General features: G+C 61.4%; 46 protein-coding genes and 2 pseudogenes (1 of these 48 running past the window's edge). 36 read left to right on the top strand and 12 right to left on the bottom strand.

The genetic code is table 11. The features are described 5' to 3' along the window. Nucleotides 1-1,295: the 5' portion of a tetratricopeptide repeat protein gene (locus AC1ECK_RS33840; protein ID WP_480327188.1), read on the bottom strand. It extends 640 nt beyond the left edge of the window; 1,295 of the gene's 1,935 nt are visible here — the first part of the coding sequence; its start codon is at nt 1,293-1,295; its stop codon lies off the left edge, out of view. A 264-nt stretch (nt 1,296-1,559) separates the two neighbouring features. Between AC1ECK_RS33840 and AC1ECK_RS33835 the strand changes: the two genes are divergently transcribed. Next, on the top strand, nt 1,560-4,484 hold the full coding sequence (locus tag AC1ECK_RS33835) for an autotransporter family protein (protein ID WP_480327186.1): 2,925 nt from the start codon (nt 1,560-1,562) through the stop codon (nt 4,482-4,484). 233 nt (nt 4,485-4,717) lie between these two features. Here AC1ECK_RS33835 and AC1ECK_RS33830 read toward each other — a convergent pair. Next, nucleotides 4,718-5,119 (bottom strand): annotated as a pseudogene (locus AC1ECK_RS33830) (nicotinamide phosphoribosyltransferase domain-containing protein); the annotation flags it as partial. A gap of 60 nt (nt 5,120-5,179) precedes the next feature. After that, complete coding sequence (locus AC1ECK_RS33825; RefSeq protein ID WP_480327184.1) at nt 5,180-6,217, bottom strand: bifunctional nicotinamide-nucleotide adenylyltransferase/Nudix hydroxylase; 1,038 nt, start codon at nt 6,215-6,217, stop codon at nt 5,180-5,182. A 685-nt stretch (nt 6,218-6,902) separates the two neighbouring features. Between AC1ECK_RS33825 and AC1ECK_RS33820 the strand changes: the two genes are divergently transcribed. The 14 genes from AC1ECK_RS33820 to AC1ECK_RS33755 all read left to right on the top strand — a co-directional run bounded on the left by AC1ECK_RS33820 (nt 6,903) and on the right by AC1ECK_RS33755 (nt 24,422). Then, nucleotides 6,903-8,186 carry an MFS transporter gene (locus AC1ECK_RS33820; protein WP_480327182.1) on the top strand — a complete coding sequence of 428 codons (1,284 nt, stop codon included), beginning with the start codon at nt 6,903-6,905 and terminating at the stop codon, nt 8,184-8,186. Nucleotides 8,187-8,465: 279 nt separating this feature from the next. Then, nucleotides 8,466-9,458, top strand: a complete 993-nt coding sequence (locus AC1ECK_RS33815; protein ID WP_480327181.1) for a succinylglutamate desuccinylase/aspartoacylase family protein — start codon at nt 8,466-8,468, stop codon at nt 9,456-9,458. A 255-nt stretch (nt 9,459-9,713) separates the two neighbouring features. After that, a complete protein-coding gene (locus tag AC1ECK_RS33810) occupies nt 9,714-10,265 on the top strand; it encodes a GNAT family N-acetyltransferase (RefSeq protein ID WP_480327179.1) in 552 nt (183 codons plus the stop codon). 51 nt (nt 10,266-10,316) lie between these two features. Beyond that, nucleotides 10,317-11,270 carry an ABC transporter substrate-binding protein gene (locus AC1ECK_RS33805; RefSeq protein ID WP_480327177.1) on the top strand — a complete coding sequence of 318 codons (954 nt, stop codon included), beginning with the start codon at nt 10,317-10,319 and terminating at the stop codon, nt 11,268-11,270. Nucleotides 11,271-11,504: 234 nt separating this feature from the next. Beyond that, nucleotides 11,505-13,832 carry a TonB-dependent receptor plug domain-containing protein gene (locus tag AC1ECK_RS33800; RefSeq protein WP_480327175.1) on the top strand — a complete coding sequence of 776 codons (2,328 nt, stop codon included), beginning with the start codon at nt 11,505-11,507 and terminating at the stop codon, nt 13,830-13,832. 139 nt (nt 13,833-13,971) lie between these two features. Further along, entirely contained in the window at nt 13,972-14,973 is a 1,002-nt protein-coding gene (locus tag AC1ECK_RS33795; protein ID WP_480327173.1) for an LLM class flavin-dependent oxidoreductase, read from the top strand. A gap of 47 nt (nt 14,974-15,020) precedes the next feature. After that, nucleotides 15,021-16,343, top strand: coding sequence for an LLM class flavin-dependent oxidoreductase (locus AC1ECK_RS33790; RefSeq protein ID WP_480327171.1), 1,323 nt, complete (start codon nt 15,021-15,023; stop codon nt 16,341-16,343). Between the two features lie 31 nt (nt 16,344-16,374). Further along, nucleotides 16,375-18,219, top strand: a complete 1,845-nt coding sequence (locus AC1ECK_RS33785; protein ID WP_480327169.1) for an amino acid ABC transporter permease/ATP-binding protein — start codon at nt 16,375-16,377, stop codon at nt 18,217-18,219. A 28-nt stretch (nt 18,220-18,247) separates the two neighbouring features. Beyond that, entirely contained in the window at nt 18,248-18,850 is a 603-nt protein-coding gene (locus tag AC1ECK_RS33780) for a GNAT family N-acetyltransferase (RefSeq protein ID WP_480327167.1), read from the top strand. 145 nt (nt 18,851-18,995) lie between these two features. Further along, on the top strand, nt 18,996-20,588 hold the full coding sequence (locus AC1ECK_RS33775) for an ABC transporter substrate-binding protein (RefSeq protein WP_480327165.1): 1,593 nt from the start codon (nt 18,996-18,998) through the stop codon (nt 20,586-20,588). 43 nt (nt 20,589-20,631) lie between these two features. Beyond that, nucleotides 20,632-21,033, top strand: a complete 402-nt coding sequence (locus AC1ECK_RS33770; protein ID WP_480327163.1) for a transposase — start codon at nt 20,632-20,634, stop codon at nt 21,031-21,033. A gap of 223 nt (nt 21,034-21,256) precedes the next feature. Further along, nucleotides 21,257-22,030 carry an SDR family oxidoreductase gene (locus AC1ECK_RS33765; protein WP_480327220.1) on the top strand — a complete coding sequence of 258 codons (774 nt, stop codon included), beginning with the start codon at nt 21,257-21,259 and terminating at the stop codon, nt 22,028-22,030. Nucleotides 22,031-22,093: 63 nt separating this feature from the next. After that, a complete protein-coding gene (locus tag AC1ECK_RS33760) occupies nt 22,094-23,470 on the top strand; it encodes an aldehyde dehydrogenase family protein (protein WP_480327161.1) in 1,377 nt (458 codons plus the stop codon). Between the two features lie 46 nt (nt 23,471-23,516). Further along, complete coding sequence (locus AC1ECK_RS33755; protein WP_480327159.1) at nt 23,517-24,422, top strand: LysR family transcriptional regulator; 906 nt, start codon at nt 23,517-23,519, stop codon at nt 24,420-24,422. A 9-nt stretch (nt 24,423-24,431) separates the two neighbouring features. Here the strand turns inward: AC1ECK_RS33755 and AC1ECK_RS33750 are convergent, their stop codons facing one another. Beyond that, nucleotides 24,432-25,754 carry a helix-turn-helix domain-containing protein gene (locus AC1ECK_RS33750; protein ID WP_480327157.1) on the bottom strand — a complete coding sequence of 441 codons (1,323 nt, stop codon included), beginning with the start codon at nt 25,752-25,754 and terminating at the stop codon, nt 24,432-24,434. A 946-nt stretch (nt 25,755-26,700) separates the two neighbouring features. Here AC1ECK_RS33750 and AC1ECK_RS33745 point away from each other — a divergent pair. After that, entirely contained in the window at nt 26,701-27,027 is a 327-nt protein-coding gene (locus tag AC1ECK_RS33745) for a winged helix-turn-helix domain-containing protein (RefSeq protein ID WP_480327155.1), read from the top strand. 11 nt (nt 27,028-27,038) lie between these two features. Here AC1ECK_RS33745 and AC1ECK_RS33740 read toward each other — a convergent pair whose 3' ends face one another. The 3 genes from AC1ECK_RS33740 to AC1ECK_RS33730 all read right to left on the bottom strand — a co-directional run bounded on the left by AC1ECK_RS33740 (nt 27,039) and on the right by AC1ECK_RS33730 (nt 28,780). Further along, nucleotides 27,039-27,602: a recombinase family protein gene (locus AC1ECK_RS33740; protein WP_480327153.1), complete on the bottom strand. Its 564-nt coding sequence runs from the start codon at nt 27,600-27,602 to the stop codon at nt 27,039-27,041. A gap of 187 nt (nt 27,603-27,789) precedes the next feature. Further along, nucleotides 27,790-28,362: a recombinase family protein gene (locus AC1ECK_RS33735; protein WP_480327151.1), complete on the bottom strand. Its 573-nt coding sequence runs from the start codon at nt 28,360-28,362 to the stop codon at nt 27,790-27,792. 238 nt (nt 28,363-28,600) lie between these two features. After that, complete coding sequence (locus tag AC1ECK_RS33730) at nt 28,601-28,780, bottom strand: hypothetical protein (RefSeq protein WP_480327149.1); 180 nt, start codon at nt 28,778-28,780, stop codon at nt 28,601-28,603. A gap of 94 nt (nt 28,781-28,874) precedes the next feature. Here AC1ECK_RS33730 and AC1ECK_RS33725 point away from each other — a divergent pair, with 94 nt between their 5' ends. The 7 genes and pseudogenes from AC1ECK_RS33725 to AC1ECK_RS33695 all read left to right on the top strand — a co-directional run bounded on the left by AC1ECK_RS33725 (nt 28,875) and on the right by AC1ECK_RS33695 (nt 38,037). Beyond that, nucleotides 28,875-29,315, top strand: coding sequence for a hypothetical protein (locus tag AC1ECK_RS33725; RefSeq protein ID WP_480327147.1), 441 nt, complete (start codon nt 28,875-28,877; stop codon nt 29,313-29,315). 129 nt (nt 29,316-29,444) lie between these two features. After that, nucleotides 29,445-29,753, top strand: a pseudogene (locus tag AC1ECK_RS33720) (ESPR domain-containing protein); the annotation flags it as partial. A 39-nt stretch (nt 29,754-29,792) separates the two neighbouring features. Further along, nucleotides 29,793-34,379 (top strand): beta strand repeat-containing protein, encoded by a 4,587-nt coding sequence (locus AC1ECK_RS33715; RefSeq protein WP_480327218.1) that lies wholly within the window; start codon nt 29,793-29,795, stop codon nt 34,377-34,379. Nucleotides 34,380-34,477: 98 nt separating this feature from the next. Next, complete coding sequence (locus AC1ECK_RS33710) at nt 34,478-35,173, top strand: OmpA family protein (RefSeq protein ID WP_480327145.1); 696 nt, start codon at nt 34,478-34,480, stop codon at nt 35,171-35,173. Beyond that, nucleotides 35,160-35,939: a hypothetical protein gene (locus AC1ECK_RS33705; protein ID WP_480327143.1), complete on the top strand. Its 780-nt coding sequence runs from the start codon at nt 35,160-35,162 to the stop codon at nt 35,937-35,939. The genes AC1ECK_RS33710 and AC1ECK_RS33705 overlap by 14 nt, the downstream gene beginning before the upstream one ends. Before the next feature lie 209 nt (nt 35,940-36,148). Beyond that, nucleotides 36,149-37,288: an EAL domain-containing protein gene (locus AC1ECK_RS33700; RefSeq protein WP_480327141.1), complete on the top strand. Its 1,140-nt coding sequence runs from the start codon at nt 36,149-36,151 to the stop codon at nt 37,286-37,288. Between the two features lie 161 nt (nt 37,289-37,449). After that, nucleotides 37,450-38,037 carry a TMEM175 family protein gene (locus tag AC1ECK_RS33695; protein WP_480327139.1) on the top strand — a complete coding sequence of 196 codons (588 nt, stop codon included), beginning with the start codon at nt 37,450-37,452 and terminating at the stop codon, nt 38,035-38,037. 280 nt (nt 38,038-38,317) lie between these two features. Here AC1ECK_RS33695 and AC1ECK_RS33690 read toward each other — a convergent pair whose 3' ends face one another. Then, nucleotides 38,318-39,010, bottom strand: coding sequence for a GntR family transcriptional regulator (locus AC1ECK_RS33690; RefSeq protein ID WP_480327137.1), 693 nt, complete (start codon nt 39,008-39,010; stop codon nt 38,318-38,320). 211 nt (nt 39,011-39,221) lie between these two features. Between AC1ECK_RS33690 and AC1ECK_RS33685 the strand changes: the two genes are divergently transcribed. From AC1ECK_RS33685 to AC1ECK_RS33665, 5 genes are all read left to right on the top strand, one after another. After that, nucleotides 39,222-40,634, top strand: a complete 1,413-nt coding sequence (locus AC1ECK_RS33685; RefSeq protein ID WP_480327135.1) for an MFS transporter — start codon at nt 39,222-39,224, stop codon at nt 40,632-40,634. Beyond that, nucleotides 40,631-41,986, top strand: a complete 1,356-nt coding sequence (locus AC1ECK_RS33680) for an MmgE/PrpD family protein (RefSeq protein ID WP_480327133.1) — start codon at nt 40,631-40,633, stop codon at nt 41,984-41,986. Before AC1ECK_RS33685 ends, AC1ECK_RS33680 begins: the two co-directional genes overlap by 4 nt. Beyond that, a complete protein-coding gene (locus AC1ECK_RS33675; protein ID WP_480327131.1) occupies nt 41,979-42,719 on the top strand; it encodes an MmgE/PrpD family protein in 741 nt (246 codons plus the stop codon). The genes AC1ECK_RS33680 and AC1ECK_RS33675 overlap by 8 nt, the downstream gene beginning before the upstream one ends. 105 nt (nt 42,720-42,824) lie before the next feature. After that, on the top strand, nt 42,825-44,306 hold the full coding sequence (locus AC1ECK_RS33670; RefSeq protein WP_480327129.1) for an MmgE/PrpD family protein: 1,482 nt from the start codon (nt 42,825-42,827) through the stop codon (nt 44,304-44,306). Between the two features lie 44 nt (nt 44,307-44,350). Further along, complete coding sequence (locus tag AC1ECK_RS33665; RefSeq protein ID WP_480327127.1) at nt 44,351-45,406, top strand: esterase; 1,056 nt, start codon at nt 44,351-44,353, stop codon at nt 45,404-45,406. Nucleotides 45,407-45,500: 94 nt separating this feature from the next. Here the strand turns inward: AC1ECK_RS33665 and AC1ECK_RS33660 are convergent, their stop codons facing one another. Together AC1ECK_RS33660 and AC1ECK_RS33655 are read right to left on the bottom strand one after the other, a co-directional pair. Next, nucleotides 45,501-46,562 carry an isocitrate/isopropylmalate dehydrogenase family protein gene (locus AC1ECK_RS33660; protein WP_480327125.1) on the bottom strand — a complete coding sequence of 354 codons (1,062 nt, stop codon included), beginning with the start codon at nt 46,560-46,562 and terminating at the stop codon, nt 45,501-45,503. A 33-nt stretch (nt 46,563-46,595) separates the two neighbouring features. Next, nucleotides 46,596-47,999 (bottom strand): MFS transporter, encoded by a 1,404-nt coding sequence (locus tag AC1ECK_RS33655; protein WP_480327123.1) that lies wholly within the window; start codon nt 47,997-47,999, stop codon nt 46,596-46,598. Nucleotides 48,000-48,205: 206 nt separating this feature from the next. Between AC1ECK_RS33655 and AC1ECK_RS33650 the strand changes: the two genes are divergently transcribed. After that, nucleotides 48,206-49,126, top strand: a complete 921-nt coding sequence (locus AC1ECK_RS33650; RefSeq protein WP_480327121.1) for a LysR family transcriptional regulator — start codon at nt 48,206-48,208, stop codon at nt 49,124-49,126. Between the two features lie 16 nt (nt 49,127-49,142). On the opposite strand, the gene AC1ECK_RS33645 is transcribed toward AC1ECK_RS33650, so the two are convergent. Continuing rightward, entirely contained in the window at nt 49,143-49,937 is a 795-nt protein-coding gene (locus AC1ECK_RS33645) for a FadR/GntR family transcriptional regulator (RefSeq protein WP_480327119.1), read from the bottom strand. Next, nucleotides 49,934-50,905, bottom strand: coding sequence for a LysR family transcriptional regulator (locus tag AC1ECK_RS33640; protein WP_480327117.1), 972 nt, complete (start codon nt 50,903-50,905; stop codon nt 49,934-49,936). Before AC1ECK_RS33640 ends, AC1ECK_RS33645 begins: the two co-directional genes overlap by 4 nt. 222 nt (nt 50,906-51,127) lie before the next feature. On the opposite strand from AC1ECK_RS33640, the gene AC1ECK_RS33635 reads away from it, so the two are divergent. From AC1ECK_RS33635 to AC1ECK_RS33605, 7 genes are all read left to right on the top strand, one after another. Further along, a complete protein-coding gene (locus AC1ECK_RS33635) occupies nt 51,128-52,492 on the top strand; it encodes an MFS transporter (protein WP_480327115.1) in 1,365 nt (454 codons plus the stop codon). 37 nt (nt 52,493-52,529) lie between these two features. Continuing rightward, on the top strand, nt 52,530-53,435 hold the full coding sequence (locus AC1ECK_RS33630; RefSeq protein ID WP_480327113.1) for a hypothetical protein: 906 nt from the start codon (nt 52,530-52,532) through the stop codon (nt 53,433-53,435). A gap of 61 nt (nt 53,436-53,496) precedes the next feature. Then, nucleotides 53,497-53,928: a GlcG/HbpS family heme-binding protein gene (locus tag AC1ECK_RS33625; RefSeq protein ID WP_480327111.1), complete on the top strand. Its 432-nt coding sequence runs from the start codon at nt 53,497-53,499 to the stop codon at nt 53,926-53,928. A gap of 115 nt (nt 53,929-54,043) precedes the next feature. Next, nucleotides 54,044-55,120: a porin gene (locus AC1ECK_RS33620; RefSeq protein WP_480327109.1), complete on the top strand. Its 1,077-nt coding sequence runs from the start codon at nt 54,044-54,046 to the stop codon at nt 55,118-55,120. Between the two features lie 72 nt (nt 55,121-55,192). After that, on the top strand, nt 55,193-55,597 hold the full coding sequence (locus tag AC1ECK_RS33615) for a nuclear transport factor 2 family protein (protein WP_480327107.1): 405 nt from the start codon (nt 55,193-55,195) through the stop codon (nt 55,595-55,597). Nucleotides 55,598-55,608: 11 nt separating this feature from the next. Beyond that, nucleotides 55,609-56,907, top strand: a complete 1,299-nt coding sequence (locus AC1ECK_RS33610; RefSeq protein WP_480327105.1) for an MFS transporter — start codon at nt 55,609-55,611, stop codon at nt 56,905-56,907. 99 nt (nt 56,908-57,006) lie between these two features. Further along, nucleotides 57,007-57,378, top strand: a complete 372-nt coding sequence (locus tag AC1ECK_RS33605; protein WP_480327103.1) for a BON domain-containing protein — start codon at nt 57,007-57,009, stop codon at nt 57,376-57,378. Nucleotides 57,379-57,671 lie beyond the last annotated feature (293 nt).

Here is a 57,671-nt window from a genome sequence, read left to right as displayed (position 1 = left end):
AACTCCGGCAGCGCTTCGTCCGCTGCAATCACCTGCGACACGCCGCTCATGGTGCGGATCAACGGAACCAGCGGTGCCTGCACCTGGACGATCAGCGTGTCGCCGAGCTTAGCCACCATGGGCAGATAGCGGCAAAACTGCAAGCTGTCGCCAAGCCCCTGTTCCGCGTGCAGCAGAATCCGTCGGCCTTGCAGCGACTCTTTGCCGGTCCACAGCGGCGGGCTGCAATGCAGTTGCGACGACTTGAGCTGCTCGGTCTGCCAGCGCCATTCGTATTCGCGCCATCCGTCGTGGTAGTGGCCGAGCGTGAGATGACACAGCGCATGATTGAAGTGCGCGGCGGCGTGCCGGGGCGAGTGGGTCATGGCTGCCTCGTAGTGACCGAGCGCCTGGGCATGGCGTCCCAGCGCTTCCAGCGCCATGCCGCGGTTGCAGTGGGCGTCGGCGTGGCCGGGGTTCAGTCGTGTTGCGGCTTCGAAGTCTGCAAGGGCGTCGTGATGCTTGCCCCAGACGTGCAGCAGCAACCCGCGATTGTTGTAGATATCGGCCCGGTTTGGTTCAAGCGATAGGGCGGTGTTGTAGGCTGCGAGCGACGCCTCGTAATGTCCGCTCGCTCGCAAGGCGTCGGCGTGCCCCCAGTGGGAGGTTGCATGGCCGGGCATCAACCGGATTGCTTCGGCATGGCGGGCCGCCGCCTCTTCATACCGGCCGAGCGCAAACAGCGACAGCCCAAGGTTGAAATGGGCGAGACCGTAATCGCTCTGGAGGGCGGTGGCTTGCTCGAAGCAGGCGATCGCACGCAGGTCATTGCCTTGTTCCTTTAAGGCGAGTCCCCGGTTGTTGTGAAACGAGGCTTTGGCGGGATTCAGTGCGATTGCCTTGTCGTAGCTTTCCAGCGCGCGCTCGTGCCGGCCAAGCGCATGGTAAGCGTTGCCGCGGTTGTTCCAGGCATCCGCGTGCTCCGGATTGAGCCTGAGCGCTGCCTCGTAACTCTCAGTCGCTGCTTCATACAGTTTCGCCTTTTGCTGCGCTTCGCCGCGCAGGAAATAGGCGTCGGCGAGATTGCCGTTTTCGGCCAGGGCGCGGTTGATCCAGTCGATCGATTCGTGCGGCTGGTTGGCGTGCAAGGCGATAAACGCCAGTAACAGCAGCACCTCGCTAGAGTGCGGTGCAAGGTGGAGCGCCTGCAGGCAGACCTCGCGTGCCTGCGCGGTTTGTCCGGCTTGAAACAGCGTTGCGCCTTGCAGTGCCAGTTGGTGCGCTTGCGCGGCGTTTTCAGGCTGAGAGGGAATCATGCGTGGCTGGTTCGGGAATCACGCCTGCAAGTATACGGCTTTAATAAGGGCGCAGACGTGACTCCCGTGGCTTGCGCCGCAACGCATTGGCGGGTGGTTCGCGCCCAGCTTATTTGCCCTTGCTGCCCACCGGGCCGATTGTGCGGAGAGACGTTGCCTTCCGACATTGATCGCCGACGCCGCTTAATTAAACGAAGAAAGAGGTTGAATGTACGTCTGCCATAGATAAAACTGAAGAATGCAATACGCTCTGGAGGTAACGTCATGGCGTCCTGCAGCGTCCTGGTAGAGAAGTCTTCGCGGCAACGTGCCGTCAACAGGCGGCGTAAAGGGATTTCGCTTGCGCAAGGCGTCCTGGTCGCCTTTGCGACGAGCGCCGGCACGTCGACAGCCTGGGCGGCTGGCTGTCCGTCGAGTGGGGGTGAGTTCACGAACGGAGGCGCCGCATGCTCTATTCTCCCCGGAACCTCCGTCGCCCGCATCACCGCCACCGGCAGTGGCGCGATCCAGGCAAACGGCGTCGCAATCGCTGTTCCGTATGGCGTCGCCGTGACCGCACAGGGTGGCGGATCGGTGCTCTTCGGCGTCGATCCGAACGCTGGTCCGTCAAGGCTTTCGGAGCTGTACATTGGGTCCGGTGGAATTACCGGACTGCTCGCCAATGGCGCGAGTCAGATTGTCGCCAGCGGGCTGGCGATCAGTCTGCCCGCAAGCGGCATCACCGTGGCGCTTGCAACGGCTGGCGGCCAGATCACGCTGAATGACGGCTCGACGATCAATATGAATTCCGGTGGCGGCAGCCAGGGATTGGTGGCGAGCGGCGCAGGCAGCAGGATCACTACGGACGGGATCACGCTGCAGGGCCAGACGGGCGGCGGTGATCTCGGCGTGCACAGTAGTGCGGGCGCGGTAGTTGATATGGCCAACAGCACTATCAGCATCACGTCGCAGGGAGGTGGCGTGACGGGGGTACTTGCCGATGGCGCCAGTTCGTTCAGCGCGGACGATACGGCAATCAGTGTTTCCGGAGGAGGGAACATCGTTGGCGTCAATGCGGCCGGTGCCAGCAACGTGACGCTGAACGGGGGCTCGGTGACGGTGAACGGATCGTCCGGCTCCAGTGCGCTCGTCGCGCAGGGCGCCGGCACGACACTCAGCGCAACCGGCACCGTGATCACCGCGAACGCCGGGCAGTCAGCGGCAACGACGGTGCAGAACGGCGGCACGCTGGTCATCAATGGCGGCTCGGTGCAGGCGAACGGTAACGGAAGCGTCGCGTTTCTGATCAATGGCGCTGCAGGCGTCGCCAATACGCTCGAGTTGAATGGAACGACAGCCAGTTCCACCGCCGGCTCGTTCAGCGTTCAGGGCGCCGTGGCGAATCTCGCGCTTAGCGGCTCAACCGTCACCGACAACGGCGGGTCGCTGCTCGCGACGCAGGGAGCCGCGACGACGACATTCGACGCAGGGGGCTCCCTGCTGAGCGGCGCCATCACGACCGCTACCGGCGGCACGGCCGCTGTCACGCTGCATGACGGCACCGACTGGACGATGACCGGCAATTCCAGCATGACCAGCCTGGTGAACAGTAACAGCACGATCCGCTTCGCCGCGCCAACTGGCGATCCGACACTGCTCGCGAGTTACAGGACGCTGAGCGCCGCCAACTACGCCGGCGCGGCGGGAACGATCGAACTCAACACCTATCTCGGCAGCGATGGCTCGCCATCGGACCGGTTGATCGTCAATGGCGGCACCGCGTCCGGTACAACGAACCTGGTGATCCGTAACACGACCGGAGAAGGTGCGAATACGACGGGCAACGGAATCCAGGTCGTGCAGGTGGTGAACGGCGGCACGACCGCGACGACTGCGTTCGCTCTGGGCGGCGAGGCGCGCGCCGGCGCATTCGACTATGGACTGTTTCGTGGCGCCGTGAGCGGCGGCAGCCCGAACGACTGGTTCCTGCGTTCCGACTTCGTCGTGCCCTTCGTGCCGCCTGCAATACCTTACCAGCCTGCGCCGCCCGGGTTCGACGTAACCGCGCCACCTGGACCGGCTACACCGGCACCCCCACCGGGCGGTTCGGGGATTCCACCCACCGGGCCTTCGATACCGCCCGGTGAGTCCGGCGGCACCGATTTAGCGGAGGTCGATGTGAATCCGCCCCCCGATCCACTGCCGCCCGGCACCTATCCGATCATCGGCCCGGAACTGGCGACCTACGGCGTCGTTCAGCCGATTGCGAGGCAGATGGGCTTGACGATGCTCGGCACGCTGCACGAGCGCATCGGCGACACGTTTGCCAACGTTGGTGTGGGTCCGGACGGCTGGGCGCAGTCCTCGTGGGGCCGCTTCTTCGGCCAGCAGATCGACAACCGTTATCAGGCTTTTGCCGACCCGCGGGCGAGTGGCCAACTGCTTGGCGTGCAGGCGGGCCTCGATATCTGGCGCGGCAGTCTCATTCCCGGCCAACGCGACGCGGCTGGCGCCTACTTCGCATATTCGAACAGCACGCTGAACGTCGACGGCCTCGTAACCGACCTGGCGAGCGACTCGTATGTTTCGATTCAGACGGGCAAGGTCGATCTCGATGCCTATTCAGGTGGTCTCTACTGGACGCACTACGGCCCGAGCGGGTGGTATGTCGATGGGGTCGTGCAAGGCACACACTATGACGGCAATGCGACGACAGAAACCGCGAGGCTGCCGATCAACGGTTTTGGCTTTATTTCCTCACTTGAAGCCGGCTATCCGGTTCCGTTGCCGCTGGGTCCGCGATTCGTGCTCGAACCGCAAATGCAGGTGATCTGGCAGCACGTCAATTTCAGCGAAGCAAACGATGGATTGGGATCAGTAGATCTGGGTTCCACTTCGGGCACGACCGGACGGCTTGGACTGCGCGGACGCTGGTCGATTGACGGCAAGAACGACCAGGTGTGGGAACCATACGGCCGGGTCAACCTCTGGCACGACTGGGGGGGACGCGCTACCACCGTGTTCGGTGCAGATCCGATACCGCTGCTGGAGCAGGCAACCCGGCTCGAGTTCGCCGGCGGTGTGACGACGCGGATCGACAAGCGGTTTAGCGCGTACCTTCAGGCTGGCTATCAATTCGCGGTCGGCGATACCGCCGGCGGGCGACGGCAAGGGGTGCAGGGGGACGTTGGGCTAAGGTACACGTGGTAGCCTGCCATTCAGGGTCGCGCGCGTCGCAGCCATCGAAGCCTCCGGCGACGGATGACCGGCGGCCGGTCAACTTACGATGGTCTGAAAGGCGGATTCCAGGGCGCGGCGGGCGGCGCCCCCGCTGCTTGCCGCCCCCGCTTCCCGTCACTCAAACTTCGTCCGCGTGAGCCCGGATCCGGATCGCCGCGAAGCTATCGTCGACGCGCAGCTTGCCCGCCTCGAACACCGTGGTGCCAGAATACTTCGGGATCCTCACACTCCACCGTGACGAGCACATTGTGCGCCGGCACCACCGAACCCTCGGCCACCGCGCGAATCCGCACTGGCAGATAGCCGTCGTACTGCGCGACGATATAGCGCCAGCCGGCTTCGTTGAACGGCTCGCCGTGCGCGGCAAAGAACGCTTTGGCTTCGTCGATCATCGCGTTGGTGACCGGTCGGCACAGGTATTCCTTGAGCAGCATCTGCAGTCCGAAGAACAGCGTGCGCTCATAGCGGCCGCCGCGCGATTCGATGTACGAGAACATCGCCGAGGCTTGTGGCGGATATTGCAGGTAGTGCGAGGCCTTGTACGAGTCCGTGTTGAGGATCGGGTTGGCAAGGATCGAGGCGAAACTGCGCGGGGTGGTTTGCATGGCTAGAGCTCCTCTATGCCGTTGAGATGCCGCCGGGTCTATCCCGGCGGGTGGAACGAATCAAAGTTTTCCTAGGAAGTGATAAGCGATATCGAAATGGTCTTCGAACATCACGCTGCGCATCTGCGCGAATACGTTCAAGGGCACCCAGCGCGCCTTGTCGGCGTCGTCGCTGCCTTTGACGCGGGGCAGATCGCCTATCGGGAAATGGAACAGAAAGGCATGCGTGATGGTGCGGCCGCGCGCCGAACGTTGCGGGTGATCGAACACCTGGCGGTCTTTCAGCGAACCGCGCATGACAGGCTCCGGCAGCTTGAGGCCGGTTTCTTCGCGCAACTCGCGGACGCAGGCCGCTTCGAGCCGCTCGTCCTGATTGACGAAGCCGCCGGGCAAAGCCCACAGGCCGCGCCCCGGTTCGCTGCGGCGCCGTACCAGCAGGATATGGCCGGAATGCACGACCAGCGCGTCGACCGTGACGAAGGTAACCGGGTAGGGGGCGGCTGCCCACGCTTTCTTGTAGCCCGCGATGAACTCCGCTTCAGATTTCAATTGCAGGAACTCGGGGCGCGTGCGGAACTGCTCGAGCCAATCGAATACCGGCGCAGGGACGGCCCACGAAACGAAGCTGTTGCTGCGCTCGGCAAAGAACTGGTCGCGAATTTCGGTGGCCGAAATGTCTTCGCTTGCGTCCACCTCGACGAGTTCCCATTGCGGGAACATGCGCAGGTAATACGACGAACTGTCTTTCTCGTGGCCGATCAGGCCGATCTTCTTGCCGGCCGTGTCGCCCAGTTCGGCAGCGACTGCGTCCTGGACCCAGCGCACCCAGTCGTTGTCGTTATACGTGGAGTCCTGTACTGCTGCGATGACGACGCGCTCGCGTTCGTCTTCGGCGAGCACCGAGGTAATCATCTGGCGGCGTTCGTCGAACGAGAATGGGTCTTTGACGGTGCGAGGCCGGTCGGTTGAACCGATCAGAACACAGACCTGGCTCGCGAGACTCAATGCGCGCCGCAGAACTTCGACGTGACCGCGATGCAGGGGTTGAAAACGACCAATGAAAATGAGCGCATCGAAGCGCTTGGACAACGTGCTCATGAGAATCCCTCAAGAGATTGGCGGCGCTGGGTCTTTCCCTTAGCCATGGAGAAATGCTACGTCCGAATCTGGGGCCGCGTCAAATTTTTGATGTATTGGCCGATAAAGCGGTGCATTTCATGCGTGATGCATGGCGGCGCTTCAGTCTGTTCGGCCATCGAAATGCTCTTATGAGCCGAAGAACGGCGTACAGAAATCGGGCGGTCCGACGCAGTCGCCGAGGCCGTTGGGGGAGGCGTGCAGCGATACGCATCCGCATAGCGTTGCGCCGGCAGCGACGCACACGGCCAGCCGCACCAATCGCAAGGTGAAAGTCCGCAGTTTCATGATCCCTAGCAGTTCGATAGAGGGGTGATCGAGTGAACGGGTTGTCTGTCGAGAGGCAGGATAAGGCGCGGGCCCTATCGCAACCGGAGCAGGAAAATGAAGAGATTTTTAAAGCGAATTGGTGGATGGTCCGGTGAATGAATGTCACAACAGTTGTCGTATAACATGGATTGGCCTGCCGTGAAAAATCTGATGGCAGGGGTTATGAAAGCCTATTAAAGCGAGGTTATCGGGTAAACACCTGTGATCTATTCCTTGATCCAGACGCGTTGACAGACATACGATGTCTTCGATGCCAGCACCGACGTCGGTGTGCAGAACGCATAAAACAACAGACGGACTGGAGAGAGACAAGATCATGGGAATCAAGGTCAGAGGGCTGCGCTGGTGGATGATCGCGCTGCTGTCGTTAGGCACGGTCATGAACTACCTCGCGCGCAGCTCGTTGAGCGTCGCCGCGCCGACGGTCATGCAGAGCCTGCACATCTCCACCAGTCAGTACGGCTGGATTACCGGAGCCTTCCTCGTCATGTATCCGCTGGGCGGTCCGCTCACCGGTTATCTGATGGACCGTATCGGTTTGCGTTTCGGCTTTCTGTTGTGCGGCATCGCCTGGTCGTGCATCTGCATGGCGCATGGTCTCGCGACCGGCTGGATCGGACTGTTCGTGCTGCGCGGCATGCTCGGCTTGGTCGAGGCCTCGTTCATTCCGGCCGGCATGCGTCTCGCGGCCTTCTGGTTTCCGTTGCGCGAGCGGGGGATTGCCGCGGGCGTTTTCAATATCGGCACCTCGATCGGCGCCATCGCCGCACCGCCGCTGATCGTATGGTCAATTCTTCAGTACAACTGGCAAACTGCCTTTGTGATTACGGGCGGTATCGGCTTCGTGTGGGCGCTTCTGTGGATCGCGTTCTATCGCCATCCGAGCGAGCATCCTGCGTTAAGCGAGAAGGAGGCCGCGCACATCGTCGATGGCAAGCCGCTTGGTCTTGCCGAAGACGGCTCGAAGCCGAATCTGCGCGAGATTTTTGCCAGCCGCAACTTCTGGGGCATTGCGCTGCCACGCTTCTTTGCCGATCCGGTGTGGGGCACGCTGGTGTTCTGGATGCCGCTCTATCTGCATCAGGCGCGCGGCTTCGATCTGAAGGCCATTGCGCTGACCGCATGGCTGCCGTTTGTCGCAGCCGATATCGGCTGCCTGATGGGCGGTTCGATTTCGTTCTTCCTGAACAAACACTTCAATCTGTCGCTCGTGAACGGCAAGCGGGTCGTCTTTACCTTGGGCGCATTGCTGATGACGGCCATGGCCGGGGTTGGCTATGTGAAGGATCCGGACATGGCGATCTTCCTGCTATGCCTCGGCGGTTTTGCACACCAGACGCTGTCGGTCACCGTAATCTCGATGTCGGCCGACCTGTTTCCGCGCCATGAGGTTGCAACCGTGACCGGCTTTGCGGCGCTTACCGCGGGAATCGGCAACCTCGGCTTTACGCTGGTGATGGGAGCGCTGGTCATGACAATCGGCTATACGCCGTTCTTCGTAGCGTTGGGTTTTGGCGATCTGATCGGCGCTGCGCTGATCTGGTCTCTGGTGCGCCCGGCGCTGGTCGAGCGGCGCCGGCTTGCCCCTGCGTGGCGCTAGCAGCTCAGCCGCTCGAAGGTGCTTAACTGTGCCCGCCCGCCCTCATGCCAACGTGACATTGTCTTTTGGGAAGGAACCGCTTGCCTCAAACGCTATAACGACGTTTTAATGAAGACCGCACCGGTCTGGAATAGGGCTGAATATGCAGCCCGCCGATATGAATAGCTGCAATTCTTGGTTTGCCGGCGCCAGCGCAGAGGATAGCTTTTCAGATCGGTTCATCAAGACAGGCGGCGTTTCGTGACTGCGCCACCAGGTCCGGGTCACGAAGGAAACCTGATGCGTTCCATCCACAATGAAATCGACCTCGAGGCCGACGGACGTCACGTCGGCTATCTGCGTTTGCCGTATTCGGTTCATCGTTCCGCGTACGGCTGGATTCCGATTCCGATCGCATCGATCCGCAATGGCGACGGTCCCGTCGTGCTGCTGATGGGCGGCAATCACGGTGACGAATACGAAGGGCAAGTGCTCGTGTCCAGCCTGATCCGCGAGATCGAGCCGCAGTGGGTGCGCGGGCAACTGATCTTCCTGCCGATGGCGAACTTTCCCGCCGCGGCCGCGGGCCTGAGAACTTCGCCGCTCGACGGTGGCAATCTGAACCGTAGTTTCCCCGGCGATTCACAGGGCTCGCCGACGGCCGCGATCGCCGATTACATCGAGCATACGCTGCTCGCCCGCGCGCAATATCTGGTCGATCTGCATTCGGGCGGCAGTTCGCTCCTGTACGACGGCGCCAATATGCTGGCAATCGAGCCGCGCGACGCCGAGGAGCATGAACGGCTCAAGGCGTTGCTCGCCGCCTTCGGGTTGCCGCGAGCGTTTCTGCATCGGCCGAATCCTGTCCATGCAGCGAGCGCCGCGCGTCGGCAGGGCGCCATCTCGATCCTCACGGAACTCGGCGGCGGCGGTACCGTGCAGGCAGGCCTGCTACGCGATGCGCGGCACGGTTTGCTGAACCTGCTGGGTTTCATCGGACTGCTGAGCGGACCGCTCGTACCGGACGGTCCTCCCGCGCAGACGCGCTTCTTCACGGTGTCCGGTTCGCGCCATTATCTGTACGCCTATGATCGCGGCGTGTACGAGCCGCTCGTCGAGCTCGGTGAACAGGTTGTGGCGGGCCAGCCTGCGGCACGCATTCATTTCCCCGACACGCCACTACGTGAACCGGTCACTACGTTTTTCGCGGCAGCGGGGGAGGTTGTCTGCAAGCGCGTGCCGGCCGCGGTGGAGCGTGGCGACTGCCTGTTCCATCTCGCCGAGCCGGTTTGAAAGCAGTACGTAATAAATCGGTTGTTATTCTGGACAATCAGGCGTTTCATTGACTACGAAAATCGTTTGGTCCCCGTGTGAATAACGATGCGAATTATATATACGGATTCCATGGAATAACGATTCGTTAAATGTTTGGTTCATTCCGCATTGGCAGCCTGTTATCTTGTTTTTCAGTTCGACGGGAACCCGGGTCGGACGGAATAAAGATTCGACAACAGGACCAACAGGGCGAGCGCCATCGTCCTATCTGCCATGACTTACGAAATTATCGACACCACACCGTCGGCTCCCATTGCTCGCCCCTTACTGGATGGGCTGCAGTTCGAGTATGCGACACGCTATCGCGAGTTTCGGCCGGACAGTGCGGCATCGGCAAGTGACGAGCTGGCGCGCTATCCGGCCGAACTGTTCGCGCCGCCCGAGGGTGCGTTCATTGTGGTCTTGCGTGACGGGGAGACGGTCGGCGGCGGCGCGTTCAAGCGCTATGACGCAACGACTGCGGAACTCAAGCGCATCTGGACACATGCCAGCCAGCGTCGTCAGGGGCTCGCCCGCCTCGTCGTGCAGGCGCTCGAAGCGCGAGCGCGGCGCCAGGGATATCGCCGCGTCTATCTGACCACGGGTTTCAGGCAGCCGGAAGCGACCAGACTTTATATCAATACGGGCTATGAACCCCTGTTCGATACTTCGATCGCACCGGAGGTCCATTTTCGTCTTCCGTTCGGCAAGGATTTGCTGGAACCGGGCCGCACGGATTCGTTGAGCGATCTGGTCCAGTCCGAGCCGCTCGGTCAACGGCAGTAATGCGTGCAACGCATTGCTCAAATCGTTCATTTCAACGGGACATAATCATTCATGAAACACAGGCGGAATATTCTGGCGGCAGTGGCAGGAACACTTGTCGTAATGGCGATGGGTTTAGCGGGCACAGCGCAGGCGGCAACCACAACCCCGAGCTCGCTCAATCTGAGTCCGGACCAGCACAACCAGATCCGCACGACGCCTGACCCTGCGGCAATCCAGGCTGTCCCTGCGACGTTTCAGTTCGCCGAAAAGGGTGAACTGGTCATCGGCATGGCAGTGGGGTGGCCGCCGCTCGGTACCTACGCGACCGACGAAAAGACCGTTGTCGGTTTCGACCCGGACCTCGCGCAACTGGTCGCCGACAGTCTGGGGCGCAAGCTGAAAATCGTGGTGCTCGCGTGGGAAGACTGGCCGCTCGCTTTGCAATCGGGCAAGGTCGACGCGGTTTTGTCGAACGTGACGGTGACCGAGGAGCGCAAGGAGAAATTCGACTTCTCGACCTATCGACGTGACGTGCTCGGATTCTATGTGGCCGATTCGAGCCCGATCAAGGCGATCCGCGAACCCAGGGACATCGCCGGGTTGCGTGTCATCACAGATTCGGGAACGAACCAGGAAAAGATCCTGCTCGCCTGGGACAAGGAAAATGTCGCTCACGGGCTGAAGCCGGTTCAGATTCAGTATTACGACGATATCGCCGTGAGAGACGTGGCACTTCGCTCGGGGCGCGCCGATGCGATTCTGAGCGTCAACTCGGCACTCGCCTATGCGGCTGCGCAGAAAGGCGGGATACGCTTAGTCGGTACCATCAGCGGGGGCTGGCCCATTCTGGCCGACGTCGCGATCACAACCCGTAAGGGTAGCGGACTCGCTGCACCCCTTACGCTGCTGCTGAACGACCTCATTCATAGCGGTAAATACACTCAGGTACTCGACCGCTGGAGTCTGGGTTCCGAAGCGATCGATAAGGCTAGGACAAATCCGCCGGGGCTGCCGAAAAGTTAAGTCAAATAGTCAGGTCAACCGGGCTGCGGTAGCGGCGCGGGCGACGGTCTGCAGTCCATCATCAGTACTACTGCAAAATTAATCCTCACGTGACTGACGTCAACCGGTGTGCTGGAGGGGTGTGTTCGTCTATAACCAATGGGACAGTCGATGCGCAGGAAAAAGAGAAAAAATCAGGCCCGTCAGGCTACCACCGGAGTTCGCACGAAGTTGCTATCGGCTGCCGTTCTGGCAATGACATGCAACGGCGCGGCATGGGCGCAGGCGAGCGCTACCGCTACAGTGCAGCAGGACGCCGTGGTCGTAACCGGCACGCGCACCAGTACGAAGGCGAGCCAGAGCCTGACCCCGGTCGACGTGATCAGCGGCGCCCAGTTGCAGGCCACCGGGCAGAGCAACCTTCGGGACGCGCTCGTCAAGCTGTCGCCGTCGATCACGCGGGAGACCTATGCCGGCGATACGGCGCAGCTAACCGACGCGCTGTCGCTGCACGGCCTGACGCCGGACCACGTGCTGGTGCTGGTAAACGGCAAGCGCCGCCATACCACCGCGAATATCGCCCTCGACGGTGGCCTGAACCAGGGTTCGACCGGCGTCGATATCGACATGATCCCGGTTGGGCTCATCGATCACATCGAGATCCTGCGCGACGGTGCATCCGCGCAGTACGGATCGGACGCCATTGCCGGTGTGATCAACATCATCCTGAAGACGAACTCGCACGGCGGAACGCTGCAGACGACGAATGGCCAGACCTATGCGGGCGACGGTTTCAGGAACGGCGAGTCCGCCAACATCGGCCTGAATCTTGGTGATCAGGGATATCTCGACCTGGCGGCGGAATACGACCGCCAGAATCACACGGTACGCACCGGCCCCGACGATTATTTCGGCACCTTCCAGCCGGGGCATGGTTATTACAACCCGATCGAGGGCGATCCGGCCAGCACACGCGAGTCGGTCGGCTTCAATGCGGGGTATTACCTCGGCGACGATGTGGATCTGTACGGTTTCGGCACCTATGCGCATCGCGATGCACAGGCCTATCAGAACTACCGGCCGCCTTCAGTCCTTCCCGAGGTGTATCCAAACGGGTTCGTGCCGACGGAGACGGTCAACGAGAACGACTATTCGATCACCTCGGGCATCAAAGGCCAGAACCTGTTCGGCTGGTCATGGGATCTGAGCACGACCTATGGCGGCGACCATGAAGGGATCGGCATGAACGCTTCGGCCAACACCGGACTGTATGCCGCGCAAGGCTATACGCCGACCAGTTTCCATCTGGCGACGGTCAGCGACACGCAACTGACGAATAACCTCGACTCCTCGCGTGCGTTCCATCTGCCGCTGCTGCCGGCTCCGGTGACCGTCTCGGTTGGGGTCGAACAACGGCGTGAGACCTACAGCGTGGGGGCGGGCGACGAGGCGTCGTATCTCGATGGCGGTTCCCAGGCGCTGCCGGGCCTGGCCCCCGTTAGCGCAAGCGACAACTCGCGCAACGTGCTCGGCACGTATATCGACCTCTCGACACACCTCACGCCGAAATGGACGGTCGACCTGGCGGGGCGCTTCGAGCATTACAGCGATGTCGGCGATACGACGAACGGCAAGATCTCGACACGCTACGATTTCACGCCGCAGATCGCCGTGCGTGGCAGCGTCAGTACCGGATTTCGTGCGCCGTCGCTGGCTGAGGAGTACTACAGCAACGTCAACGAATCGCCGGCCTCGGTCAGCGGCCTTCTGGCGGCCAACTCGGCGGCGGCAAGGCTGATCGGCGCCCAGCCGCTGAAACCGGAAGAGTCGACCAACTACAACCTCGGCCTTGTGCTGACGCCGGTAAAGGACCTGCATCTGACGATCGACGCTTACCAGATCGACATCCGCAACCGGATCGTCGAAGGCGGCACGGCGTCCGGCGAGGCTGCGATCGCAGCGATGGAGGCAGCCGGGTTGTCGGTGCCAGGCTCGATCCCGGCCTCGGCGGTGTCCGCGAGTTACTTCACGAACGGCGCCAGCACGCGCACCCGTGGGCTCGACCTGTCCGCGACCTATCACACCGGCTTCGGTGCTTATGGGCAGGTGGACTGGGATCTCGGCGTGAACCTGAACACCACCTCTGTCACGCATGTGGCGACTGGCGCGAACGGTCAGCCTGAACTCAATACGCAGCAGATCGCCTGGCTGAGTACGGCGACACCGAAGAACAAGATCATCATCGGCGGCGCGTGGCATCTCGACAAGTGGGGGGTGAGCCTGCACGAGACGCGCTTTGGTTCGACGTCGAGCGAGGAAACCTACATCGTCGGCCCCAATGCGTTCTCGACCACGCAGTTCATCCATTTCGAGAATGCAGCGAGGTACGTCACCGACCTCGAGGTCCGTTACGACGTGACGAAGCGATTCCAGATAGCGGTAGGAGCGAACAACCTGTTCGACGTCTACCCGACCAGATTGCCTTACCAGGCGCAACTCGAAGGCGCGCAGTACGACGCATTTGCCTCGACGATCGGCGAGGACGGTGGCTTCTACTACCTGCGTGCGCGCTACACGTTCTGAGCTTCTTGTCATATGCATAGCAAAATTTGCTCGAACGATCCCGGTTCCGGATAACGATAATGGAACCAGCGAATGTCGCGCGGCGAATTTCCCGAAACTTCTCTCCACGCACCTGTGCGGTGTGCTGGCAGGTATCGATATGTCCTATTCCCTTTCGATTCTCGACAAAAGTCCGATTGCCGACGGAACGAGTGCCCACGACGCGCTGCGCTTCACGGTCCGGCTCGCACAGCGCGCGGAAGCGTTGGGTTACAGACGGTACTGGATCGCCGAGCATCACGGCGCGCCAGGGCTCGCCAGTTCCGCACCGGAGATCGTCGTGTCCCATCTGCTCGCGCACACGTCGCGCATTCGCGTCGGCTCCGGTGGCGTGATGCTCCAGCACTACAGCCCTTTCAAGGTTGCGGAATCGTTCCGGGTGCTGGCGTCTCTTGCGCCGGGCCGCGTCGACCTTGGCATCGGCAAGGCGCCGGGCGGGTTGCCGCTGACGACGCGCGCGCTGCAGTGGTTTCACGACAAGGCCAGCAAGCCCGATTTCGCCGGCCAGCTTGCCGAGCTCGACGCGTTCCTGAAGACGGGCGTGGCGATTGATCACCCGCTGGCAGGGGCAGTGGCGTTGCCTACGCCGCCCGAGGCGCCGCAAGGCATCCTGCTGGGCGGTAGTCCTGAGAGCGCCGCGCTCGCCGCGCAATACGGCTGGCAGTTCTGCTATGCCGGTCACTTCAACGGCGATAACGACAGCATCGAGCGTTCGATTGACGCGTATCGCAACGCGACAGGACGCACGCCGCTGCTCGCGCTCTACGCGTTTGCAGCGGAATCGAAGGCCGAAGCGCAACGTCATGTCGGACCACTGCGTATTTTCAAGCTGCGGCTCGCAACGGGGCAGAGCGTCAATCTTCCCAGCCCCGAGGCCGCAGCGGAGTTCGCGCGGCAAACGGGCGTGGCCGATTATCAGCTCGACGAACTACATCCGCATGTGATTACCGGTACGCCGGACGACGTGCACGAGGAACTCGACGCCTTGCACGAACGCTTCGGTATCGAGGAATTCGTAATCGACACGCCGGTTGCGGACTATGCGCTGCGTCTCGCTTCGGTCGAGGCGTTGGCCGGTGCGGAACAGGCCGCGCGCGTCTGATTTTTTCGCCCCTCATTCCTGCTCATTCTCGTTCACCGGATCCAAACATGACTCAGCGAAACCTCACTTTCGGCATCATGCTGCACGGCGCAGGCGGCCACATGAATTCCTGGAAGCATCCCGCCGGTCCAGCCGATGCCAGCGTCAACCTCGATTTCGTCACGGGTATCGCGCAGAAGGCGGAGGCCAACGGCGTGGCGTTCGCATTCGTGGCCGACGGCCTGTATATCAACGAGAAGTCGATTCCCCATTTCCTGAATCGCTTCGAACCAGTCTCGATCCTCTCGGCGCTGGCAACCGCGACCACGAAGATCGGTCTTGCCGGCACGCTGTCGACCTCGTACAGCCATCCGTTTACGGTGGCGCGGCAGTTCGCCTCGCTCGACCTGATCAGCGGCGGGAGGGCGGGATGGAACGTCGTGACCTCGCCACTTGAGGGTTCCGCGAAGAACTACGGCGGCGAGCATCCGGATCACGAACTGCGCTACGAGATTGCAGACGAATATCTGGAGGTGGTGCAGGGGCTGTGGGATAGTTGGGATGACGATGCATTCGTGCGCGACCGCGCAAGCGGACGGTTCTTCGACCGCGAGAAGCTGCATACCCTCAATCACAAGGGCAAGTTCTTCGAGGTTGCCGGGCCAATCAATATTCAGCGCTCGCCGCAGGGGCAGCCGGTGATCTTTCAGGCCGGCGCATCGGACTCCGGAATCGCGCTTGCCGGCAAGTATGCGGATGCGGTGTTCACGCATTCGCCGTCGCTTGAAGAGACGCGGGCGTTCTCGGAGAGCGTGCGGCAAAGCGCGGTCGAGCACGGGCGGGCTGCGACGGACGTGAAGATCTTCCCAGGGATCGGCCCGATCGTCGGCGCGACGCATGCCGAAGCCGAAGCGAAGTATCGGGTGATCCGCGACCTGCTGAGCGTCGACGAGGCGCTCGCGTATCTGGGCCGCTTCTTCGAGCACCACGACTTTACGCAATATCCGCTCGATGAGCCGTTCCCCGATCTCGGCGATCTCGGCAAGAACAGCTTCCGTTCGACCACGGACCGCATCAAGGCCGAAGCGAAGAAGAAGGGTTCCACCTTGCGCGAGGTCGCACTGGAAGTCGCCACGCCGAAGACACAGTTCATCGGCACCGGCGAGGCGATCGCCGACGAGCTGATCCGCTGGTTCGACGCGGGCGCAGCCGATGGCTTCATCCTGGGTTTCCCGGTGCAGGCCGAGGGGTTCGACGATTTTGTCCGCTACGTGATTCCGGCGCTCGAGGCGCGCGGCCGCTACAACCGCACGCTGGCCGGGGCGACGCTGCGCGATCATCTCGGGCTGCCGCGGCGCGAGAGCCGCTACGCGAACACGGCAACGGCATGACGGACCGCTCGCAACGCAGGAGGGCAGGATCATGAGCGACACCACCCAGCAGTTTCCAGGCACGGCTCATGCGGGCCGGGTGGTCGACGACGCAGCAGGCCCCGAATACGCGCACTACCGGATCGTCCCGGCAAGACATCATGCGCGCACGGCGGGAACCGTGCTGGCAATCGCGCTGATCGCAATCGTGCTGAACTCGATCCTTGGGAATCCTCGTTGGGGCTGGGACGTCTTCGCGCAATGGTTTTTTGCCGGGCCGGTGCTCTCTGGCCTCGCGCGCACGCTCGTGCTCACGGGACTCGGCGCGCTGTTCGGCTTCGCGCTTGCCACGCCACTGGCGCTCGCGCGCGTATCGCGTTCGCCGCTGCTGGCCGGCTGTGCGTGGGCATTCATCTGGCTGTTCCGCTCGATTCCTCCAATCGTGCTGCTGCTCCTGCTGAACAATCTCGGCTATCTGTACGAGACGATCTGGATCGGTGTGCCGTTCACGCATATCGCGCTACTCGATGAATCGACCACCGACCTGATCAGTCCGTTCTTCGCGGCGGTGCTCGGACTGACGCTGAACCACGCGGCGTTTGCGGCCGAGGCGATCCGCGGCGGCATTCTGTCCGTCGACCACGGGCAGCGTGAGGCCGCTGCCGCGCTGGGCTTGCCGGGCGCCCGTCAGGTGCGCCGGATCGTGTTGCCGCAGGCGATGCGCGCGATTCTGCCGACTGCGTTCAACGACGTGATCGGTCTGGCGAAAGGCACCTCGGTCGTCTATATCCTTGCGATGCCGGACCTGTTCTACACGGTGCAGATCATCTATCACCGCAATCTCGAAGTCATTCCGTTGCTGATGGTCGCAACGGTCTGGTATCTGATCATCCTCACGGTTTTGTCGGCCATCCAGGTTCACATCGAACGGTACTACGCACGCGGCGCGACGCGCGCGCCGGTGGCGGCGTCGCCGTTGGCCGAGCTGTTCCGGCGCCGGCGTAGCGTGCGCGCTGTGCGGGGCGAAAACGCTGCCCGGCCGCAGAGGCCATTTCGTAGCACGGCCGAAGCAGGCACGCAAGCGGGTGCCGAAGCGGGCATCGAAGCGGGTACAACGGGCTGGGCGCAGCGGCGTGTCGGCGGCAAGGTGGGCATCCATAACGTGTCGAAGAGCTTCGGCATGCTGACGGTTCTCGATAACATTTCACTGACGTTTCCGTCGGGCAGCGTCACGGTGATTCTTGGCCAGTCGGGCTCGGGCAAGTCGACGCTGCTGCGCTCGATCAACCACCTCGAACGGGTTGACGACGGCTTCATCGATATCGACGGCGAACTTATCGGGTATCGCCGGGAAGGACGCACGCTCTACGAACTCAAGGAGACGGACATTCTGCAGCGGCGCCGCGCCGACGTCGGGATGGTGTTCCAGAGCTTCAACCTTTTCCCGCACCTGAGCGTGCTCGACAACCTCATCGAGGCGCCGCTCGCCTCAGGCGTATCGCGCGCGCAGGCTCAGGCCGAAGCGCGCACGCTGCTCGCGCGCGTGGGACTCGCCGATAAGGTCGACGCGTGGCCGCGCCAGTTGTCGGGCGGCCAGCAGCAGCGGGTGGCGATTGCGCGTGCGCTCGCACTGAAACCGAAGGTGCTGCTGTTTGACGAACCGACCTCGGCGCTCGACCCGGAGCTCGTCAACGAGGTGCTTGACGTGATCCGCCAGCTTGCGCGTTCGGGTACGACGCTGATCATTGTCACGCACGAGATCGGCTTTGCGCGCGAAGTCGCCGACACGATTGTGTTCATGGACGGCGGGCGCATCGTCGAATCGGGTTCGCCGGCAAGCGTGCTTGGCGATCCGGCCGAGCCTCGCACCCGCGAGTTCCTCTCGAAGGTGCTGTAATCGTATGCGACGCGCAAAACGCCACGTTATGACACAAGCCCCATTCGTTTCCGTTGCTCCACGATCGATTCAAACCGCACCGGATGATCGCTTCGCTTACGTTTCGGCGCACGACCCGTTGGCTCGTCCTCTGTACGAGGAATTAGCCTACGAATACGGCAGCCGTTATGCAGGGCTGATCGATGTGGAGGAGATCGCGAGAGAACTGCAACGCTATCCCGATGAGGCGTTCGCGCCGCCGCATGGCGCCTTCGTGCTGCTGCTGCGCGACGGGCGGGCGATCGCGGGCGGCGCGTTCATGCGGCATGCCGACCCCGGCACGACGGAGTTCAAACGCATCTGGGCCAGCCGCAACCATCGGCGTCAAGGACTTGCGCGTCGCATTCTGGCCGAACTGGAGGCACAGGCGGCTCGCCAGGGTTATACGCGCGTGTACCTCGGCACCGGTCCTCGTCAACCCGAGGCCATCGCGCTATACCAGACCAGCGGCTATACGTTGCTGTCCGCGCACGACTTCGGTGAGGACGAGCCGCCTGGCTTCCTGTTCGAGAAATACCTGTCCACGCTGCAACAGGTAAGCACACTGGATTCGTGCTCAACGATGCCGGCCGGCGCAATACGACGGCCTTAGACCTTTCCTTACGACTGGTACCTCTATCCCGCGCGAGCCGTGCTTGGAAGACCGCTCAGCGCTTTCCGCCCAGCTGATAATGATCGATCGTACTTTTCAAATTGCAATGTTAGTGGTGCGCAGCGTTATGCGCGCGTCCTGGGTCATGGCGTCCTTCTGTCTGTTTGCAACGGCGCTGTCGGTTTCCCCGGCAGCCAACGCAGCCGGTAGCAAGACACTGGTGTTCTGTACGGAAGGCAGCCCGGCCGGGTTCGACCCCGGTCAGCACACGACCAGTACCGATTTCGACGCCAGCAGCAATACCGTTTACAACGAACTGGTGGAGTTTCGTCGCGGCACGCTCGAGCTCGAGCCCGCGCTCGCGACCAGTTGGGACGTGTCCGAAGATCAGCGTACCTACACGTTCCATCTGCGGCATGGCGTCAAGTTTCATACGACCGCGTGGTTCAAACCCACACGCGATTTCGACGCAGATGACGTGCTGTTTACGTTCAGGCGTATGCTCAATTCCGACGATCCATTTCGTCGGGCCTATCCGACGAGTTTTCCGTATTTCAGCGATCTCGGCTTTGACAAGAATCTCGAGCGGATCGACAAGGTAGACGACTACACGGTGCGCTTTCAGTTGAAGCAGCCGGATGTGATCTTCGTGCGCAATCTCTCGATGAGCTTCGCATCCATCCTGTCCGCAGAATATGCAGCACAACTGAGCGCCGCGCATCGTGAGGCCGACATCAACCAGTTGCCGGTCGGCACCGGTCCATTCGTGTTCCGGTCATATCAGAAAGATGCCGTGATCCGCTACGACGCCAACCCCGACTATTGGCGCCCCGAAGACGTGAAGCTCGCGCATCTGGTCTTCGCCATTACGCCCGATCCGGGCGTGCGCGTCCAGAAGCTGGCGAGCGGCGAGTGTCAGGTGTCGGCGTTCCCGCGCCCGGCGGATCTGGACGTCGTCAAACGCAATCCCGACCTGACGCTGGTTTCCGGCGTGGGCTTCAATGTAGGTTTTGTGGCGTACAACACCCAGCACGCGCCGCTCGACCGAGTCGAAGTCCGCCGCGCGCTCGACATGGCGATCGACAAGCCCGCCATCATCAAAGCCGTTTTCGCCGGTAATGCGACCGTCGCGACCAATCCGATGCCACCGTCCCAGTGGTCGTACGATAAACAGTTGAAGGATGCGCCGTACGATCCTGTGGAGGCCAAGGCGCTGCTTGCGCGGGCAGGATTTCCGAACGGCTTCGACATCTCCCTGTGGGCGATGCCCGTGCAGCGGCCATACAACCCGAATGCCCAATTGATGGCGCAACTGATCCAGCAGGACTGGGCGAACATCGGCGTGCGCGCCAGGATCGTCAGCTATGAATGGGGTGAATACAACCGGCGCGCGAAGCAGGGCGGCGAGCATGACGCGATCCTCTACGGCTGGTCAGGTGACAACGGTGATCCGGATAACTGGCTCGGTACCTTGCTCGGCTGCGACGCAGTGCATGGCAGCAATGTGTCGAAGTGGTGCGATCCGGCCTTCAATGCGCTGATCGTCAAGGCACGATCGAGTTCCGACGCCGCAGTACGCACGACGTTGTACGAGCAGGCACAGGTTATCTTCAAGCAGCAGGTGCCTTATACGCCGATCGCGCATTCCATCGTCTCGATGCCTGCCTCGAAGCGTGTGAAGGGGCTCGTATTTTCGCCGCTAGGAAGTCACAGGTTCGATGGGGTTTGGCTGGAGTGAGTGCCAGATTCTGAAGTCCAGGTGAGCTTTGCTGAGAAACGACATGATTCAGTTTGACGACTTGAGCGACAGCGAATGGGTCCTGATCGAGGGGTTATTCTGCAATGAAGCTGTGCCGCCTGAGCGCTCCGGCCGACGGCGTGTGGAGCCACGCGCGGTGGTCAATGCGGTGCTGTGGGCGTTATCGACCGGGCAGGGCTGGTCCAGGTTGCCTGGGCGGTATCCGTCACGCCCGACCTGCGCCCGCCGCTTTGACGAGTGGCAAGCCGACGGTACGCTTGCCGGAATCATCAACCGGCTCGATGCCGGCGGCCGGAAGGTTTCGCCCCGTGGTCCTGTTGGCGATGCGTTCAACCATCCTCCGGCGAGCCCGAATCACGCTCGCTTGACGGACCTGTCATGGACCAGTCCGCAGACCTGGCGCGTGCCGCTCGACGTGGCCTGAGCCACGCATAGGTTCACGTGCTTGCCGTCGGCCGCGCTGAGTCGTTGGCTGCATATCCTTCTGCCGATTTATTCGTGGCGCGATCTCGAGATAGACGCCAGTTTCAAGTTCCTTCCTGCCACTAGTCGGGTTTTGTGGATTGTTAATCCAGATGGCGTGGGCTTATCTGCCTCTCGGGGTCCGGTTAAGCTTCAACCTCGATGAACAATCCAGGAGAGCTCGTATGGCAAATCACTCAATCGAAGGCAAAACCGTTCTCGTCGCGGGTGGCGCCAAGAATCTGGGCGGTCTGATCGCTCGTGACCTGGCGAAGCAGGGCGCCAAGGCTGTCGCTGTCCACTACAACAGCGCAAGCAGCAAGGTCGACGCCGAGGCGACGGTCGCCGCCATCGAGGATGCGGGTGCGAAGGCAGTCGCGCTCCAGGCTGACCTGACTACTGCCGGCGCGGTCGAGAAGCTGTTTGCCGACACCATTGCCGCGGTCGGCAAACCGGACATCGCGATCAACACGGTGGGCAAGGTTCTGAAGAAGGCGTTCACCGAAATCAGCGAAGCCGAATACGACCAGATGACGGCGGTCAACTCCAAAACCGCTTTCTTCTTCCTGCGGGAAGCCGGCAAACATGTCAACGACAACGGCAAGATTGTCACTGTTGTCACTTCGTTGCTGAGTGCGTTCACGCCGTTTTACGCTGCCTACGCCGGCACCAAGGCGCCGGTCGAGCACTATACCCGTGCAGCTTCCAAGGAATTTGGCGCACGCGGCATCTCGGTCACCGCGGTCGGTCCCGGCCCGATGGACACGCCATTCTTCTACCCGGCCGAAGGCGCCGATGCGGTGGCGTACCACAAGACGGCCGCCGCGCTCTCCCCATTCAGCAAGACAGGCCTGACCGACATCGAGGACGTGGTCCCGTTCATTCGTCATCTTGTCAGCGACGGTTGGTGGATCACTGGTCAGACGATCCTGATCAACGGCGGCTATACCACCAAGTAAGCCGTCCCATCCCGGCCGCGGGTTCTCTTGCGGCCGCTTTCCGTTCGCAGGGGTTTCATTGTCATGGCTAACCCGTTCCAGTCGATCCTCGATATCCAGAAGAATCACTTCCACAGTGACGTCACCAGGTCCTACGAATGGCGCATGGAGCAGCTCGAATGCATGGAGCGGATGCTGTTTCATCACCAGGACGAGTTCTGCGCCGCGCTGTACGAGGATTTTGGCAAGCCGCCGTTCGAACAACGGTTCGAGATCACGGTGCCGATGGGAAATATCAGGTACTACCGTGACAACCTGAAGGAACTGATGGCGCCTCAGCCGGTAGCGATCCCGAAGGGGCTGGAAGCGACCGGCAATCGTGGCCTGATCCTCAAGGAGCCGTATGGCGCGACGCTGGTAATCGGACCGTTCAACGCTCCCATCCTGTTGCTGCTCGATCCGGCGATTGCCGCGTTAGCCGCCGGTAACACGGTGACGCTGAAACCCGCCAATACAACACCTGCAACGGCGGCACTGTTCCAGAAATACGTGCCTCAGTATTTCGAACCGGAGAATGTCGCCGTCGTGACCGGTGGGCGCGAGGAGATTGCCGATCTGCTTGCCTTGCCCTTCGACTTCATTTTCTTCACCGGCAGTTCGGCCGTTGGCAAGATCGTGATGCGCGCGGCAGCCGAGAACCTGACGCCGGTGATCCTGGAGCTGGGTGGCCAGAACCCGACCATCGTCGACGAGACGGCCAACCTCGACATCGCCGCCGATCGCATCGCGTGGGGACACAATGCGATTTCTGGTCAATGGTGCATCGCGCCGGGGTACGTCTATGTCCATGAAAGCGTTGCCGACGCGTTCATCGGCAAGCTCAAGGCGGCGATCGTCAGGATGTACGGCGCTGACCCACAACAAAGCCCCGACTTCGCCCGCATGATCAGCGAGCATGACGCGCAGCGAGTCGCGTCGTACATCCTGCCGGAGAAAGTCGTGCATGGCGGGCGCTCCGACATCAAGGCGCGCTATGTCGAGCCGACCGTACTCTATCCGTCGACGTGGGACGATCCGGCGTTGCAGCAGGAAGTCTTCGGGCCAGTTCTCCCGGTGATGCCCTATACCGACCTGAAGGAGATCATGGGCATTATGAAGCGTAAGCCGAAGTCACTCGCCGCTTACGTCTTCAGTAAAAACCAGTCGAACATCGACTACGTACTGGGCAGCCTGTCGTTTGGCGGTGGCTGCGTGAACCAGACCAACCTGCATTGCTGGATCGACAGTCTGCCGTTTGGTGGTGTCGGCTACAGCGGTATGGGCAAGTATTACGGCAAGGCCGGCTTCGATGCACTGAGCAACACCAAGGCCATGTTGATCGGCAATCCTGATCTTGAGCTCGATGTCTTTCCGCCCTATGCCGGCAAGGACATTGCCAGGAATCTGAGAGTGTTTTCCTGAGCGGCTCCGCTTTTCGTGATCTATCGCCCGGATTGCAAAGGAGAGGATGGACAAACTCGACCAATATCGCGTTTTTATTCAGGTCGCTGAAATGGGCAGCTTCATCAAGGCCGCTCACGCACTGGACCGGCCACGGGCCTCGGTATCAGCCGCTGTCCAGCAACTGGAGTCGACCATCGGCGCCCGGCTGCTGCATCGTACGACGCGCGAGGTGCGCCTCACTTCGGATGGCGCCCAGTTTCTCGACCGCATAAAAGTGTTGCTGGCCGATGCGGAGGATATCGAACAGTTGTTTCAGACCCGCCAGCGTCAAGTCTCGGGAAGGCTGAATGTCGACGTGCCCAGTCGTATTGCGCGACGGTTGATCGCCCCGGCATTACCGGGTTTGCTGCGGCGTTACCCCAGGCTGCAGCTGGGGCTGGGGTCGACAGATCGTACCATCGACCTGGTTCGCGAAGGCGTGGACTGTGCAGTGCGGGTTGGCGACCCGCGCGACAGCAGCCTGGTCGTGCGTCCGCTAGGACACATTGCATTAATCAATTGCGTTAGCCCCAGCTATTTGCGTGAATTTGGCATGCCGGAGCGGCCGCAGGATCTTGCCTCGGGACACTGGGCCGTCGGCTACGCATCCCCGGCGACGGGGAGAGAACTCGCGTGGGAATACCCGAGTGCCAATGGCAGGCAGCAGATGCCAGTCCCTAGCCGGGTCGTCGTCAATAGTGCTGAGAGTTACATTGCCTGCTGCCGGGCGGGCTTAGGGCTGATCCAGATTCCGCGTTTTGATGTGCAGCATCTGCTGGATCAAGGGGAACTGGTCGAAGTCATGCCAGGTTTTCGGGCTACTCCGATGGAGATATCGGCGCTTTATCCGCACCAGCGGCAACGTTCACGCAGGCTGAATGTCTTCATCGAATGGTTTGAGGCGATTTTGAAACCGTGCCTCGGGCCATGAGAAACAGTCTCAATGGGATTCACGACCGGAGATCCTGACCTGATGTGGGGTGACGCCGATATGTTTTCGCATCATCGTCGTAAGATAGCTTTGCGTGTTGAATCCGCATTCCAGCGCTATCGAGAGGATGCTCGCAGAGGTGTGGCGCAGCAGCCACCGGGCGCGTGTCAGGCGCCGATCAATAACATACTGCATGGGGGTGCGCGAGAAGCGCTCCTTGAATGCGACGATTGTTGAATATTCAGTCATGCCGACCAGTTGGGCGAGATCGGTGAGGCTAATGGACTTGCCGAGGGATGCATCGATGAAGCTGTTGATCGTACGCTGGCAGAGTGTGTCGGAAATCGCCTGTGGGGACTGGATGATGTCGGTGGCATGCGGATTTCTTCGATAGGTTGCACTGGGGAGTTCGCCGAACCTGCGGCTGTACTCACGAATGAAACGGTTGGAAATAGTGAAACCGCAGGCTTGCAGGGTTCCAACGAAACTGCGGCCATCTCCCGTTGCCAAGGCCAGGTTGACACGGTCCAAGCGGGCCTCGTAGAAAATCTCCGCCGAGCTTTTCCCGATGAGCCTCCGGACGCCATTTTCAAGTGTATTCGTCGCGCAACCGAGCGTGTATGCAACTGCACTGAGAGTTTTCCAGTGCATTGGATCGGATTGGATCATTTCGACAGCCGAGCGTGCCATGCGTTCCTCGGCGCAATGGTCGCTTGACAGCAGTGTGCTGTAGCTATTGGTATGACCGCTTAGGAGCATTTTCATCATATGCTCATGCAGCGAGTGGGCTGCCGCGTCGGGTACGGGAGACATCGTCATCATTTGATGCAGGCAATTCGCGGCGATGTTCCACTGCGACGCTACATCGGGGGAGAGCGGCTTAAGGTCAAGTCGAACAGGTTCCGTCAGGGGACGTCCGACCCATTGAGCCAGAAAACGGTTGACCTCCTCCGCATCGACAATAACGGAAATGTGCCCGAAGCCTTCGGCTCCCGTTATGCACGCGGATAGACCCGTCGAGGAGATCGGGAGTACCGCTCCCGGGGAGCAGGTGGTGACCGTTTTTCCGTTTGTATAGGTTGAGCTACCGCGATTGCATGAGACAAGCAGATAGTTGGGGCGTGTTTCTTCAGAGCGAAAGTTGAAGGGCATTTCGTAGTCGACATCGTAGATACCAACGCCGTTCCACTCGTGTCCAGCCATGCTGACATCCTGCCTTCTGGCATGCTGTGGAGAAAACAGATTGTCGGCATATATTTTGCCGATGAAATCGGCGACCTCTTCAGGGTCGTTACTGAGAAAATGGTGGGTAAGAACTTCGGATCCGTTCACGGCGCAGTTCCCTTGTAAGGCGCTTCCAACATGCCCGTCATCGCTGGTTTGCAGCGATGCTTACCAAGCCTCACTGCCTGCGGCTAAGCGTAATGAATAATAAGTTAATCCTGCGGGGAACAGAATCATCCGAATGAGAAATATCGAGGATTCGTGTTCGGTTATAGACGAATCAATTTTCTATGGTCTGGTTATTGTCCGCAGCGTGATGTCGCGGTGTTCAGCAGGCGAAACGGGAGTCTTCAGACGCATGGTATCCGGGCGATCGAAAAGTGATGAGCTACTGCCTGAACCGCTGCGAAGAAGGTTTGAGCGATGACGTTGGAGTACGCGTTTTGTTGTTTTGGAGGACGGCCACCAGGTGCGGAGCGAAATCTATCGCATCTTCGCTATCCTGAAAGATAGTTTGCTCGTCGTCGTGCGGCTCAGGTCTGCGAGCACGTCTACAGCTCAGTTTTAACAATTCCAGTTTTTCAATAAATTGTTTAAAAAAAATGAAAAGGCTGGGCCTCCTTCAAGGCTATCGTTCTGGCGAGAGAAGCGATGACCGTAGTCGACGCCGAGTCGCCTGACAGACTGCAATCGTCCTCGTCAACCGCGGCGCTAGCCCGTGGCGACGTACGAGGGTGAGCGAACGGGTAGAGCGACGCACATAGCAGATGTTGCCTCATTTCGTTCACACACTCAGACGGCAAACCATCAACCTGTTGGCTTTCAACTGCGATATCTCCGATATGACAAGAAAGGCAGTCCCGCAATGGGTTAGCCAACGAGACTGCGGCGTCTACCAGTCGTCATCCTCGCCTCGTACGGCCATGACGATGGCATCACGTCGATATTGAACGCTGGAGCGTACGACTATTTCATCGAACCCGTCACTTCAGACGTACTGCTCGCGCGTGTCCCTGCGTTGTTGCGCCGTGTTTACCCGATCAATTCCGCTGTCATGAACGAGATATTTGGCAATTTTGAGTTTGATTTACCGTCACAGCGCGCCTTAAAAAACGGCGTGCCTCTGAAACTGACCGAACGGGAGTTCGCGCTTGCACTGCTGCTGTTCCGGAATATTGGGAGACCTCTCTCGCGCGTGCACATCAGTGAATCGGTCTGGAACCGAGCGGCTGTCGCTTCGTCACGTACGATGGATACACACATATCCGCCCTACGGACAAAGCTCGGTCTGCGACCGGAAAATGGCTATCTGCTGGCACCGGTCCATGGCTACGGGTATCGCCTGGAACAGCTTGCCGAGACTGGACGGGGCTATCGCTGACCGATGGCTCGTCACACTGATTCCTGACGCTGGACATGCAGGGCTGAGCGCAGCGTCTTGAGGTGCACACCAAAACGTTTGGCTACAACAGCCTCGGGATAGCTCTTGACGAGATCGCTTGCTTCAGCAAGCTCCTCTGCGTTAAGCGCACGCGGTCGACCCAGTCTGCTGCCTCGATGGCGTGCCGCGGCTAGCCCAGCCTTGGTGCGCTCGCTGATGAGCGCGCGCTCGAACTCAGCCAACGCCGCAATCATGTGAAACATAAACATGCCAGTTGGCGTGTTGGTGTCGATAGATTCGTTCAGGGACGTGAAATTAATGTCGCGACTTCGCAAATCGCTCATTAGCAAAACGAGATGATTCAATGAGCGACCCAGTCGATCGAGTCGCCAGACAACCAGGGTATCGCCACGCTGCACCGCGTTTAGAGCGAGGCTCAGACCCTCCCGATCGTGCTTCGTGCCCGAGACACCGTGGTCCGAGAAAATGTGGTCGCATCCTGCGATTTTTAAAGCGGCAAACTGAAGATCAAGAAACTGCTCTTCCGTTGATACGCGCGCATATCCAATTTTCATCAGTTCCCACTTCGGGTTATGGAGAATAATTTTACAAAGTTAAATCCTCGCTATTTTAACAAATATACATAATGCATGTTTTGCAGGATTTTTGCCAAAAAAATCGAAACCAGGCTGGTTATTAATATTCCAATCGACGCAGTGCCTGGCGATGGGAGTCCTTTCGCAACACAGGACTGCCGGGGTGTTAGTTGTCGTCGTCCGCCCCGGCCTTGCTGGCCTGTCTGAGCCGGACCAAGGTGCGTGGGTGGACGTTGAACTTCTTTGCAACCGTTGAGGCTGGCAGGGTATTGAGGAGCTTGAGCGCCTGTGCCTGCTGCTTTGCCGTAAGTGCGTGCCTGCGTCCCAGGATGGTTCCCCTTTGCCGTGCAGCGGCGAGGCCAGCCTTGGTTCGCTCGCTGATGAGTGCTCGCTCGAACTGTGCGAGGGCTGCCATCATGTGAAAAATCAGCGTGCCTCCGGGTGATTCGGTGGAGATTGCTTCCGTAAGCGATTCAAACCGTACCGCCCGTTCTTCGAGCGATGTCACGAGATCCACGAGCTTCGGGAGGGAGCGGCCCAGGCGGTCGAGTCTCCATACGACTAGTGTGTCGCCGGGTTTCAGGCGACGAAGAGCCCGGTCAAGGCCTGGTCGTTTAAATATGGTCCCGGAAATGCCTTTGTCGGCGTAGACGTGAGCACATCCGGCGTGTCGCAGCGAATTCTCCTGAAGATTCAGATTTTGTTCATCAGTCGATACGCGTGCGTAGCCGATTTTCATATGTTTCCAATGCGAATGAGGCGACTGCCGCTTGCAAAAGCAGGCAGAGATTTCAAAGTGGGTGTCGTTAGCGGTCAAGGATGGCGAGGACCGCTTGCCTGTCCCGGATGCGGTTCTTGAGTGGATTTTGCTGTGAATGTTGGGCCCAGATTAGCGTGCATTTGACACCATGTGCCGGACGCTAATTTTCTGCCGCCACATCAGGATGTTGTTGATCGTCTTGCTTTGTCAGGCATTGTTAAGTTGTGCGCATTGTACTGGACATAAACGGTCCTTTTTGTCCGGCCACTGGCGTGCTCACCCAAACGCTTGCTGCGCAAAGCGCTCCATAAAATACCCCTTCAACTATTGCAGCATTGCGCAAAGGACCGTTTTTTTCCAACATTTGTCCCTGTTTATCTGCATCGAAACTGCTCATTGTTGTTCGAGGGGCTTTGGCTTTATCTGCCCTGAGGCTTGCTCACGGATGTTCGCGTGACGTGTAGTTGCATACGTATAAAACGGGGATTGCAATGAGCGGACAAGACAATTTCGCCACGTGGCTTGATGAAGCTGGTGGTTCGAAGCAGGAGCATGAGTTGATCTTTGCGCGCCTTTTGTCAGGGGACATCGAAGGCGAGCGGATCGACATCGGGCCGGGTTTGCATCAACGCAAGCCCGCGGACAACACGGCGCAGGTTTTGTCGATTTTTAGAGGGCTTGTCGGTTTTGTCCTCGAGGCCCAACTTGATCCGAGTGCGCATGACGTTTATTTAATGGCGTATGACGCAGGCGTGACCGAGGGGTTGTGCGGGGCAAATTCCGCCGCGTCAAACGGCATGCGGAAGGGTTTGGACGATGCCATGCATGTTTGCCCTGCAGAGGTGTCTCGTCGCATCGTCGGTAAGTCGACTGAGTTGGGGCGACGCCACGGAATGCTGATTCGTCAATTGGTCCAGGGTGATCTTGAATAAAACCACAAAGAACCTGACGCATTTGAGGAATCGACGATACGTTCTGTTTCCAGATTGAGTCATGTTTTTGAATGGGTTGTTTTGGCAACTGGTTGCCATGAACTTAGGTAAACTAAATAAGAGTGTCATATGAACAAGGTTTACAACGTCATTTGGAGCCAGGTGCTCGGACAGCTAGTCGCCGTTTCCGAAATCGCCCGCTGCCGGGGCAAGTCAACGTGTGCGACCAGCGATAGGCCCACGATAATCGGTGGTCGCCGCAAGCCTGCGCTGTCGCGGACAGTTATCGCGCTTTCTATTGCACTGTTGCCGCCGCTTGTCATGTCATCCCATGTCGCATGGGCGCAGTATGCGGCGGATGGAGGTTCGGCAACGGGGGCGAATTCATTGGCGGTGGGGGTGGGCGCGTCGGCATCCGGCTCACAGGCTGTTGCTGTCGGGAACAGTGCAACTGCGTCTTCCACCGCGGATATAGCAATGGGTAGCGGCGCCACGGCAAACAGCACGCCGGTGGGCGCAACCGGTTCGGCCAACCAGGGCGGCGCTATAGCGTTGGGCGATGGCGCACAGGCGGCGGGGGCTTCTGCCATTTCGATTGGCGCCTTCGCGGGCACAAACGTGAAGGGAGACGTCAACACCGCGATCGGTATCGGAACGGGCAGCAACGTCACGGGCGACGATAATCTGGCCACCGGCAGTTACGCGGGTTCGAATGTCAACGGTAACAACAATTTGTCGTATGGCAACTCATCCGGCAATCTGGTGACCGGCAACAGCAACGTCGCGATCGGAAGTTGGTCCGGTACGGACCTGGGCATTGGGTACGGCGCTGCTGGCACGGTTCTGCCGAGCAACTACAACGCGGCGGTCGGATTCGGCGCCGGTCAGACGCTGGATGGTTCCTATAACGTTTCGATGGGTACTTTTGCCGGAGCAGGCTCGACCGGAAGTTCGAATGTTGCGTTGGGCAATGGCGCCGGTCTCGCAGTGATTGGCAGCAACAACGTGGCGATCGGCAACCAGGCGGGTACCACCACGGAAGTCACGGATGCAGCCACAGGCACGACCTCTTCAAACAGCGCCACGCTAACGGTTAGTAATGCCGTAGCCATCGGTAACCAGGCCATCTCAAGTGCGAATGGAGCAATGGCGCTTGGGTATGGCGCGTCAGCGACAGGCTCTAACTCAATCGCGGAAGGGCCGAGCGCGGCAGCGAACGACACCAACGCCGTCGCCATAGGTAATAGCGCATCAGCAACCGCAAACACCGCCGTGGCGATTGGCGGGGAAAGTATGGCGCTCGGAGTGGTCTCGGTCGCCATAGGGGCGCTGTCGACCAGTTCGGGATTTGCGTCCGTAGCAATTGGCCCCGCTGCCAAGGCGATGGGCGACTACTCGATCGCGCAAGGTGACGGCGCGCAGGCCGCCGGAGAATTGTCGATCGCCGTAGGCCTGGAGGCGCACGCGCCCGCCGAGGGCGCATTGGCGTTCGCTGCTGGGGCCGTGGCCAATGACCCGAACGATATCGCGATCGGTACGTCGTCGCGGGCAGGTACGGGAACGGGCGCGGGCTCGAACCTGGCGCTGGGCGTTGCAGATATGGCCACCGGCGGTTCATCGATAGCTATCGGTTCACGCAACACCGTGACTGGCACAGATTCGGGCGCGATTGGCGATCCGAGCACGGTAAGCGGCACGGGGTCATATTCGGTTGGCAATAACAACACGGTGTCGGGCAACAACGCGTTCGTGCTGGGTAGCGATGTAGCCGATGCGGTAGACAACTCGGTGGTGCTCGGCAACAACTCGACGGTTGCGGCGGCGAACACGTCGTACTACAACCCGGGCTCCGGCACGCTGTCTGGCACGGCGAGCGGCATCGTCAGCGTGGGCGCGGCCGGCGCGGAGCGTCAGATCACTAATGTGGCACCGGGCAGCAATGCGACTGACGCGGTGAATGTGAGCCAGCTGCAGTCGCTTGCGCAGACGGTGAGCGCGGACCAGACGCATTATTACAGTGTCAACGATGGGGGCACACAGGGCGGCAATTACAACGACAACGGCGCGACGGGTGCGAACGCCTTGGCGGCGGGCATCAATGCGGTGAGTTCAGGACGCTCCGGTGTGGCTATTGGCAGCGGCGCCATCGCCACTGGTTTGAATGTGGGCGAAATCGCGCTGGGTGCGAACGCCTCTGCCGGACGAGCAAATTTCGGCGTAGGCATCTCCACGAACGGCTCGCCGTTTGTTAGCGCCGATACGGCGGTGGGATATGCTGCGACGGCCAGCGGTGGCGACGGCAGCACGGCCCTCGGAGCTCAGGCCCTTGCCAGCGGTATGGGAGGGGTGGCGATCGGCCCGCAAGCGACAGCCAGTGGAAATCAAGCCGAGGCGTTAGGCTACCTAAGTATCGCTAGCGGCGTAAATAGCGAGGCGTTGGGTACGCAAAGTACCGCCACCGGTAATAGCAGCGTGGCATTGGGAACTTCGAGTATCGCCAGCGGTGCTAGCAGCGTGGCATTGGGAGTGTCAAGCAATGCCAGTGGTGAACTCAGTCTGGCGGTGGGTCCGGAAAGCATCGCCTCGGGCGAAACCTCGATCGCGCAGGGCGTAGGTGCCCAGGCCGTCCAGGCTAGCGCCATTGCTCTCGGGACTCTGGCGAAGGCTTCGGGCGCCAACAGCATCGCCATCGGCGGCAGTACTCTAAACCTGAGCACAGGTGCGGTCATGACAGCGGCGGCCATAGCCAACGATCCTGGCGATATTGCGTTGGGCGAGGGCGCTTTGGCTGGCACGGGCACGGGGGCCGGTTCGAATGTTGCGCTGGGCGTGAACGATACGGCCACGGGTGGATCGTCGGTCGCCATCGGTAACGGCAATGTTGTCACCGGAGCGAACAGTGGTGCATTTGGCGATCCGAGCACGGTGTCGGGCACGGGATCGTATTCGATCGGCAACAACAACACGGTGTCGGGGAACAACGCATTCGTGCTGGGCAGCAACGTAACGGACACGATCGACAACTCGGTGGCGCTGGGTGCAAACACGACAGTGGCAGCGGCCAAGACGTCGTACTACAACCCGGGCTCGGGCACGCTCTCGGGTACAGCCAGTGGCGTGGTAAGCGTGGGCGCAAGTGGCGCTGAGCGCGAGATCACCAACGTCGCGCCGGGCAGCAATGCAACGGACGCAGTGAACGTAAGTCAGTTGCAGTCGCTGGTACAGACGGTTTCTTCGGATCAGACGCATTACTACAGTGTGAATGACGGCGGTGTTCAGGGAAGTAACTATAACAACGACGGTGCGACGGGCTACTACTCGCTGGCCGCCGGGGTTGGCGCAAACGCTTCGGGCAGCGGCACGACGGCGCTCGGGGCGAACGCAACGGCAAGTGGGCTTAATGCCACGGCTGTTGGCCTCGGCAGCACGGCCTCTGCTGCATGGGGAACCGCGCTCGGTTACCAGGCTCAGGCGACCAATAATTCCGACACGGCCATCGGCGCGCTGTCTCAGGCCACTGGAGGGTGGAGTACCGCAGTCGGCATCAACAATACCGCCAGTGGAAACTCGGCGGTGGCGATCGGGGTAAACAACACCGCAGGGGCGTATAACGCGATTGCGCTTGGCAATGCGAACACGGCGGGCGGGCAGGGCTCGGTCGCGATCGGCAACGGCGCGACGGCTGCGGCAATGGGCGCGATCGCATTCGGAACGGGTGCCACGGCAACTAACGAAAACGACGTCGCGCTCGGCGCGGGCTCGGTCACAGCCGCAGCCAATCCGACGGCGGGCGTGACGATCAACGGAACCGCGTACACGTTTGCCGGCGCGAATCCGACGAGTGTAGTGTCGGTGGGCGCGCCGGGCGCGGAACGGCAGGTGACAAACGTGGCGGCTGGCCAACTGTCTTCGACGAGCACGGATGCCGTGAACGGCAGTCAGCTTTACGCGACCAATACGGCCGTGGAAGATCTGAACAGCACGATCGGCTCCATCGCAAACGGCGGCGGTATCAAGTACTTCCATGCGAATTCGACGCAGCCTGACAGCCAGGCGCTCGGCTCGGACAGCGTGGCGATCGGTCCGAACGCGGTCGCGAACAATGCGGGTGACGTCGCGCTGGGCTACGGATCGGTCACGGCGGCAGCCAATCCGACTGCGGGCGTGACGATCAACGGAACCGCGTACGCGTTCGCGGGCGCGTCGCCGGTTAGCGTCGTCAGCGTGGGCGCGCCTGGCGCGGAACGTCAGATCACGAACGTTGCAGCCGGCCAGATCTCGGCGTCGAGCACGGATGCGGTCAACGGTTCGCAGTTGTATTCTGCGATCGAGGCGATCGACAATCTGTCGGAGTCGACAACATCAAGCATCGCATCATTGACCGATACGATCGGAAAGCAGACAACCTCTACGTCCGGAAGCAGTGCTCACTATTATGGCGTGAACGACGGCGGCCAGCAGCAGGGCAATTACAGCGGCACGGGAGCAACCGGCACGAACGCCATAGCAATCGGTCCGAATGCGTCATCCTCGGGCAGCAACGGCATCGCGCTCGGCAGCGCGGCAACTGCCAGTGCGGGCGGTGCAACAGTCGTCGGTGCCAGTGCGCTGGTGTCTGGCAGCAGCGGTACGGCGATCGGACAAGGGGCGAGTGTGACGGCCTCGGGTGCAGTGGCGCTGGGCGCAAATTCTGTCGCAAGTGAAGCCAATACGGTATCAGTAGGCGCCCCTGGAAGCGAGCGCAGGATTACTAATGTTGCGCCCGGCGTCAATCCGACCGATGCGGTCAACATGTCTCAACTGAACGCGCTGCAGTCGAACGTCAGCAACGTCAGCAGCAAGGCCTATTCGGGGGTTGCCGCCGCGACTGCATTGGCGATGATTCCTGACGTGGATGCAGGCAAGACGATTGCGGTGGGAATCGGCGGCGGCACTTATCAGGGATACAGCGCAGCAGCCTTGGGCTTCACCGCGCGGCTGTCGGACAACCTCAAGGTGAGAGGTGGCGTGAGCGGTGGCAATGCGGGATACACATACGGTGTAGGTGCCGCTTATCAGTGGTGATCGATCGTCACAGACGCATCCGGACGCCTGCCGCGATCCAGACGCGTTGCACGAATGATCCGTTATCCCTTGTTGAACAAAACATAAGAGATTTCACCATGGTTATTCGAAAGTTTGCAGCGCTGCTTGCCACAGCGGTTTGGCTTGCTGGTTGTACGAGCGCATCCGATCCTACATTTTCGGCCTATTCTGTGGTCTTGCCCGATGGTGGAACTGCTAACCGGGTGACCTGTTACGGCCTGCTCGATGGACCAGGGACATGTCAGAAGAAGGCGAAGGAAATCTGCAAGGATCAGCCTGTGAGAATGCTTACTGCCGAATCGCACTTTAGCGGTATGTCGGGCAGCAAGCCTGATGACCGGAACATCACGTTCCAGTGCGGTATGGCGCCTGCCGCCGACACATCTGTTGTAAAGCCGGAGCCCGCAGTATCGGCATTGCCGAAAGTGCTCACCTTGGACGCCGATACGAATTTCGACACCGCGAAAGCAGTGCTGAAGCCCATAGCGAGACAACGTCTGGATCAACTGATCGGTCAGGCACAAGGCTGGCAGATCGATACGGTGACCGTTAACGGTTACACGGATTCAGTTGGCTCTGACGAGTACAACCTTGATCTGTCAAAGCGCCGAGCGCGCGTGGTAGCAGACTATCTGAAAGAACACGGCCTGCAGGCAAAACAATTCGTCAATCAGGGCTTCGGGAAATCAGATCCTGTCGCTGCAAATACCACTGCAGCAGGAAGAGCGAGCAACCGACGAGTCGAAGTGAGGATTGAGAGTGGTCAACAATAGCGACCGGAGCAGGCGTCTTGCTCCTCGTCATTTGCTGCAATTTGCGGCCCGTAGTGACAAAGGGCGAATGCCGGTGTTTGACTGTGGTGTCGGGTTTGCTTTACGTGGTCGCACCATTCACGAGGAGCAGAAAGCGGCATGCCTTGATATCGGTCCGATGCCAGGATGGGTGACCGGAGAGCAGGGGAGGTCGTCTGCTAGGTTCTCCGTTGTCTGGGGCGTTCTCATCGTATTGTTCGCCGCTTTCGTTGTGCTGTCTGCTCCGGCTGCTATGGCACAGTCTGGATCGCTGTTGCCCCCGGACAATACGCAGCCGGACACCACGGTACTCGCGCGGGCGGCGCAAACGGTTGGCATTCGGCGTTGCTACACGGCGGTCGATCAGGTGTCGAAACGTACGTTTGCGGGCACACAGCATGCCGATATCGTGCTTGACTGGGACAACGAAAAACCAGATGACGAACCGTTTTTCTCGTTATCTGGCCTGCAATATGCAGATGGGGTCGCCGCAATGTCATTGACGACTGTGCCCTCATCGAGCGGCGGATGTTCGATGCTTGTCGAACGGATATCCAGCGCTTCGCATGCTTGCAGGGAGATCGCGCACGGGGAACTGTCCGGATATAAGGCTACGACGCTCGCAAAAGGGCTGACCGTCTACACAATGGCGAGCCGGCCACGCGAGTCTGTGACACTCATCGATGCGCCACCAGCATGCGTGATTGTCCGTCGACAGGCAGCATTTCATTGGGGCGCGGCGCATTAAGGCGAACCCAACGCAAGACATCAGGTGAAAGATCCGCCGCGACTTTGCGTTTCAAGATGCAACGATATTCCATTAATTATGAATTGCTTATTGATTAATTGTTTCGATGGAATCGCATCTTTTCGATTCGTCGGTCGGCGCCATGTGAGTGGTGCGACGTAGCGCCCCTGGTACGGTTTCATTCAGGGTATTCCGAAGCGGAGATCATCTTGGCTGATTCGAATTTCAGCGCATTGCCGGCGGATCATTCCGGCTCCGACTGGCTGGATATGATCATCAGGATAACGAATTTAGATGCTCTTAAACGTCGATATGTGAAAGATATTGCCACGAAAATCGACCGTGAGTTTCTGGAGCGCTTTCAACATATTGCCGATGACAGATCAACGATCGTCCAATTGGCCCCGGGGTGCATCAGGATTGCCAATATGCTGTGGGCTGACATGAGCCTTTCAAGGATGAGTGCATCTGTGGAGAAACTGCTCGAAGGGGTTGGTGTTGCCGGCGGTCTGCTCTCGCTCGCAGCGCTGGAAGTAACGATTGAGCGCACAAACGGAAAGCCGGGCACGAAGGTGTTGAAAATTCCCGCGTCGGAAGGAAGCACGCACATCACGCATGCAAGTCAGGTGCTGGAAGCCATGGCGAGAGGGAAACTGGCATTTTCATATGAGCCTGTTTTCAGTATCAGCAACATCAACGTTTCTCTATACCATGAGTGTCTCGCGCGGGTGATTCTGCCCGAGTCCAATTGCGCCTTGATGCCGGCTAGTTTTATACCCAGTATCGAGCGGGCAGGGCTCATGCACGAGCTTGACCGGATTGTAGTCTCGTCCGTCATTGATCGACTAACCTCGGATGACAATCTCGTCCTCGGATGCAACATCTCAGCCCAAAGCGCGACAGCGTCACCCTGGTGGACAACCATCTTTGAGAGGCTGCAACGACTGCCCGACGTTGCCCGGCGACTGGTTATCGAAATAACTGAGAGCGCCCCAGTCGTCCCGTCCAACGGACGGGATTTTTCTCAACGCCTCAGTTTGCTGGGATGCCGGTTGGCGATTGACGATTTTGGCGTGGGCTACGGCGTGCATAACGGAGTAGCAATCGGCACGCCTGACATTGTCAAGCTCGATGCGTGCCTGCTGAAGGACGTGAAAAGTGGCCGCCTTGACGTTGAGCGACTCTGTGGTCTTGCTGACCTGGCTCGCGAACTTACCCAAACGGTTGTCATTGAGGGCGTTGAAAACAGCGAAGATCAGGACATTGTCCGGCGTGCCAACTGCGAATGGGCCCAAGGATACTTTCGAGCTGGGGCAGAGGATATTGTTCTGAATCAGGGAGTCAACTAGCCCATGCGGCGTGTATGCGCGAGGCCGAGGGCTTGCCACCTGATCATCCCTGGTTATAAACATCAGGTTTCTGCTGATAAAACCGCGCTGATAGAATGTCCTGAGGAACAGATCCGACCTGAAATAAGCGATTTACAATCCAGCGAGATTGGGAGTGTGGTGTGGAAAGAGGCCGACTGGAGGCGTTCACGGATGGTGTGATCGCCGTAATCATCACCATCATGGTGCTTGAACTGAAAGAGCCAAGCGAAGCAACGTGGCCGGCACTGTTTGCCAATTGGCCGATTTTTCTGAGCTATATCCTGAGTTTCATCTATGTCGGGATCTATTGGAACAATCATCATCACATGATGCACCTGGTCAAGCGCATCAACGGCGCGGTTCTGTGGGCAAATCTATTCTTTTTGTTCTGGCTTTCCCTGTTGCCGTTTGCAACGGGATGGCTCAATGAAGTTCACGAACATGGAGCGTTAGTGCCGACGATTTTCTACGGATTCGTACTGCTTATGACTGCGATTTCGTGGATTCCTTTGTCGAGGGTCTTGATCAGCGCCAACGGCGGAGCCCACTCCGAATTGGGTAAGGCGCTTGAAGGGGGACGGAAAGCGATGCTCTCCATTGCGATCTATGCGCTGGCTATCGCGCTTGCTTTCTACAAGCCGCTCATCGCAGACCTCCTGTATGCCGTGGTTGCCGGCATCTGGCTGGTTCCAGATCGACGCATCGAACGAATCGCTGCATCGAAATGAAATCGGCGCCTGTAGCAATGCACGGCGTTTGGACTTTCCGTCCCGGATGTCGTCATGCGAGGCTCCCGTCAAAGGTCAGCCAGCATGCCATGCGACGTTTCAGCTTTGCCCAGGGACGACATTACAGCTTTGCCGTAACATGAAAACTGGTGATAATTTATATTATGTCAAATCAAATGCACAAGCTCCACCTTGCCTTCCGCTGCATTGCACGGAGGCACAGCGCGCCGGACTGTTCACGCATGGCTGGCCGTAGCAGCAACCGAAACGCGCAGCGCGCTCAGGCAACCCAGATATTCTCGATGGATTTCAACGCCCCCATCACGATGGAACGGTTGAGCGCCGCGGCAAGCGTGCCGTCGCGCTCCGCGTAGGCTTCGCACAGGCGCAGGTGATCCGCGCATGAGCGTTGCATGCGCCCCGGCAGCGACGTACTCAGATGCCGCATGCGATTGGTCCGCATGCGCATGGAGTCGAGCACCTCCTTGAAGATCGCGTTTCGACTCACGCGCAACTCCTCGTCGCGAAACGCAACATTGGCCCAGAAATAGGCATCGACGTCGCCCTGTTCGGCGGCGTTAGCCAGCACTTCATGTGCTCGCCAGAGCGAAGTAATGTCATCGCCCGTTGCGAGTTCAACGATCGCGAGTGACACCTCCGCGTAGAGCATTGCCCGCAGGTGGTATATCTCTCGCACATCCTTCAAGCTCATCGCCGCGACGCGCGGGCGCCGCCGCGGCGACCAGTCCACCATGCGTTCGCGATGCAGCACGAACAGCGCTTCGCGCACCGGTGTCCGGCTCACGCTGAAGCGGCGGGCAAGCTCGACCGAATTCAGGTCGTCTCCCGGCAACAGGCGGCCTTCGATGATGCCGCGCGCCACCCAGTCCACGATTTCCTCGACGCACGAGCTTTCGCTCCCTACCGCTTCCGTGTTGTCGGCGTCCGCCAACACGGCGTCAATGTCTTTCATTCCTGCTTCCTTCGATGTCCCAACAAGGCGCCTCGCGCGCCGTCGCGCTGATTCTACCAAGCACCAGGAGCCGGGACGAGAGGCGCGCCGCTCTATATAGTGTATACACTTATCCGAGTTTACCTTGGAATTTCTCCGTACATAGGCTTACACTGCACAAAGTGTCGACACTAAGAAGAATGGGCCGTACCCAACAACATCGGAGACTTTCATGTATCTGGAAAAAGAGGTCGCCATGGCAGGCACGGTCGAGGCGGGCGTATCCGCCCGGCTCGACCGGCTGCCACCGACACGCTACTTTCGAGGCCTCGTCGCGCGAATCGCCATCGGCGGCTGGTTCGAGTTTTATGAAATGTTCATGGCCGCCTACATTTCGCTTGGCCTTATCCATAGCGGCCTGTACCGCGCCACGACGGAGAGCATGTTCGACGTGCACGGCTTTGCGAGCTTCCTCGGTTCGTTTTTTGCAGGCATGTTCGTCGGCACGGTCGCGCTGGGCGGATTCACCGACCGCCTGGGCCGCCGCGCCGTCTTCACCGCCGCGATGGTGATCTATTCGGTTGCGACGTTTGCGGCGGCCTTCCAGACTTCCCCGGTCGGCATGGACGCCTGGCGTTTCGTTGCCGGACTCGGCATCGGCGTGCAGCTCATTACTGTCGACACTTACATTTCCGAGCTGACGCCCAATCACACCCGCGGGCGCTATTCGGCATTCAGCATTCTCGTCATCCTGACCTCGGTCCCGACGGTTGCGGTGCTGTCGTTTCTCCTCGTCCCCCAAACGTTTCTCGGTCTCGAAGGCTGGCGCTGGGTCATGATCATCGGCTCGGTCGGTGCCGTGCTCATCTGGTTCATGCGGCGCGGCTTGCCCGAATCCCCTCGCTGGCTGGAGAGCAAGGGCCGCCATCCGGAAGCGCGTGCGATCGTCGACGACATCGAGCGGCGCGTGGTTGCCGAAACAGGGCAGGCGCTGGCCGCGCCCGTGCTGGGCGGTCCGCGTACGTCCGACGAAGGCTCCGGGTCGTGGCTCGACATGTGGAAAGGCCGCTACCTGTCGCGCACGGTCATGCTCTCGTGCTTCAATTTTTTCCAGACCTTCGGCGTGTACGGGTTCGGCGCATGGGTCCCGGTGCTGCTCTTCACGAAGGGCATCACGCTCACGCATTCGCTGCTCTACACGATGGTGATCGCCTTCGCCACGCCGCTCGGCGCCATCGGCGCGATGGTCTTCGCCGAGCGCGTGCAGCGCAAATGGCAACTGGTGGGCTGCGCCGCCGTGGTCGCCGTGGCGGGCGTGCTGTTCGGCATGGCGCGCGAACCGGCGCCGATCCTGCTGTGCGGCGCGGCCGTGACGATCGCCAATAACTGGCTGATCGGGATCTTCCATACGTATCAGGCCGAGCTGTACCCGACGCGCATCCGCGCGCGGGCCGTCGGCTTCGTCTTTAGCTGGAGCCGGCTGAGTTCGATCTTCGTCGGCTTCTGGGTGGCGGCGCTGCTCAAGCATTCGGGTGTGCCCGCCGTGTTCGTGCTGATTTCATCAGCGATGTTGGTCATCGTCGTAATGGTGGGCGCCCTCGGGCCGCGCACCAACGGCGTCCGTCTTGAGGAGTTGTCCCAATGAGTTCGATTGCCGCCGCATTTGCGCACGGCCTGTATGCCCTTGCGCAGCGCCCGCTGCCCGCGAACGTCGCGCAGGAAGCGCAACGTTCGCTCATTAATGTGATCGGCACATCCATCGGTGCATCGCGCCATCCCGGCGTGGACGCGATTATCTCGGCCGCGCAGGAACTCGGTGTCGCGCAGCGCGCGCCGGTGCCGGGCCGCAAGGAGCGCGTGGACGTGCATTTTTCCGCGCTCGCCACGGGCTTTGCCGGGCATCTCGATGATTTCGACGACACCCATCTGGCCACGGTGATCCATCCGGCCGCGTCGATTCTTGCCGTCATCACAGCGCTCGCACCGGAGACGAACCCATCGGGGCGCGACGCCCTCACCGCCTTCGCGCTCGGCTGCGAAGCGCAGTTGCGCGTGGGCGTGTCGATCTCGCCGGAGCACTACGACCGTGGCTGGCACATTACCGGCACCTGTGGCGTGATTGGCTGCGCAGTGACCGCCGCCCTGCTGCTCGGCCTGAACGAAGCACAGCTTGCGCAGGCCGCGGCGATTGCTGCCTCGATGTTCGTCGGCCAGCGCGAAGCGTTCGGCACGATGACGAAGCCGTATCACCCCGGCAAGGCCGCGTCCAACGGCATTGCCGCGGCACGCCTCGCACAGGCGGGCCAGCAGGCCGCCGCCGATATCTTCGAGGCGCCCGGCGGCTACTCGCATTCCATGTCCACGCGCGTGGACTTCGAGCAGATGAATGGCGCGTTCGGCGAGCGCTGGGAGCTGCTCTTCAACACGTACAAGCCGTACCCGTGCGGCATCGTCGCGCATCCGGCTATCGACGCGGGCCTCGCCCTCGCCCCTCGCATCGACCATGTTGAGGATATCGAATCGATTACGCTGCGTTGCCATCCGCTCGTGCCGGAACTCATGGGCAACCCGCAGCCGAAGGACGGCCTGCAGGCGCGCTTCAGCGCGATTCACGGCGTGGCCGCCGCGCTGTGCGACAAGCGCGTGGGCCTCGCGCAGTACGAGGACGCCCGCGTGGTCCAGGACGACGTGCGGTGCGTACGCGCGTTGACGACACTCGCGCCGGACGCGTCGGTGAATCGCGACGAGGTGTTCATCCGCGCGACGCTCAAGGGCGGCGCGGTGCTCGAGCATCACGTCGAACATGCGCGCGGCAGCCTCGCGCGCCCGCTTACCGACGACGAACTGATGGACAAGGTGCGCATGCTGATCGACCCGGTGCTCGGCGAAGGCACGGCCGCGAGCCTCGCCACGGTCGTCCAGACGATCGACGCCGCCCCTACGCTCGACACCCTGTTTGCGCTCTGCGCGCCGCAAAAGGAACTGAACCATGCATGAAACCGCACAACACTCTGCCGTTTCCGACGCGTTGACCGCCTTTGCGTGCGGCCCGCTCGATGCGGCATCGGCTGCCGCTGCGCTCGAGGCCGCGAGCCAGCGCCTCGCCGAAGCCCGCTCGCACCTGCATGCCGACAACGCGGTCGCAAAGCAACTGGCGTCGCTGTTGCAGTCGCAAGGCAGCGCGCCCACCGAACTGCGCGTGCGCGCCTGGACGCTGGGGGCGACGCTGGCCCATGCGGCCGCGCCAACGCCCGACGTGCCGGTGCTCGCCACCGTCGTCACGGTAGGCGAGGCGATCGGCGCCTCCGGCGACGACATGGCGCAGGCCGCGGCCATCGGCATCGAAGCCACGGTGCGCATTCTCGCGGCACTCGACAGCAGCGAATTCCGCGCGCGCTGGAACCCGGCGTCGGCCATCGGCGTACTCGGCGCGGCGCTCGCCGCAGCGCGCCTGTACGGTCTGGACGCCACGCGTGCGCGTCACGCGCTGGGCGTTGCGGCCACCCAGGCCGCGGGCCTCGCGCACAACGTGACGCATGCGATGGGAACGCTCGAAACCGGCAAGGCCGCCGCCGATGCGATTGAAGCGGCATTGATCGCGAAGCACGGTTTCACGAGCGCGCCGGCTTCGATCGACGGCCGGCGAGGCCTGGCCGCGTTGATGGCGTACCGCTTCGACGCGGCGAGCCTCGTCGAGGGTATCGGCACGCGCTGGGTGTCCGTGCGCTAGATGCGCCGCGTGTGCACGATCCGGCGCGGGCGTGGCGTCATGCGCTCACGAGCCGCCGCCGGCGTGCCTGCCTTGCCGCGCTGGCGACAACAAAAGGAGACGAACATGTCGGGATTGCCAGCCATGAAGCGGCGTCGTTTCATGCAAACCGCCGCGGCGCTCGCCGCCACTTCCCTGCCCGCCTGGCGCCCGGTCTTCGCCGCGGACGCACCGGACGCCAAATCCGGCGGCACGCCCGCCGACGTCACCGGGCAACTGGCGCGCTATGTGGTCGCCTCGCGCAGTCAGGCGCTGCCCGACGAAGTCGCCACGGCGTGCAAGAACCACATTCTCGATACATTCGGCGCGATGGTTTCCGGTTCGCGCATGCGGTCCGGCGAGCTTGCTACGCGCTACGTGCGCAGCCTGGGCGGCACGCCGCAGGCTTCGGTGGTCGCCTCGAACCTTCGCACGACCTGCGTGAACGCCGCGCTCGCCAATGCAATGTGCGCGCACTCCGACGAAACCGACGACTTCGAGCCCGTAACCAAGGCGCATCCGGGCAGCTCGGTCGTGCCCGCTGCGCTAGCCATAGGCGAACACGCGGGCAGCAGCGGCGAAGCGCTCATGCGCGCCGTCGCGCTCGGCTATGACATGGGCTGCCGCCTGCTCATGGCGCTCGGCCCCGACCTCGTGCGCGGCTCGCACCGCAGCGCCGAAGGCACAGCCTCGACGTTCGGCGCAGTGGGCGCCGCCGCCTCGCTCGCGCAACTGGACGAGCGCGCCACGCGCTTCGCCATTTCGTATGCCGCGCAGCAGGAGTCGGGCTTGTGGAGCTGGGTGAAAGATAAGGACCACATCGAAAAAGCCTTCGATTTCGCGGGCATGGGCGCGCGCAACGGCGTGCAGGCCGTGACGATGGTGCAGTCCGGCATGACCGGCGTGGCCGACGTGCTGGACGGCACGCACAACCTCTTCATCGCGCTTTCCACGCAGCCCAACCCGCAGGCTATGCTCGACGGCCTCGGCAGTCGCTTCTACGTCATGGACACGGCGATCAAGACGTATTCGGTCGGCTATCCGATCCAGTCGCCGCTCGACGCGTTGCTCACGCTGCGCAAGGAGAACGGCCTCACGCCCGCGAACGTGAGCAGCATCGACGTGCATGTGCCGAGCGATGCGGTCGGCATCGTGGGCGACAGCGCCATGCCCGACGTGAACTGTGCGCACATGGTGGCCGTCGCGCTGGTGAAGGGCGCCGTGTCGTTCGCGGACAGCCACGACGTCTCGTTGATGCACGATCCGCACATGATCGCCCAAAGCCAGAAAGTGAAGGTGATCGCCGATCCCGCACTGGACGACCCCGCCGCGCCGCGTGGCGCACGCGTCGACATCACGCTCACGGACGGACGCACGGTCAGCCACACCACGCGCTTTCCTCCCGGCACGAAAGAAAACCCGCTGAGCGTGGAAGGCGTGAATGCGAAGACGCGCGACCTGATGGCACCCGTGCTCGGAAAAGAGAAGACCGAGCGCCTCATCGCGCAGATCAACCATCTTGAAGCGGTACACGATATCCGCGCATTGCGTGCACTGCTCACGGTTTGAGTGAGCCGGTCATCGACGAAATTTATATTAAGGATAACGATTCAATGAAACTGACTGCCACTATCCGGCGTCTGCCGGTCCTGCTTTTCGCGTGCGCCCTCGTGGCCGCCTGCACCGCTCCGAGATCCGATCTGGCGAGCGCGCCAACAGCCCCGCTTGAAATCGCGCAGCAGGGAAGCTTTTTCGTCGGCGGACGCGACGTGCATTCGGACACCTTGTCCACGATCCCCAACTACGTCGCATCGGGAACGGTCACGGTGGACCAGATGTATGTCCGCTACCAGGTGCCCGTCAATCCGAAGCCGCTCTCGCTGACGCTCGTGCATGGCTGCTGCCTCACGGGCATGACCTGGGAAACCACACCCGATAGCCGCATGGGCTGGGAAGAATACTTTGTGCGCAAAGGCTATTCGACCTACGTGATCGACCAGTCAGGACGCGGGCGCTCGGCCACGGACATCGGCACGATCAACGCGGTCCGGACGGGCAACGCGCCGCCTTCGCAATTGCCCAAGGTCTTCGCGGTGCCGCACGAGTCGGCGTGGGCGATCTTCCGCTTCGGCCCGGCCTACCCGCAACAGTTTCCGGGCGAACAGTTTCCCGTCGAAGCGCAGAGCGCGCTCTGGCAGCAGATGGTGCCCGACTGGAGCCCCTCGCTCGCAACGCCCAATCCAACGGTTCCCGCGCTTTCCCAGCTTGCACGGCGACTGGGAAAGACAGTCCTGATCAGCCACTCGCAGGCCGGCATCTATCCGTTCCAGACGGCGGCTATCAGCAACGAGGGCATCGCGGCAATCGTCTCGCTCGAACCCGGCGAGTGCCCTTCGGCGACCGGCGACGTGACGCCGTACACGAAGATTCCGATCCTCGTACTATTCGGCGACTACATCAACCTCTCGCCGCGCTGGGCCCCGCGCCTCACCGCATGCCGCGCATTTGTCGACGCGGTCGACCGCCAAGGCGGCCATGCGCAACTCGTGCTGCTGCCTGACGAGGGCATACACGGCAACACGCACATGATGATGCAGGACCGAAATAACCTCGTCGTTGCCGACTGGGTCCTGAACTGGATCGACACGCACGCGGCAGCCTCGCGTTAGCCCGGTTTCGACAGCCATATCGGAATTTCGGGCCGACCCCGGCGAAGATCGGGCGTGACAACTCGCCTTGCGCTGCACGCCCCCTCTTCATACTTTATCGGCGCAGAAGCGCCTTGACGATCGCATCGCCCATTTCATGCGTCTTGCTCGTGCCACCGAGGTCCGCCGTCAATGCCCGCTTCTCGCGCATGACTTCGCTCACCGCGGCTTCGATCCGCGCCGCCGCGCGGCTCGCGCTCGACACCGTGTGCTTGCGCCCCAGCCAGTCGAGCAGCATTTTGCCGGACATCACCATTGCATACGGGTTAGCGATGCCACGGCCCGCGATATCGGGTGCCGAGCCGTGCGTGGCTTGCGCCATGGCATGGTTTGGGCCTGCCGAAAGACCGGGTGCAAGTCCGAGCCCGCCAACGAGGCCTGCGGCTTCGTCGGTCAAGATATCGCCGAACATGTTGGTCGTGACAACTACATCGTACTTTTGCGGCGTCATCACGAGGCGCATGGCGAAGGTGTCGACAATGGCTTCGGTCATCGTGACATTGGGATACTCCGCGGCGATTCGCTTGGCCTCTTCGACGAACATGCCGCAACCCAGCTTGAACACGGTGTCCTTGTGAACGACGGTGAGATGCTTGCGGCGCGCACGCGCCAGCTTGAACGCCTCGTGAAGCACCTTGGACGAACCGGCCCGCGTAATCACGCGCACCGATATCGTCACGTCGTGCGTCGGACGGAACTCGCCGGAACCGGCCACGACGTTGCGGTCGGGCTGAAAACCTTCATTGTTCTCGCGCACGATGACGAGGTCGACATCCTGATGCAACGATGGAATGCCGGGATAAGAGAGCGCAGGACGAATGTTTGCGAACAGATCGAAATGCTTGCGCAAAATCGGATGCGGATTGATCGCCTCCGGCACCTTGGGATAGGCCATGTGCCCGATCGGCCCGAGCACCCAGCCGTCGAGCGCCTCGAGCCGTTCGAGCGTGTCGGGCGGCAACGTGTAGCCGAGCGTGTCGTAGGCGCGCTTTCCGATCGGCATCGGATGCCAGTCGATCTTGAGCCCACTGATTTCGGCGGCGGCCTGCATCACTTTCACGGCCTCAGGCACGACCTCGTGCCCAATATCGTCGCCTTCCAGAACCCCAATCTTCATGTTTCGTACTCCGGTTGCAGTAAAGAGTGCTGCTTAAGGGGACAGCGTTTCCAGGCTGCGCCCGTTCGTGCGCGGCCCGAAGACGCCAATACCAACAATGATCGCGAACATGGCGACCCCGATCATGCAGAAAACGCCGGCCTGGCCGTAACGCGCCATCAGGTCGCCGACCCAATAGCCGACGAAGACGGAACTCACACGGCTCCAGCAGAACGTGAAACCGATTGCGCGAGCGCGAATGCGCGTGGGAAAAAGCTCCGCTGCATAGGGATGAAAGATCGCGATCATCCAGTTGTTGCCCAATGCGATCAGCGCCCCCGCTATCACGATGACGGGCACATTGAGTCCCGTCGCGAACACGGTTCCCGCCAGGCCGATCAGGCATGCGCAGAACACGAGCTGCCACTTTCGCTCCACGCGTTCCGCAAAATAGCTCCCGCATGCCGCGCCGACCGGCGCCATCAGCACAATGGCAAGCGAATAGTTCAGCGAATGCACGAACGAAAACCCGTGGTTGATCAACAGTACCGGCACGAATGCGGTGAAGCCGAAAACGGCGATCGTCTGCGAGAACTGGAACACCGAAATGATGAGCGTGCGCGGCAAATAGCGGCGCCCGAACATTTCGCGCCAGTTGCCCTTTTCAATTACCGCGTCCGGGACAGCGAGGTCGGGCATCGAAAGCGGCGCGCCCGCTTCGCGCTCGACAGCCTGCTCGATGTCGCGCACGACGCGGTCGGCTTCTGCAACACGCCCGTGGACTTCGAGCCAGCGCGGCGACTCGGGAAGCCCGCGCTGCAGAAAGAACACGAGGAGGCCGCTCGCCGAACCCAGCCCGACGACGATGCGCCAGCCGTCGATTCCGAGCGGATCATGCGGCACCAGCAACGCGGCCAGAAAGGCGGCGACCGGAATCGCCGAGAGCACGAAAATATAGGAGGTCGTCATGTAGAGGCCGCGACTCATACGCGGCGTCAATTCCGTCACGTAACAGTCGTTGTTGATGAGTTGCATGCCAACCGCGAATCCGGCGACGAAGCGGGCCGCGTCTATCCAGAGCGGATCGCCCAGCAGCGCGACCGCGAGTTGGGCCGCCGAATAGACGAACATCGAATACACGAACACCGAGCGCCGTCCAAACCGGTCGGACACGGAACCAAAAACAGCAGTACTAATAAACATGCCGACAAAAAACGAGGCGAGAAAGCTCGCGAAACTGTGATAGTCGAACAATCCCTTGTTGGAGATCGTGTAAATGTGCGAGCGCACAAGCCCGAGTGAAATGAATCCCGGCATGAACAGTTCGAAAAATTCGAACCATCCGCCGGCAGCGATGCGCGCGACGATCTTCATCAAATAGCGCGATCGCGGCAGCCGGTCGATTCTCGCAAGAATTGCGTAGTTGGCTTTGAGCGTTAAGGGTGGCGTGGTATCCATGTCTGTCTCCGTCCTTCCGATTTGTTTTCACGCCTGTTGATGTCATCACCGGGAGTTCTGGGAAGGCGTGACCGCTCGTGGAAATGAAGCGTACGAAAACTGGCTCGGTTGGCGGTTTGGATTGGCCGAGCCATTGCATTGTTGATGTGACGGTGCGCAGAGGCAATAGCAAAGCCAGTTACTTCTCTACTAACCAGAGGTAATCAATGATCGACCGGAATGATCTGAACCTTGTGCTGGCGGTTCGCGAGACCGGCAGCCTGACGGGCGCCGCGAGGCGGCTGCAAATCACGGGAGCGGCTGTCACCAAGCGATTGGCTCAGATCGAAAGCTTGCTGGCGGTCAAGCTTTTCGTGAGGACCACGCGAAGCGTCGCAGCGACTTCCGAAGGCGAAATGTTCTGCGAACATGCAAGGCAACTCGTCTCGGGATTCGAATCGCTTGAGTCGCGCCTGACCGACTTCGCAACTACGCCGGTTGGGTCGATCAAGCTCGCCAGCAACATCGGCTTCGGGCGGCAGTGGCTCGCGCCTGCCATTCGGGAGTTCTCGCAATGCTATCCGTCGGTAGCGATCGAACTGCAACTTCTGAACCGTCTGCCCGATTTGCAGGCAGAAGGCTTCGACGCTGCTCTCTGGCTTTGGCAACCCGTTTCGCCTCAATGGATCGTTCATACGCTGGCGCGCAACATTCGCGTGATCGTAGCTTCGCCGGGCTATTTGAAGCGTTACGGCGAGCCCCGGGTACCCGACGATTTACGCGATCACCGATGCCTGCTTATGCGCGAACGCGACATGCCGGTCAACGTCTGGCGACTCAATTGCGTCGGGCCGCATGGGGACGACGCGCAGACGCTTGAGATTCGCGTGAAGGGCATCCTTTCGAGCAACAATGGGGAGGTTTTACGCGACTGGGCGCTAAACGGCGCGGGTATCGCATTGCGGCCATATTGGGACGTACATGAGCACATCCAGAACCGCTCCTTGATCCACGTACTAAGTCACTATGCCAAGCTGGATTCCGATGTGCAATGGATTGCGCCTTACCGCTCACATCTGCCGGAACGCGTACGGCTTTTAAGGGAATTCCTTGAGTCTCGCATTCGGAGTGCTGTCTGGATTCGTTGAGCATCGCGGTACCAGTTCACTGCTTGAAGGCATCGCCAAGTGTCGACAGCGCGAGGTCGGATACATGAGGTCCCGCAGCGTTCGGCAGCGCGGTGATGGTCTTCATCGAGCGCTCGTGGTACAAGCGCGACGCGACCCGCGCACCTTCGACATCTCCGGCGCGGATCGCGTCGACGAGGCGCTGCCTTTCGTTCGACATGCGCGCAGCCGTCTTGCGCCATGCCTCGAAGCGCTTACCCTGGATTTCCCTGACGAGGCCGATCTGCATCCGCGCGAGGAACCTGCACAGCGCGATCAGCAGCGGATTGCCCGAGGCGTTGACCAAGGCATGAAGGAAGCGCACCAGCGCGGCCGCGATGTCCTCCGGCGTCACCGCATGGTCGACGGCCAGCAACGCCTGCTGCATTTCGGTCACGTCGCTCTCGGTGGCTCTCGCCGCTGCGAGCTCGGCCGCGTAGGTGTTGAGCGCGCCATGCACGCCCAGCACCTGCGCGATGCCAACGTCCTCGAGCTGGATCAGCGAGCGCAGCGACATCGCGAAGATCTCGTCGGCCTGTGCGGTGACGTACACGCCCTTGCCGTGCTTGACCTCGACCAGCCCCGCGCTCGCGAGCCCGCGGATCGCTTCGCGCACGCTTGCGACGCTCACGACATACTGGCTCGCAAGCTCGCGCTCGGGCGGCAGCCTGGAGCCGTGCATGAACTCCCGCGTGAGGATCCGTTGCCGGATATCCTCCAGCACACGCTCGATCACGCCGGCCTTATCGTTTGGCCGTGCCGGCCGTTGCTGCGCATCACGCGGCGTAGTCATCGCTTGCCACTCCTCGCGCGGGCCGGCCCCGCAAGTGTCGAAAAGGTGGGCACCGACGGCATGAACTGCCGCAGCCCGTCCCTGAACAGCCGCGCGATCAGATCCCGCATCCAGATGTTGCCCGGATCCGTCGAGTAGCGGCGGAACCAGTAAAGACTGACATCCATTGTGTGTTTTGCTCCCGGAAGCTCGATCTCGCTATAGGGCGTCGACTTCTTCCATTGATCGAACACCGAGGTCACATAGCGCGGCACCACGGCCGCGAGACTGGTTTGCGCACAGATGGCCGGCAGGACGAGGAAGTGCGGCACGGACAGTCGCACCCGGTCCTGCAGGCCATGCTGAACCAGGATCTTCAGCGTTTCGGGGTGCGAGCTGACCACGACGAACTCGAGCCCGTCGAGCACCGGCGGGATGCCCGCAGGCTGACCGATCTTCAGCGGCGCGAGAATCACATATTCCTCGTCGAACAGAAATTCCGACTGAAACAGTTCTTCGAGCAACGGCAGATAGCCTATCGCGAAGTCGATCTGCCCGCTTTCGAGCGCCTGGGTCAACTCGACGCTGCCGAGCTGGCAGGTTTCGACGCGCACGCCCGGTGCGCACTCCTGAATTTCCCTTACCAACGATGGCAGGAAGACCGCCTCGCCGAAGTCGCTCATGTGGATCAGAAAGGTCCGCCGGCCGCTCGTCGGATCAAAGCTCGAACCCTCGTCGAGCGTCACCTGCAATGCCCGCATGGCCTGTTGGATCGACGGCGCGATGCGGCTCGCCGCAATCGTCGGCTCCACGCCGCCGTGCAAGCGCACGAACAGCGGGTCGCCGAACAGCGCGCGCAGCCGCGTGAGACCGTGACTGACCGACGGCTGCGTAATGCCCAGCCGGACCGCGGCGCGGCTCACGCTGCGCTCCATGTAGATCGCGTCGAATACCTTAAGCAGGTTCAGATCGACCGAATAAATATTCATGCTGTCTATATGAAAAATGTACTGCCCTGCATGGACACCGGCGCTGTCGCTTCCTTAGACTACGTGCACTACCCCGCTCTTTGCCCGATAAAAGCTTCAAGGCGGATCGCATGGCAAGGCACGTCGATATGGTAGTCGACTCATCAGTTAACCGGCACAGCCGGCCATAAAAAAATCGCTCGCAGTGGGCAACGACCCATGTTGCGATGCACAGGAGGAGACGTGAACACGACGAATCAGGTCGATCTGGAAACACTCATCAACTCGCAGCGCATCGGGCGTTTCCAGATTCTCGTCATTGCGTTGTGCGGACTCGTCGCGATGATGGATGGCTTCGACATGCAGTCGATCGCGTTCATCGCGCCCGAGATCGCCGTCGCATGGCACATCACACCGCGCGTATTCGGCTTCGTTTTCAGCGCAGGCCTGCTCGGCGGGCTGGTGGGCGCCGTGCTGTTCGGGCGCATCGGCGACAGCCGGGGCCGCAAGGGCGCCTTGCTGGCCGCCCTGCTGCTCGTGAGCGTCGGTTCGCTGCTCACGCCGTTTGCGACTTCGATTGCGGGCTTGATCGCTGCGCTCGCGTTCACCGGCCTCGGGCTGGGCGGCGCGATGCCCAACTTCATTGCGCTGGCCTCCGAATACTCGCCTGCGCGAAGAAGGGCCTCGCTCGTCGCGATGATGTTCTGCGGTTTTCCACTAGGCGCCGTCGTCGGCGGCTTCATCTCGGCCCGACTGATTCCGCTGTTCGGCTGGCAAAGCGTGTTCTTCACAGGCGCCGCGTTCTCGCTGTTCGCACTGGTGGTGGCCTTCACCCTCATTCCCGAGTCTGCGCGTCTGCTGGCGTTGCGCGGCAAGCGCGACAAAGTGCTGCCGATCCTCGGGCGGATGGGCTGCGCCGCTGCATGGAACGGTGAAGTCGGCGTTGCCGCGGGCGGCCGCGGGTCGGTGCGCAGCCTCTTCAGCGATGGGCGCGCGCGGGGCACGCTGCTACTGTGGATCGCGACCTTTCTCAGCATGTGCATGCTGTACATGCTGATCAACTGGATCCCGATGATGGTGCGACGCAGCGGCCTCAGTATCGAAAGTGCGGTGATCGCGGTGGCGATGCTCAATCTCGGCGGCATCATCGGCAGTACGACGCTCGGGCGCGTGTCCGATGCGTTCGGCCGGCCCGCAATCGTGGTCGGCAGCGCGTTCTCGATCGGCGCGTTCGTGATCGCATCGATCGGCTACGTGCTGCACTCGGGTCCCGGTGTGTCGATGGTCGCGGTGCTGGCCGGCTTCTTCAGCTACGGCGCACAACTCTGCACGGTTGCGCTCAGCGCAGCCTTCTACGACACCTTCTCGCGTGCAACCGGGATCGGCTGCTGCATGGCGGCTGGGCGAGTCGGCGCGATCGCAGGGCCGATCTTCGGCGGCATGCTTCTCGGTTCCGGCACGAGCGCGCCGTCACTCTTCATGCTCACCGGCCTGACCTCGCTCGGCGCCGGCATAGCGATCCTGGCCATGGGCCTCTTCGTCCTGAAAGGACGCCGGCGCGACACGCACGGCGCCGACAGTCCGACCGTCGTCCGGCGCGCGACCTGAGCCAGGCATTACGAACCATTAACCCGGAGCATTACGAATGAAAATAGTCCCCTTCGTCGATTCGGACTGGGCCAGCGACCATCCGCTCGGAACGATTCTGTTCAAGCACCTGTTGGGCGGCGAACCCGGTTCGCCCGACAACTTCATGTACATCCTGGGCCGCCAGGATGGCGACTTCTCGATGCCGACGCATCGCCACAACTTCGACCAGATTCGCCTGCCTCTGCGCGGCGCGATGGATCACGGCCGTACCGGCGTGCTGCGCGAGAACGAGATCGGCTATTTCCCGGAAGGGCTCGCTTATGGACCGCAAAACGATCCGCTCGGCAACACGCCGCCCGGCGAGCGCATGCAGCTCGTGCTGCAGTTCGGCGGCGCGTCCGGCTATGGCTTCCTCGACATCGAACGGCGCCGCAAGGCTCGCGCCGAGCTGGCCACGATCGGCGAATTTAAGGGACCGTTCTACCACTGGCCCGACGGCAGGAAGGACTGGGCGCTCAGCGCAATCTGGGAACGCGCGATGGGAAGCCGGCTGCGCTACCCGCACCCGCGTTACCGCTATCCAGTCATCATCAACCCCGCATCGTTCAACTGGCTGCCGGCGACGGGCACGAACGGGGTCGCGCACAAGTTCCTGGGTGCGTTCTCCGAGCGCGGCGTGTGGATCGAGATGATCCTGATCGAGTCCGGCGCCGTCTGGCGTTCGATCGACCCGCGCGGTCGGCGGATCCTGACCGTGCTTGAAGGCGAAGGCGCCGTACAGGGACAACCGTTGGGCTATCTCGGCACGCTTCAGGTGGAATCCGACGAAACCGTCACCATCGAGGCCAGCCAGACGATGCAGCTCTTTCTCGTCGGCCTGCCGCCGGTTGAATTGCCTGAACGGGAATCCGACCGCTACGACGAGGAGCCGATGCCGGACGAACCAGCGGTACACCCATGAGCTGCGCCATGCGTAGCCAGTTGAACCCGCCCGAAGTCATTTGAACAAGCAAGGAAAACCGATGCAAGGACTGTCACTAAGCGCCGCTTCCCAGATCGCCGATGCCGCGCTCACCCGCGCACGCGCGATTAACTGCAAACCGCTGACCGTCGCCGTACTCGACCCCGGCGGCCATCTGATCGTGCTCAAGCGCGAAGACAACTCCGGTATCCTGCGCCCGCAGATCGCCTACGCGAAAGCCTGGGGCGTGCTCGGCATGGGCCACGGCGGCCGCCTGCTGGCGGAGCGCGCCGTCGTGGCGCCCGCGTTCTTCGCGGCATTGGGGGACATCTCCGGCGGCCGCATCGCACCGGTTCCCGGCGGCGTGCTGGTGCGCGACAGCCACGACAACCTGCTCGGCGCGATCGGCATCAGCGGTGACACATCCGAGGTCGACGAAAGCTGCGCGGTGTTCGCAATCGAAAGCGCCGGATTGAAGGCCATCTGCGACTGAAGGCGCCCGCTTCCGTATCCGACGGGTACGGACCACGCCCTCCCCGCACCTGAACATGCCCGGTAAGGCAGTGAAACAAATAAAAAAGATCGATTTACTAAATCAGGAGACCTATATGAAATTTCGTTGGTTGCTTCTCGCCGTCGGCTTTTCCGTCAGTTCGGCAGTCTATGCGCAAAGCAGCGTCCAGTTGTTCGGCGTGCTCGATGCCGGCATCACCTATACATCCAACCAGAACGGCAAAAGCAACGTGTTCTATCAGAGTGGCACGATGGTGCCGACTATCTTTGGCCTGCGCGGCAACGAAGACCTGGGAGGAGGACTTCATGCGATCTTCAAGCTGGTCGACAACTTCAACGACGGCACCGGCGCAATGGTCAACGGCCTGCTGTTCGGCAAGGAAGCGTGGGTCGGTCTTCAGGACGAGAAGTACGGCACGCTGACGCTCGGCAACCAGTTCGATTACATGTTCCGCTATATGACGATCGACCGTTGGGGCTACATGCTGAAGTACAACCCCGTCTACTACACGCAGCAAGGGCCGTTCTCGAAGCTCGGGCTGCCAGGCGGCGCGATGGACTTCGACCGCACCGCGGGCAGCATCACCACCAACAACTCGATCTCCTATGAGACCCCGACGATCTCCGGCTTCGGGTTCGGCGCGATGTATGCGCTCGGCGGACAGGCGGGATCGATCAGCCAGGACAGCACGCAGAGCTTCGGGCTGCGCTACTCCAACGCGCTCGCCACGCTCGACGCCGCCTACACGTACACGCGGTTTCCCGGCATCAACAACGGTAACAACGGCATCCGCAACTGGGGCATCGGCGGTCGCGTCAACATCTACAACGCGGCCATCGACGCGATGTTCACGAACACCGAAAACACTTACAACGGCGGCCGCGTGAACGTGTACGAAGTCGGCGGCTTTTACGCGCTTCCTGGTTCGAACGTGATTACGGTCGAATACCAGTACGACCAGGGCAACGCCGTGCTCAGCGACGACAAGGCGCAGCAGATCAACCTGACCCTCGCGCACGACCTGTCCAAGAGAACGATGGTGTACGTAACCCTGGCCCGCCAATGGGCGGGCGGCGACGGGCAGGCACTCGCGACGATCATCGGGTCGGGCGCGAGTTCGTCGAACGGCAGCCAGACGCTCGCGCGGGTCGGCATGACGCTGCGCTTTTGAGCGGCGGCGCTTCGCGGGATGCGTGACACGCGCGAGGCGCTATCACTGTTTCGGATAACCAGGAGATTGCTTGTGATACACGACGAAGACGTCCGCGCCATCGAGCGCCTGCTGAGCGATTTCGCGTGGTGCGCGGATCGCGGAGACGGCGAATCGATGGGCCGGCTGTTCGTACCGGATGGCGTGCTGCACGTCGGCGGCGCCATCCTGAGCGGACGCGAGGCGATCGCGCGCGACTGCGAGCGGCGCCACGCCCAACTGGGCCGCAAGACCCGCCATCTGTGGTCGAACCTGCGCGTCGACGCGGTCGACGCGAACCGCTCGCGCTCGACCGCGGTGCAGATCACGTTCGAGCACCGCTCATCGGACGGCACGCTGCAGGTGCGGGTCAACGACGTCTTCGACCGGCTGCGCCGCGCCGAAAACGGCGCCTGGCTGATCGAGGAGCGCATCATCCAGCGCGAAATCGCGTTCTAGCAGGGAGAGCCATGTACCTGGACGAACGGAGTACGGCCATAGCCCCCCGCGTGCGGCTTTCCGGCCTGCAGTTGCGCATCATCTTGCTGTGCGCTGCCGTCACGCTGGCCGACGGCTTCGACACGCAGTCGATCGCATTCGTCGCACCGCATATCGTCGATGCCTGGCGAGTCAGCCCGGTCCTGTTTGCGCCGGTTTTCGCAGCCGGTCTGCTGGCCAGCTTCATCGGCGCGCTCGTGCTGGGCCCAATGGGTGACCGGATTGGGCGGAAGCCGGCCCTCGTGATCTCGCTCGCGATCTTCGCTGCGGGGTCGCTCGGAACGGCGTTCAGCGGCTCGATCGGAGCGCTGATCGTGATGCGGCTCGTCACCGGACTCGGCCTCGGTGGTGCGCTGCCCTGCTCCATCACGCTCGCGTCCGAACACGCACCGGCCGAGCGGCGCGAATCGCTGGTTTCGCTGATGTTCTGCGGATTTCCGCTCGGCGCGGTGCTGGGCGGCCTGTCGTCCGAAGCGATGGTCGCGCTGTGGGGGTGGAAGAGTGTGTTCATCGCCGGCGGCGTGCTGCCGGTCGCGCTGGGTGCGCTGTTCGTGCCGCTCGTGCCCGAATCGGCAAGCTATCTCGCGAGCCGCAGATCGTCGTCGCCGGGCAGCTCGAGCACCGGGCGCACGCCGCGTTCCTCGCGCCCCGTTGCCGTGCACCGGCTCTTCACCGAAGGCCGTGCCGCCGGCACACTGCTGCTGTGGACAACGCTGTTCCTGAGCCTGCTGCTGACGTACTTCCTGATCTCCTGGATTCCGCTGATCGCTCGCGTCAGCGGCACGAACGTCCGTGTTGGCGTGATCGCCGTGTCGTTACTCAATCTCGGCGCGGTGTGCGGCTCGATTCCGCTCGGCCGGCTCGGCGACCGCTACCGCCCCTGGCGTGTGATCCGTGCGGGCTTCGTCCTGGGGGCCATGGCGATCTTCTGCATCGGCCTCGGCCAGCATTCGCCCGTGCTGCTGTGCATCGCTGCCTTCGTTGCGGGGATGCTGAGCATCGGCGCGCAGATGTGTGCCGTATCGTATGCGGCTACGCTATACAGCACGCAACTGCGCGGCACCGGCGTCGGCTGGGCGATGGGCATCGGCCGTCTGGGGGCTATCGCGGGCCCGATGCTCGGCGGCCTGCTCGTGAACGTCAGCATGAATCCTCCTGCCCTGTTCGCGTTCGCCGCGGGCGTGTCGCTCGCGGCCGGCGGCTCGATCTGGGCGCTTGGGACGAAGGGCAGCGGCCTCGCGGCACGAACCGTGGACGGCGGCACGCGATGAGCGCGGCAAGCCATTAATCCCGCGCGGGTGATGCTGTATCGAGGATGGTTCCGTTGCGGGCTATGCAATCAAGATAATTCTGACATCAGGAGAAACAGCATGAAGGCAATTCAAAGACTTAGCCTGGTCGCCGGCGCAATGTTGATCGCCGCCGGCTCGCTTCAAGCGTACGCCCAGGACGCTTCAGAGCCCGCCACGGCGACCAGCGGTGCGGCTTCGACCGCCAGGCAGCAGTCCAAGGCAGCAAGGGCGGCCGACCGCGCGCTGTCCCGCAAGATTCGCGCTGCGCTCGCAAAGGACAAGGATCTCGACGGCGCCAGCATTTCTGTACGGGTGAAGAACGGAGCAGTCACGCTGCAAGGATTGGTGCGAGACCAGTCGCAGAGCGAATGCGCAACCCAGATCGCCAGGGGCGTTGCCGGCGTGACGTCCGTCAGGAGCACATTGACGAACCGATCGCTTGGAAATTGACCGACATGACGTGCCGGAGCCGCCCCGCGATGTATGACTCAAGCTCGACCTAAACCGCTCGCTCCGGCGCAAACCCGAAGTTCAGTTATCGGCAGTCTCGTAGTTGAGGTACATCGATTGAATGCCATTTTGACGCCGGGTGTCTTGTACAGCCAGCCACCCGGCCAGCGCAGCGTGGCCGCGGCCGGCGCCGCGTGCCTGCCGCGTGAGGCGCGCGAATCGCGTGTCGAGGGTGTGCGCCCAAGCACAATATACTTCTGGCGCACAAAGGCCCCTTCAGGTTCCCATAAGGT

The sequence above is a fragment of the Paraburkholderia sp. SSBN10T genome (genome assembly GCF_056619545.1).
The sequence above is the reverse complement of the archived record's forward strand: the minus strand, read 5'-3'. Positions and strand labels throughout refer to the sequence as shown.

Excerpts from the sequence above, each read along its gene's own strand:
- AC1ECK_RS33835 (WP_480327186.1), top strand. The coding sequence starts at position 1,560 with ATGGCGTCCTGCAGCGTCCTGGTAGAGAAGTCTTCGCGGCAACGTGCC.
- AC1ECK_RS33825 (WP_480327184.1), bottom strand. The coding sequence starts at position 6,217 with ATGAGCACGTTGTCCAAGCGCTTCGATGCGCTCATTTTCATTGGTCGT.
- AC1ECK_RS33820 (WP_480327182.1), top strand. The coding sequence starts at position 6,903 with ATGGGAATCAAGGTCAGAGGGCTGCGCTGGTGGATGATCGCGCTGCTG.
- AC1ECK_RS33815 (WP_480327181.1), top strand. The coding sequence starts at position 8,466 with ATGCGTTCCATCCACAATGAAATCGACCTCGAGGCCGACGGACGTCAC.
- AC1ECK_RS33810 (WP_480327179.1), top strand. The coding sequence starts at position 9,714 with ATGACTTACGAAATTATCGACACCACACCGTCGGCTCCCATTGCTCGC.
- AC1ECK_RS33805 (WP_480327177.1), top strand. The coding sequence starts at position 10,317 with ATGAAACACAGGCGGAATATTCTGGCGGCAGTGGCAGGAACACTTGTC.
- AC1ECK_RS33800 (WP_480327175.1), top strand. The coding sequence starts at position 11,505 with ATGACATGCAACGGCGCGGCATGGGCGCAGGCGAGCGCTACCGCTACA.
- AC1ECK_RS33795 (WP_480327173.1), top strand. The coding sequence starts at position 13,972 with ATGTCCTATTCCCTTTCGATTCTCGACAAAAGTCCGATTGCCGACGGA.
- AC1ECK_RS33790 (WP_480327171.1), top strand. The coding sequence starts at position 15,021 with ATGACTCAGCGAAACCTCACTTTCGGCATCATGCTGCACGGCGCAGGC.
- AC1ECK_RS33785 (WP_480327169.1), top strand. The coding sequence starts at position 16,375 with ATGAGCGACACCACCCAGCAGTTTCCAGGCACGGCTCATGCGGGCCGG.
- AC1ECK_RS33780 (WP_480327167.1), top strand. The coding sequence starts at position 18,248 with ATGACACAAGCCCCATTCGTTTCCGTTGCTCCACGATCGATTCAAACC.
- AC1ECK_RS33775 (WP_480327165.1), top strand. The coding sequence starts at position 18,996 with ATGGCGTCCTTCTGTCTGTTTGCAACGGCGCTGTCGGTTTCCCCGGCA.
- AC1ECK_RS33770 (WP_480327163.1), top strand. The coding sequence starts at position 20,632 with ATGATTCAGTTTGACGACTTGAGCGACAGCGAATGGGTCCTGATCGAG.
- AC1ECK_RS33765 (WP_480327220.1), top strand. The coding sequence starts at position 21,257 with ATGGCAAATCACTCAATCGAAGGCAAAACCGTTCTCGTCGCGGGTGGC.
- AC1ECK_RS33760 (WP_480327161.1), top strand. The coding sequence starts at position 22,094 with ATGGCTAACCCGTTCCAGTCGATCCTCGATATCCAGAAGAATCACTTC.
- AC1ECK_RS33755 (WP_480327159.1), top strand. The coding sequence starts at position 23,517 with ATGGACAAACTCGACCAATATCGCGTTTTTATTCAGGTCGCTGAAATG.
- AC1ECK_RS33745 (WP_480327155.1), top strand. The coding sequence starts at position 26,701 with ATGAACGAGATATTTGGCAATTTTGAGTTTGATTTACCGTCACAGCGC.
- AC1ECK_RS33740 (WP_480327153.1), bottom strand. The coding sequence starts at position 27,602 with ATGAAAATTGGATATGCGCGCGTATCAACGGAAGAGCAGTTTCTTGAT.
- AC1ECK_RS33735 (WP_480327151.1), bottom strand. The coding sequence starts at position 28,362 with ATGAAAATCGGCTACGCACGCGTATCGACTGATGAACAAAATCTGAAT.
- AC1ECK_RS33730 (WP_480327149.1), bottom strand. The coding sequence starts at position 28,780 with ATGAGCAGTTTCGATGCAGATAAACAGGGACAAATGTTGGAAAAAAAC.
- AC1ECK_RS33725 (WP_480327147.1), top strand. The coding sequence starts at position 28,875 with ATGAGCGGACAAGACAATTTCGCCACGTGGCTTGATGAAGCTGGTGGT.
- AC1ECK_RS33715 (WP_480327218.1), top strand. The coding sequence starts at position 29,793 with ATGGGTAGCGGCGCCACGGCAAACAGCACGCCGGTGGGCGCAACCGGT.
- AC1ECK_RS33710 (WP_480327145.1), top strand. The coding sequence starts at position 34,478 with ATGGTTATTCGAAAGTTTGCAGCGCTGCTTGCCACAGCGGTTTGGCTT.
- AC1ECK_RS33690 (WP_480327137.1), bottom strand. The coding sequence starts at position 39,010 with ATGAAAGACATTGACGCCGTGTTGGCGGACGCCGACAACACGGAAGCG.
- AC1ECK_RS33685 (WP_480327135.1), top strand. The coding sequence starts at position 39,222 with ATGTATCTGGAAAAAGAGGTCGCCATGGCAGGCACGGTCGAGGCGGGC.
- AC1ECK_RS33680 (WP_480327133.1), top strand. The coding sequence starts at position 40,631 with ATGAGTTCGATTGCCGCCGCATTTGCGCACGGCCTGTATGCCCTTGCG.
- AC1ECK_RS33675 (WP_480327131.1), top strand. The coding sequence starts at position 41,979 with ATGCATGAAACCGCACAACACTCTGCCGTTTCCGACGCGTTGACCGCC.
- AC1ECK_RS33670 (WP_480327129.1), top strand. The coding sequence starts at position 42,825 with ATGTCGGGATTGCCAGCCATGAAGCGGCGTCGTTTCATGCAAACCGCC.
- AC1ECK_RS33665 (WP_480327127.1), top strand. The coding sequence starts at position 44,351 with ATGAAACTGACTGCCACTATCCGGCGTCTGCCGGTCCTGCTTTTCGCG.
- AC1ECK_RS33660 (WP_480327125.1), bottom strand. The coding sequence starts at position 46,562 with ATGAAGATTGGGGTTCTGGAAGGCGACGATATTGGGCACGAGGTCGTG.
- AC1ECK_RS33655 (WP_480327123.1), bottom strand. The coding sequence starts at position 47,999 with ATGGATACCACGCCACCCTTAACGCTCAAAGCCAACTACGCAATTCTT.
- AC1ECK_RS33650 (WP_480327121.1), top strand. The coding sequence starts at position 48,206 with ATGATCGACCGGAATGATCTGAACCTTGTGCTGGCGGTTCGCGAGACC.
- AC1ECK_RS33645 (WP_480327119.1), bottom strand. The coding sequence starts at position 49,937 with ATGACTACGCCGCGTGATGCGCAGCAACGGCCGGCACGGCCAAACGAT.
- AC1ECK_RS33640 (WP_480327117.1), bottom strand. The coding sequence starts at position 50,905 with ATGAATATTTATTCGGTCGATCTGAACCTGCTTAAGGTATTCGACGCG.
- AC1ECK_RS33630 (WP_480327113.1), top strand. The coding sequence starts at position 52,530 with ATGAAAATAGTCCCCTTCGTCGATTCGGACTGGGCCAGCGACCATCCG.
- AC1ECK_RS33625 (WP_480327111.1), top strand. The coding sequence starts at position 53,497 with ATGCAAGGACTGTCACTAAGCGCCGCTTCCCAGATCGCCGATGCCGCG.
- AC1ECK_RS33620 (WP_480327109.1), top strand. The coding sequence starts at position 54,044 with ATGAAATTTCGTTGGTTGCTTCTCGCCGTCGGCTTTTCCGTCAGTTCG.
- AC1ECK_RS33610 (WP_480327105.1), top strand. The coding sequence starts at position 55,609 with ATGTACCTGGACGAACGGAGTACGGCCATAGCCCCCCGCGTGCGGCTT.
- AC1ECK_RS33605 (WP_480327103.1), top strand. The coding sequence starts at position 57,007 with ATGAAGGCAATTCAAAGACTTAGCCTGGTCGCCGGCGCAATGTTGATC.